The sequence below is a fragment of the Burkholderia sp. AW33-5 genome (genome assembly GCF_053427615.1).
The window spans coordinates 1-55,625 of sequence record NZ_JBSAXA010000010.1; the positions used below are offsets into that span (position 1 = coordinate 1).

Genomic DNA, 55,625 nt, shown 5'->3' on the forward strand with positions numbered 1-55,625 from the left:
GCTGTACGTGTTCGCGGATGCCGACACGCAGATCGTCAACGACGACGGCCTGCACGTGATCCGGATGCCGGAACACTACGGGCAGCTGTCGCCGATCCTGCACGTCGTGCCGCTGCAGCTGCTCGCGTATCACACCGCATGCGCGCGCGGCACCGACGTCGACAAGCCGCGCAACCTCGCGAAGTCGGTGACGGTGGAATGACGCGTGCTTCCCGCGAGGGAGGCCAGCGGCCCGTCGGGGCTGAGTATCCGCGTGAAGCAGGCCATTCGGCCAGGTCAAAATATATACCACTTGGTGGTATATAATCCTGTGCTAACTTGACTGGCTCGACATGTCTGCTTCCGTACGACGCGTATTCAAGACGAAGTGGTTTCACAAGGCAGCAGGAAAAGCGGGAATCGCCGATGGCGAACTGTGCCGCGCAGTGCGACAGCTGGCACGGGGCCAGGGCGTCGATCTCGGAGGCAACGTCTGGAAGAAGCGTCTGGACGGGAATCGCCAGCGCGGCATCGTGCTGGGCAAGGTCGGGCATACGTGGGTGTTCGTGTTCCTGTTCGCCAAGTGCGACCGCGACAACATCGACGCTCACGAACTGCGCGCCTTCAAAAAGCTCGCAGCGGATGTCGGTCGACGCACCGACGTCGACATCGCGACACTGGTCGCACTGAACGAGTGGGTGGAGATTTGCAATGGCTAAGAGCCGATTCAAGAGCGACGCGACGGAGGCGGTCCACAGCGCTGCGTCGGGTCTCTATCGCGCACGGCAGATCGACAAGAAGACAATGCGCGAATACGACGTCCTTTGCATCGAAGCGGCGCCGAAGTTCGATCCGGAAGCGATCGCACGCATCCGTAAGTCGGTCAATGTCAGCCAGAGCGTGTTCGCGCTCTACCTGAACACGACGACGTCGACGATTCGCCAATGGGAACAGGGCGACAAGCGGCCGAGCGGTATCGCCGCGCGCATGTTGCAGATCGTCGAGAAACACGGGCTCGAGGTATTTTCGTGAAACGTGCTCCCCGAGCACGGATGAGCGGCCGCCTTCTCACCGGGCACCGCAACGCGACGCGAGCCGCACGCAAGATGACGGAGAGACCATGGTAAGACTGTTTGGATGCGGATTGCTGGCGCTGAGCTTCGCGTCGACGGGCTGGGCGGCCGAGCACTACGTCGAAGTCTGGAACCCGCCCGAAGCACGGTTGCCGGCGGCGCGTACGCCGGACGCCCGTACGCCGGCAGCACGCCCGGGTGCCGACGCGCACGCGGGCGGCAAGACCGTGGAAAAGCACGCGAGCGTGCAGCCGAAGGCTGCGGTCAAACTGCACAAGCGCCGCGTCGCACAAGCCGTGAAAACCGCGCCGCATCGACCGACCGCCGCGACGGTCGAAACACCGGCCGCACCGCGCCCGGTCGCGCAGCCCGCGCCGGGCCGGCTCACGGTAATGCAGCCGGCCATGCCCGATACGCCGCACGCACTCAAGTTCTCGGACATCCCGCGGCAATACACGCCGGACGGCAATGTGCTGCGTGTCGGCACGGGCAGCCGTTCCGCGGAGGTGACGCGATAATGGAAGCGCAGACCTATCACGGCTACCAGATCTGGGGCCATTCGATCCTGCAACAGGACGAAATCCTGCAGCCCGAACGCTTCGCGGCGAGCGGCACGATCACGCAGAACAATCGGCTCGTCGAAGCGTCGGGCGTGCTCGGCGTGTTCGACACCGAGGACGAAGCGCGCGAAGCGGGGCTCGAATGGGCCCGCGCATGGATCGACAACCATCGCTGAACGCGCCGCGCGGCTGCGCGCGCGCCGTCATCAACGCAAGAAAAAGGGGCGTCCATGACGCCCCTTTCTGCATTCGGCCCCAGCCCGCTCACGCAACGGGCCGCGGCGGCGGCACCATCGTCCGGGGCCGGCCGACGAGCCGCGCCAGCACGACGATCGCGACCAGCGTGACGACGTACGCCGCGATCTGGATCCCCGCCGGACGCGCGGTGTAGCCGATCAGCGTATGCAGCGCCTTGCCGACGATGCTTGATTCCTTGAGCAGCCACGAGGTATCCCAGACCGCATCGCCCCACGACGGCACGAGGCCGGCGGCGAGCAGGAAGCCGACGCACTGGCTCGCCATCCCCGCCGCGAGCAGCACGATCAGCGCGTTGGTGACGGAGAACAGGCGCTTGAGCGGAATCTGCAGCAGGCCCGCATACATCGCGTAGCCGAGCCCTGCGCCGCCCAGCACGCCGAGCAGCCCGCCGACGATCATCTGCGGCGTCTGTCCCGGATCGCCCGCCGCGATGCCGTACAGGAACAGCACGGCCTCGGAGCCCTCGCGCAGCACCGCGACACCGACGACGATCGCGAGCCCCGTCAGCGGCCGGCTGCCGGCCGCGACGGCCCGGCCGACCTCGCCCATGTGCAGCGCCATCTCGCGGCCGTGGCGGCTCATCCAGATGCAGTGCCACGCCAGCATCAGCGTCGCGACGAACATCACGCCGGCGTTGAAGACTTCCTGCCCCATGCCGGAGGCCCACTGCGAAATCACGTCGGCGAACGCGGCGATCAGGCCGGCGCCGATCACGCCGCCGACGAGCCCGCCGCCGACCCACCAGCCGCGCCTCGGCACGCCCTTCGTCGCGGCCATCACGATCGAAACCACCAGCGCGGCCTCGAGCACTTCACGAAAGACGATCAGGGCGGTAGACAGCATGGCGATATCCGCTTATTTGACGGTCAGGTGCGTTTTCGACTGCGCTTCGTGATACTCGTCGTGGAACTCGTAGGTGCCGGCCTTCAGCGGCCCGACCAGGATCTCGACCGACTTGCCGGCCGGCACGACCTTCTCTGCCTTGAAGTCGTCGCTTTCGAATTCCGCGGGCGTCGCGTCAAGGTTCTTCACGACGAACTTCACCTTCTTGCCGGCCGGAATCGTCACGCCGTCGGGCGAAAACTTGTGGTCCTTCAGGGTCAGGTTGACGACGTCGTCGGCAGCGAATGCGGACGTTGCCGATGCGCCCAGCAGGGCCAGTGCAAAACCGAAAGCGAAGCGATTCATACGGGTAACGAAATGAAATATCGAGGGGAACCGATAGTAAGATCGATTCGCATTTCCCTCTCCAAGTACCCTTACTGACGGCATGGACATCGCGCATCACCGACATGACATGCACCTTGTCGCGCAAGGCTCCGCCAGATTTCGCCGACAATACCCGAGCGTCAATCGGGAAAAATTCGGACTGACGCACACGGGCGGATTGCGATTCGTCTGACTTCAGTTTTACAAATTGCTTATGCGGCGCCGAACGCATCGAAGGGGCTTGACCTTCCCACCATGGCAAGCTTCATGCTGCTCATGTTTCTCAATCGCCCATCCACCCAGGAGAACACGATGGAATTCGAAGTCCAGGACATGACCTGCGGCGGCTGCGCCAATGCCATCACGCGCGCCGTGACGGCAGCGGACCCCGCCGCGAAGCTCGACATCGACGTGGCCGCGAAGACGGTCAAGGTCGAGTCGGCACAAGGCGCCGAACGCGTGCAGTCGATCATCGAAGCCGCGGGCTTCCACCCGGCACTGCGCTCGGCCTGACGCGCGCGGGCGCGGCGCCCGTCGGCACCGCGCCCCGCACATCGGCCGCGTCAGCGCAGCCGGATCAGCGTCGACTTCAGCTCGGTGTATTTCTCGAGCGCGTGCAGCGACTTGTCGCGGCCATTGCCCGACTGCTTGTAGCCGCCGAACGGGAAGTTCATGTCGCCGCCTTCGTCGTAGCAGTTCACCCACACCGTGCCCGCCCGCAGCCGGCGCGACACGTCGTGCGCGGTCGTGAGGTTGGACGTCCACACGGCCGCCGCGAGCCCGTACTCGGTATCGTTCGCGATCCGCACCGCCTCGTCGACATCGTCGAACACGATCACCGACAGCACCGGGCCGAAAATCTCCTCGCGCGCGATCTTCGCGTCGGGCTTCACCTCGAACACCGTCGGCTCCACGTAGAAGCCGCCCGTCTCCTCCTTCACGCGCGCACCGCCCGTGACGAGCGTGCCCTCCTTGCGCCCCGCATCGATGTAGCCGAGCACGCGCTCGAGCTGGATCCCGTCGACGATCGCGCCCATCGATACCGACGGATCGAGCGGGTTGCCCGGCACGTACGCGCGCGCGGCCGCGACCAGCTTCTCGATGAATGCGTCCTTGATGTCGCGATGCACGAGCAGGCGCGAGCCGGCCGTGCACATCTCGCCCATGTTGTAGAAGATCGCGCCGGCCGCGGCCTGCGCGGCGCGGTCGAGGTCCGGACAATCCGGCAGCACGATGTTCGGCGACTTGCCGCCGAGTTCGAGCCACGCGCGCTTCAAGTTGGACTGCGCGGCGTACTGCATGATCAGCTTGCCGACCGCGGTCGAGCCGGTGAACGCGATGCAGTCGACATCGCGATGCAGCGCGAGCAGCTTGCCCGGCTCGCCCGCGCCCGGCACGACGTTGAACACGCCGGCCGGGATGCCGGCTTCGTATGCGAGCTGCGCGACGCGGATCGCGGTCAGCGGCGATTTCTCCGACGGCTTCAGCACGACGCTGTTGCCGGCCGCAAGCGCCGGGCCGAACTTCCATGCTGCCATCAGGAGCGGGAAGTTCCACGGCACGACGGCCGCCACCACGCCGACCGGCTCGCGCGTGACGAGACCGACGAGATGATGGTCGGCCGGCGCGACTTCGCCGCCGACCTTGTCGATCGCTTCGGCGAACCACTCGACGCAATACGCGGCGCCCGGCACGTCGACCGTCGTGGTGTCGCCGATCGGCTTGCCCGCATCGAGCGTCTCGAGCAGCGACAGTTCGTCGAGATGCTCGCGCATCAGCGCGGCCCAACGCAGCAGCACGGCCTTGCGCGCGCGCGGGTTCAGTCCGGCCCACACGCCGGCGTCGAACGCGCGGCGCGCGGCCGCGACGGCGGCGTTCACGTCGGCTTCGCCGCAATCGGCCACCTTCGCGAGCACGCGGCCGTCGATCGGGCTCACGCAGTCGAACGTCCTGCCGCCTTGCGCGTCGCGCGACGCGCCGTCGATGAATGCGCGCCCGTCGATCGCGAGCGACGCCGCCTTGTCCTGCCAGTCAGCCAAAGTCAACTTGTTCATCAGGATGCCTCAATTGTCGTGGCATTCGCGCTGCGGCACGCCGCGCAACGGCAACGCTGCCGGCGGCGAATGCGGTGATGCGCGGTCAGAAGGTGGCCGGCGAATTCGCCGACACGACCTCGCAGAGCTGTTCCGCGCTGGGATTGCGAAAACGGTGCGGCAAACGGCTTTCGAAGTAGTAGCCGTCTCCGGGGTCGAGCAGCCACGTCGCGCCGTCGACGGTGAGCTCGAGCCGGCCCGACACGACCACGCCGCCCTCGTGCCCCGCGTGCACGAGCATCTCGGGCCCCGTGTCGGCGAGCGGCTGGTAGATCTCGCGCATGATGCACATGTTGCGGTCCTTCACGCCCGCGCCGACGAGATGAAACGCGAGCGCGTCGTTGCCGAGATTCGGCATCTCGTCACGGCGCGATACGACCGAGCGCGATTCGACGAGTTCGAACGTGAAGAACTCCGCGAGACTCATCGGAATGCATTCGAGCAGTTTCTTCAGCGAGCCGACCGACGGGCTCACACGCCCCTGTTCGATCAGCGAGATCGTGCCGTTGGTCACGCCGGCCCGCTTCGCGAGTTCGCGCTGCGACAGGCCATGCTTGTTGCGCACGAAACGCAGGCGCTCGGCGACTTCGGTGGACATCGATTCGGTTTCGGACACGATAGGAGTGCGGTGAAAAAGTGAAACGATGCGTTGAACGGCATTACGCAGCCGTTGAATATTCTAATCACTTTATGCCGCGCATCAGCGGGGAAAACCCTGAAAGGCGTTCGAAATAATGAACACCCCGCGAATCATTCCGTTTGCGAATCTTTTGTTCGGAGTGCCTCGGGAAAGCCCTGACATGAGACCGTCAAAAAACATTTGACGCCGTTTTTGGCTCGTATATGCTGGCTCTCAGGTCAGCGTCATTGGCCATTCATCGGCACCGAAAAACGTTACTGCAACGTAAAAATTGATGCCCTTCGATGTAAATGACGCAGGCCCGGCACCTCGATTATTTTAAACGCCTCGCGCGCCGAAACGATCAGGTGTTCAATACTTTCAACAAACCAGTCGAGTGTAATCGTGAGAGTCCGTGGCCCTCTGGTGAGGTGGGATCGAGGCGATGTGCGAAGTTTGCGCAGCGCTGCTCCCGCTTCCGATGGCAGTTGCGGCTGGCATAGTCCTCGCCTGCTTCACCTGTCGATCTACACCATCCTGTCCCGTCGTTCCGTTCGCCGTCACAACGCCGTTTCCGCACGCGCGTTCGTGGCCGTCGATACAGACGAAGTCGCGTCGCTGCTGCCATAGCGCCTCTCCTCCTTTTCTCGTCGTTCGTTTCAATTGCCTGCTCGTTAGCCGCGCCGTCCGCGCGGTGACGGAACGCGTTCGCGCATCCATTGCCGCGTCGCGCAGCACAACGAAACGAACGATGGCCTGACCGTCGCGCGCAGCGCGGATCGCCATGCGAACCCGTTGCGCCCATTCACCAGCGGCCTTGCGCATTTCGCCAGGCTGCGGGGCCGTGTCGCGCCTGCATTTCACGATTTTCCCGTGCAACGCACGTCATGGCCCTACGGACAACTGATTGACGTCATGGAAAGGAAACCCCTCGTCGGCATCACCGCCGACTTCACGCAAATCGGCGCACATGCGTCGCACACGGTCGGCGACAAGTACGTCGCGGCGATCGTCGACGGCGCGCACGCGCTCGCGATGGTGCTGCCCGCGCTCGGCGATCGCCAGTCGACCGACGACGTGCTCGCCACGGTCGACGGCCTGTTGTTTACCGGCAGCTATTCGAACGTCGAGCCGCACCTGTACGGCGGCGAGCCGAGCGCGCCTGGCACGAAGCACGATCCCGCACGCGACGCGACGACGCTGCCGCTGCTGCGCGCGGCGATCGTCGCGGGCGTGCCCGTGCTGGCCGTATGCCGCGGCTTCCAGGAGCTGAACGTCGTCTGCGGCGGCACGCTGCATCAGCGCGTGCACGAAGTGCCCGGCCTCGCCGATCACCGCGAGGACGACGACGCGCCGATGGACACGCAATACGGCCCCGCGCACGTCGTGCGCCTGACGCCCGGCGGCGTGCTGCACACGCTCGCCGGCGGCCGCGACGACGTGCACGTGAACTCGCTGCACAAGCAGGGCATCGCGCAGCTCGGTTCCGGCCTCGCCGTCGAAGCCGTCGCGCCGGACGGCCTGATCGAGGCCGTCAGCGTCGTCGATGCACCGGCCTTCGCCCTCGCCGTGCAATGGCACCCGGAATGGCGGCATGCGCACGACCCGCTGTCGAGCGCGATCTTCCGCGCCTTCGGCGACGCCTGCCGCGCGCATCGCAACGCCCGCACGCGCGCCGCGGCCGCCGCCGCGCTCGCCTGAGCGCGCCGACCCACATAACGAGAACAGACATGCAAGACATCGAAGACTTTCTGAAGCAACACCGGATCACCGAGATCGAAGCGATCATTCCCGACATGGCCGGCATCGCGCGCGGCAAGATCACGCCGCGCAACAAGTTCACGTCCGGCGAATCGATGCGCCTGCCGCAGGCGGTGATGGTGCAGACCGTCACCGGCGACTATCCGGAAGACGGCTCGCTGACCGGCGTGACCGATCCCGACATGGTGTGCGTGCCCGACACGTCGACCATTCGCCTGATCCCGTGGGCCGTCGATCCGACCGCGCAGGTGATCCACGACTGCGTGCACTTCGACGGCTCGCCGGTCGAGATCTCGCCGCGCTACGTGCTGCGCCGCGTGCTCGACCTGTACAAGGCGAAGGGCTGGAAGCCGGTCGTCGCGCCGGAGCTCGAGTTCTACCTGGTCGACATGAACAAGGACCCGGACCTGCCGCTGCGTCCGCCGGTCGGCCGCACGGGCCGCCCCGAAACGGGCCGCCAGTCGTATTCGATCGAGGCGGTCAACGAATTCGACCCGCTGTTCGAAGACATCTACGAATACTGCGAAGCGCAGAACCTCGACATCGACACGCTGATCCACGAAGTCGGCGCCGCGCAGATGGAGATCAACTTCATGCACGGCGACGCGCTGTCGCTCGCCGACCAGGTGTTCCTGTTCAAGCGCACGGTGCGCGAGGCCGCGCTGCGTCACAACATGTACGCGACGTTCATGGCGAAGCCGATGGAAAACGAGCCGGGTTCGGCGATGCACGTGCATCAGAGCATCGTCGACGAGGAAACGGGCCGGAACCTGTTCACGTCGCCGGAAACCGGCGGCGCGACGTCGATGTTCTACAACTACCTCGCGGGGCTGCAGAAATACACGCCTGCATTGATGCCGATCTTCGCGCCGTACATCAACTCGTACCGCCGGCTGTCGCGCTTCATGGCCGCGCCGATCAACGTGCAGTGGGGCTACGACAACCGCACGGTCGGCTTCCGCATCCCGCACTCGGGCCCGGCCGCGCGCCGCATCGAGAACCGGATTCCGGGCGTCGACTGCAACCCGTATCTCGCGCTCGCGGCGACGCTCGCGGCCGGCTATCTCGGCATGACGCAGCGGCTGGAGCCGACCGAACCGCTCGTCAGCGACGGCTACGAACTGCCGTACCAACTGCCGCGCAACCTCGAGGAAGGGCTCACGCTGATGGCCGCGTGCGAGCCGCTCGGCGAGATTCTCGGCCACAAGTTCCTGAAGGCGTATTTCGCGCTGAAGGAAACCGAATACGAAGCGTTCTTCCGCGTGATCAGCTCGTGGGAACGCCGCCATCTGCTGCTGCACGTCTGAGCGTGCACACGACCGAATACGGAATCACGGAGGAAACATGACTTACCGCAACGAATCTGCCTGGATCCAGCCGGCGGCTCCGGCCGCCGCACCGCGCACGACGCAGGCGCGCTCGACCGCCGAATACCGCGCGCTCGACGCCGCGCACCACATTCACCCGTTCTCCGACATGGGCGCGCTCAACCGCGCGGGCAGCCGCGTGATCGTGAAGGCCGACGGCGTCTACCTGTGGGACTCGGACGGCAACAAGGTCATCGACGGCATGGCCGGCCTCTGGTGCGTGAACGTCGGCTACGGCCGCAAGGAACTCGCCGACGCCGCGTATCGCCAGCTCCAGGAACTGCCGTTCTACAACACGTTCTTCAAGACGACGCACCCGCCGGTGATCGAACTGTCGGCGATGCTCGCCGAAGTCACGCCCGCGGGCTTCAACCACTTCTTCTATTGCAACAGCGGCTCGGAAGGCAACGACACCGTGCTGCGTCTCGTGCATCAGTACTGGCGCGTGCAGGGCAAGCCGCAGAAGAAGGTCGTGATCTCGCGCAAGAACGGCTACCACGGCTCGACGATCGCGGGCGGCACGCTCGGCGGGATGGGCTACATGCACGAGCAGATGCCGTCGAAGGTCGAGAACATCGTGCACATCGACCAGCCGTATTTCTTCGGCGAAGCGCAGGCCGGCGAGACGCCCGAAGCGTTCGGCCTCGCGCGCGCGCAGCAGCTCGAGGCGAAGATCCTCGAACTCGGCGCGGAGAACGTCGCCGCGTTCATCGGCGAGCCGTTCCAGGGCGCCGGCGGCGTGATCTTCCCGCCGTCGACCTACTGGCCGGAAATCCAGCGCATCTGCCGCAAGTACGACATCCTGCTCGTCGCCGACGAAGTGATCGGCGGCTTCGGCCGCACCGGCGAATGGTTCGCGCATCAGCACTTCGGCTTCGAGCCGGATCTGATCACGATGGCCAAGGGCCTGACGTCGGGTTATGTGCCGATGGGCGCGGTGGGCATCCACGAACGCATCGCGCGACCGATCATCGACAACGGCGAATTCAATCACGGCCTCACGTACTCGGGCCATCCGGTCGCGGCGGCGGTTGCGGTCGCGAACCTGAAGCTGCTGCGCGACGAAGGAATCGTCGAGCGCGTGAAGCACGACACCGGCCCGTACTTCCAGGCACTGATGCGCGAAACCTTTGCGCGTCACCCGATCGTCGGCGAGGTGCACGGCCACGGGATGGTCGCGAGCCTGCAGCTCGCCGAGTCGCCGGCCGAACGCCGTCGCTTCGCGAACGGCGGCGACGTCGGCACGATCTGCCGCGACTTCTGCTTCAACGGCAACCTGATCATGCGAGCGACCGGCGACCGGATGCTGCTGTCGCCGCCGCTCGTGATCTCGCGTCAGGAAATCGATGAACTCGTATCGAAGGCGAAGAAGGCCGTCGATGCGACCGCCCAGCAACTGGGCCTTTCGTAACGACTTTGCCTACAGGCGTGCGGCGGGCGCCGCACGCCGCCATAACCCAGGGGAATTCCACCATGCGTGCCTGCTTTCTTCGCCAAGCCTGTTCCGTCGCGGCCCTTGCCGCCGCGGCCGCGTTCACGTCGGTCGCCAGCCCGTCGGCGCGTGCCGACGAGCTGAACGTCTACAACTGGTCCGACTACATCGCACCCGACACGATCCCGAATTTCCAGAAGCAGACGGGCATCCACGTCAAGTACGACAACTACGACAGCGACGACACGCTGCAGGCGAAGCTGCTGGCGGGCAGTTCGGGCTACGACATCGTCGTGCCGACCTCGAACTACATGGCCAAGCAGATCCAGGCCGGCGTGTACCAGAAGCTCGACAAGTCGAAGATCCCGAACCTCGCCAACCTCGACCCGCTGCTGATGAAGATGATCTCGGATGCCGACCCGGGCAATCAGTACGGCGTCCCCTGGGCCTATGGCACGGACGGCATCGGCTACAACGCGCAGGCGGTGAAGAAGGTGCTCGGCGACAAGGCGCCCGTCGACAGCTGGGCGCTGGTGTTCGACCCGGCCAACATGGAAAAGCTGAAAAGCTGCGGCGTGTCGTTCCTCGACCAGGCCGTCGATGTGTTCGCCGCCACGCTGCAATACATGGGCAAGGATCCGAACAGCAAGAACCCCGGCGACTACCAGGCTGCCTTCGAAGTCCTGAAGAAAGTCCGCCCGTACATCACCCAGTTCAACTCGTCCGGCTACATCAACGATCTCGCGAACAACGACGTGTGCGTCGCGCTCGGCTGGTCGGGCGACGTCGGCATCGCGCACCGCCGCTCGTCGGAGGCGAAGCGCTCGTACGACATCAAGTTCGCGAATCCGAAGGAAGGCGGCCTGCTGTGGTTCGACGTGATGGTGATCCCGAAGGATGCGCCGCACCCCGAGGCCGCGCTCAAGTGGATCAACTACGTGTCCGACGCGAAGGTCAACGCCGCGATCACCAACACGGTGTTCTACCCGACCGCGAACAAGGCCGCGCACCAGTTCGTGACGCCGGCCGTCGCGCAGGATCCGACCGTCTATCCGCCCGAGGACGTGCTGAAGAAGATGGTGCTGATGAAGCCGATGCCGGCCGACATCCTGCGCCTCGAGAACCGTCTGTGGGCGCAACTGAAAACCGGCCACTGATCGCCAAGCATCACGGCGGCGCTGGCATCGCTCCACGCCTGCACGCCTGAGATACGCGGACCGCCGTCCGCCCGCGCGCGCCGCGCGCACTGTTCCATCCGGCATGAGCCGTTGTCCGCGAGTCGCGTTGCGCGCCTCGCGCGGGGACGCTCACGCCCGCAATCCGTGAAGAACGAATGGTGACTCCCATGCAATCGATACCCTCTTCCGCTGCTGCACGACAGACTCAACCGGCCGCCACGGCCCGTACCAGGAACGACGCCTTCGTGCGCATCGAAAACGTCGTGAAGAAGTTCGGCGACAGCACGGCCGTCGACAACGTCAACCTGACGATCGCGAAGAACGAATTGTTCGCACTGCTCGGCAGTTCGGGCTGCGGCAAGTCGACACTCTTGCGCATGCTCGCCGGGCTGGAAACGGCCACCTCCGGCAAGATCTTCGTCGACGGCGAGGACCTCGCGTCGCTGCCGCCGTACCGCCGGCCGGTGAACATGATGTTCCAGTCGTACGCGCTGTTTCCGCACATGTCGGTCGAGTCGAACGTCGCGTTCGGCCTGAAGCAGGAAGGCACGCCGAAGAACGAAATCAAGGAACGCGTGGCCGACGCGCTCGCGCTCGTGCAGATGAGCAAGTACGCGAAGCGCAAGCCGCATCAACTGTCTGGCGGCCAGCAGCAGCGCGTCGCGCTCGCCCGCTCGCTGGTGAAGCGCCCGAAGCTGCTGCTGCTCGACGAGCCGATGTCCGCGCTCGACAAGAAGATCCGCCAGAAGACCCAGCTCGAACTCGTGAACATCATCGAGAAGGTCGACGTGACCTGCGTGATGGTCACGCACGACCAGGAAGAGGCGATGACGATGGCGAGCCGCCTCGCGGTGATGAGCGAAGGCAAGATCGTGCAGATCGGCACGCCGGGCGAAGTATACGAATACCCGAACAGCCGCTTCTCGGCCGAGTTCATCGGCTCGACGAACCTGTTCGAAGGGCGCGTGGTCGAGGACGAACCCGATCACATCTTCGTCGAGAGCGACGACCTCGAGGCACGCATGTACGTGAGCCACGGCGTGACGGGCCCGCTCGGCATGCCGGTCGGCATCTCGGTGCGCCCGGAACGCGTGCACGTGTCCCGCGAAAAACCCGGCTCGCATCACAACTGGGCGCGCGGCGTGGTGACCGACATCGCGTACATGGGTGCGTACTCGCTGTATCACGTGCGTCTGCCGAGCGGCAAGACGGTGGTGTCGAACCTGTCGAGCTCGCACCTGATGCACGACAGCGCGCCGGCGTGGAACGACGACGTGTTCGTGTCGTGGTCGCCGGCCAGCGGCGTCGTGCTGACGCAGTGAGGGCGACATGATGAGAACTTCCGCTTCCACGCCGTCCGCGCCGGTCCAGCCCGGCGCCACCGCTGCCACACATGCCGCCAAACGCCGCAGCCGCTTCGCCGCGCTGTCGCGCTTCCTGCCGTCGGGCCGCGGCATCGCGATCGGCGTGCCGTTCCTGTGGCTCACGATCTTCTTCGCGCTGCCGTTCGTGCTGGTGTTCAAGATCAGCTTCGCCGACCAGGTGATGGGCATCCCGCCGTACACGTCGCTGGTCGATATCAAGGACGGCGTCGTGCACTTCGCGCTGCAGCTGTCGCACTACGCGTTCCTGCTGCAGGACGACCTGTACATCGCGACCTACCTCAGCTCGCTGAAGATGGCCGCCGTGTCGACGGTGCTGTGTCTGCTGATCGGTTACCCGATGGCGTACTACATCGCGCGCTCGGAACCGGGCCGGCGCAACGTGCTGATGATGGCCGTGATGCTGCCGTTCTGGACGTCGTTCCTGATTCGCGTGTATGCATGGATCGGCATCCTGAAGGATGACGGCCTCCTGAACCACACGCTGATCGCACTGGGCATCATTCACACGCCGCTGCGCCTCTATCACAGCGACGCGGGCGTCTACATCGGGATGGTCTATTCGTACCTGCCGTTCATGGTGATGCCGCTGTATGCGCACCTCGTGAAGATGGATCTCACGCTGCTCGAGGCCGCGTACGACCTGGGCGCCAAGCCGTGGGTCGCGTTCACGCGCATCACGCTGCCGCTGTCGAAGAACGGGATCATCGCCGGCAGCCTGCTGGTGTTCATTCCGGCGGTCGGCGAGTACGTGATTCCGGAGCTGCTCGGCGGCGCCGACACACTGATGATCGGCCGCGTGATGTGGGACGAGTTCTTCAACAACATGGACTGGCCGATGGCGTCCGCGGTGACGGTCGCGATGGTGCTGCTGTTGCTGGTGCCGATGGCGCTGTTCCAGTACTACCAGGTCAAGGAACTGGAGGAAGCGAAATGATCAAGCCGAGCAAACCGCTGTCGACGGGCGTTCTCGCCTTCGGCTTCCTGTTCCTGTACATCCCGATCATCAGCCTGGTCGTGTACTCGTTCAACGAGTCGAAGCTGGTGACGGTGTGGTCGGGCTTCTCGCTGAAGTGGTACGCGGCGCTGTGGCAGGACGACGAGCTGCTCACGGCCGCGTGGCTGTCGCTGAAGATCGGCCTGTTGACGGCCACCGCGTCGGTCGTGATCGGCACGTGGGCGGGCTTCGTGCTCGCGCGCTTCGGCCGCTTCAAGGGCTTCACGCTGTACACGGGGATGATCAACGCGCCGCTGGTGATTCCGGAGGTGATCCAGGGGATCTCGCTGCTGCTGCTGTTCGTGGCGCTGGAGCAGATGTTCGGCTGGCCGAAGGGTCGCGGGATGGTGACGATCTGGATCGGCCACGTGATGCTCTGCGTGTCGTACGTGGCGATCATCGTGCAGTCGCGCGTCAAGGAGATGAACAAGTCGCTGGAGGAAGCCGCGCTCGACCTGGGCGCGACGCCGCTGAAGGTGTTCTTCGTGGTGACGCTGCCGCTGATCTCGCAGGCGCTGCTGTCGGGCTGGCTGCTGTCGTTCACGCTGTCGATCGACGATCTGGTGCTGTCGGCGTTCCTGTCGGGGCCGGGCTCGACGACGCTGCCGCTGGTGGTGTTCTCGCGCGTGCGGCTCGGGCTGAACCCGGAGATGAACGCATTGGCGACGCTGTTCATCACGGCGGTGACGATCGGCGTGATCGTCGTGAACCAGATGATGATCGCGCGCGAACGGCGCCGGGTGGCCGACTTGAAGGCGGCGTTCGCGGCGGCCTGACTTCCCTCTTCCTTTCCATCGATAACAAGACCCGCGCGCCGCACGATGCGGCGCGCGAACCGATCACACATTGACAGGCCCACGACAAGGAGAATCCGCAATGAAGAAGAAATTGATCTGCCTGCTGGTGGCCGGCGCGTTGCCGGGCATCGCGCTGGCCGACTCGACCTCCGCCGAAATCAAGGCGCTGCAGGCGCAGGTCGCCGCGCTGCAGAAACAGATGAAGGCCATGCAGGCGCAGCTCGCCGCGAAGCCGGGCGGCGCATCTGTCGCGCAGGCCGGCGCGACGGCCTCCGCCAAGCCGGCAATGGTGGCCGCCGATCCGTCCTCGCCGGACTACGGCCGTGCCCAGGCCACGCTGACCAACGACGAAGTCAGCGAAATGAAGCAGCAGATCGCGAACCAGCAACTGAAGGTCGACTCGCTGACGGACGCGGCCAACACCGGGCCGCTCGCGGGCCTGTCGGTCACCGGCTACATCGACCCGACCTACATCTACAACCGCGCGGCCGGCACGTCGTCGTTCCTGTTCGCGAACCACGAGAACGCGTACAACTACTTCAACAGCACGTTCGGCGATCTCTACCTCGACATCAAGAAGACCTTCGGCGTCGGCCCGATGGCGCCGTCGGCGGAGATCACGCTGATGCCGAACCGCGGCAACGGCATCACGCTGCTGCAGAACTCGCGCGGCTCGATCACCGACAACCTGCTGAACACGGCGGTCGTCAACGTGCCGATCACCGCGTCGACGACGCTCGTCGCCGGTTTGATCCCGAGCTTCGGCGGCTACGAGGTGCAGCAGTCGAACCAGATGCTCACGCTCACGCACAACCTGCTGTACGATTTCTCGGATCCGGGCAGCTACGTCGGCGTCGGCGCGAACTACACGAAGGGCAACTGGGCGTGGAAGTTCTTCCTCGGCAACGAGCAGTACCGCACGTACGGCTCGGTCACGCAGACGGGCACCAATGCGCTCGGCGACCCGATCAGCACGAGCAACAAGGTGCCGACCTTCACCGCGCGCGCGGACTACACGTGGTCGAGCGCGCTCGATATCGGCGGATCGTTCAACATCGGGCGGCAGACGCTGGCGAGCGCGATCGACGATCAGGGCGTCGTGCACTACGGCCCGGGCGGCGCGGCACCGAGCGCGTATGGTTCGTTCTTCTTCGGCGAACTCGACGCGACCTACACGCTCGCCGATGTTCAGTACAACGCCGAAATCGACTACGGCCGGCAGCAGCATGCTGCGTTCAACGGCGGGCTCGCGCAGTGGTTCGGTCTGTCGCTGCTCGCGCACCGCAAGTTCAACGCGCCGGTGGTCGGCCGCATGGGCGTGACGCTGCGCTACGACCTGCTCGCCAATACGAAGAACGGCGGCGGCGGTGGCGGCATCGCGCTGAACGGCAACGGGATGGATCCGAACAACGGCTTCGGCGTCGACGCGGACTGCCTCGCGATGTCGAAGGCCGGCGGCGGCCTGGGCTTCGAGTGCAAGGGCGCGGTGCGCCAGGACGTCGCGCTCGACCTGCTGTTCTACCCGACCCAGCAGATCACCGTGAAGGTCGAATACCGGCACGACTGGGCGAACAACAAGGTGTTCCTGCGCAACGACGGTTCGTACGGCAAGTCCAACGACCTGCTCGCGACGCAGTTCATCTATTCGTTCTGATGCGGGCCACGCGGGACGCCGTGCCGCGTGCATGGCGTCCCGCATCGTTTCACCCGGCCGGATCGCGGTGCGTCGCGCACCGGCGCCGGCCGTCCTCGAGGGAGTCGGTTTGATGACGCAGTCTTTCACCGCCCGCGCCGACGCGCTCGCGCGCAACTCGTACTACGAAGCGACCGCCGCGCGCCCCGCGGTCGACGATCTTGCGTTGGAAGACGCGATCGACGTCGACGTGTGCGTGATCGGCGCGGGCTTCGCGGGCTTGTCGACGGCGCTCGATTGCCGCGCGCGCGGGCTGTCGGTCGCCGTGATCGATGCGCACCGGCCCGGCTGGGGCGCGTCCGGCCGCAACGGCGGCCAGGCAATCACGGGCTTCGCGAAAGACGAGGTGATCGAGCGGCAGCTCGGCGCCGCCGGCGCGCGTGCCGCGTGGTCGCTGTCGCTCGACGGCGTCGCGCTGATCGCCGAGCGCATCGCGCGCCACGGCATCGACTGCGACTTCACGCGCGGCTACCTGACGGTCGCGACGAAACCGCGCCGCATCGACGACCTGCGCGCATGGATGGATGCCGCGACGTCGCGCTGGGGCCATCCGTCGCTGTCGTGGCTCGACACCGGTGCGATCCGTGCGCGCATCGCGTCGTCCCGCTATCTGGCGGGCGTCTACGATCCGCTGTCGGGCCACCTGCATCCGCTCAAGTATTGCCTCGGCCTCGCCGACGCCGCGCGCCGCGAAGGCGTCGCGCTCCATGCGCACACGCCCGCGCTCGACGTCGTGCGCGGCGCGCGGCCGGTCGTGCGCACGCCGTCGGGCGAAGTGCGCTGCCGCTTCGTCGTGTCGTGCTGCAACGCAGGCCCCGGCGGCATCCTGCCGGCCGCCACCGCCGCGCGCATCGCGCCGATCGCGTCGTACATCATCGCGACCGAGCCGCTCGGCCGCGCGCGCGCCGACGCGCTGATCGCGCAGCGCGAAGCCGTGTGCGACAACAACTTCTTCCTCGACTATTTCCGGCTGTCCGCCGACCATCGCATGCTGTTCGGCGGCCGCGCGAACTCCGCGGGCGCGTCGCCCGACACGCTCGCCGAAACGATCCGTCGGCGCATGGTCGGCGTGTTTCCGCAACTCGCCGACGTGCGCGTCGACCACGCATGGGGCGGCTTCGTCGACGTCACGCGCAACCGCGCGCCGGACTTCGGCGCGCTCGATCCGAACTTCTTCTACGTCCAGGGCTTCAGCGGGCACGGCGTCGCGCTGACCGGCATCGCCGGACGCGCGATCGCCGGCGCGATCGCGGGCGACACCCGCGCGTTCGACCTGTTCGCGCAGCTGCGCCACCGGCGCTTTCCCGGCGGCGACGCGTGGCGGCAGCCCGCGCTCGAACTCGGGATGCTGTATCACCGCGTGCGCGAGCTGTTCTGAGTCCCCTTCATTCGCTTTCCTGATCATGCAGACATTCGCCAACCAGCCGCACGTCGCGTCGTATTACGCGGCGACCGCCAACGATACGACCCGCCATGCGCCGCTCGCCGGCACAACCGACGCCGACGTGTGTGTGATCGGCGCGGGCCTCACCGGTTTGTCCGCCGCGCTCAACCTCGCCGAGCGCGGCCATTCGGTGACCGTGCTCGAAGCGTCGCGGGTCGGATGGGCGGCGAGCGGGCGCAACGGCGGCCAGCTGATCGGCGGCTTCGCCTGCGGCATCGACACGTTCGGCAACTTCATGCCGGAAGGCGATGTGAAGCGGATCTGGGACATGGGCCTCGAAACGCTGTCGCTCGTGAAGTCGCGCATCGCACGGCACGACATCGACTGCGCGCTCATGCCCGGCTACCTGACCGCCGCGAACACCGAGCGCGACGCCGATGCGCTGAAGCGCTGGCGCGACGAGGCCGCGAAACGCTTCGGCTACGACCGCTTCCATTTCGTCGAAGCGGACGAGCTTGGCGACTACGTGCAGTCGGCGCGCTATCGCGGCGGCCTGTACGACCCCGACAGCGGCCACCTGCATCCGCTGAACTACACGCTCGGGCTCGCGCGTGCGGCCACCGACGCCGGCGTGCGGATCCACGAGGACAGTTGCGTGACGCGCGTGCGCGACGTGTCGGGCGGCCACGTCGTCGAAACCGGCCAGGGGCAGGTGCGCGCGCGCTTCGTCGTGCTCGCGTGCAATACGTACGTCGGCACGCTCGCGCCCGCGCTGTCGAAGAAGATCATGCCGGTCGGCACCTACGTGATCGCCACCGAGCCGCTCGGCGAAGCGCGCGCCGCCGCGCTGATGCCCGCGCGCGCGGCGATCTGCGACAGCCGCTTCGTGCTCGACTATTTCCGGCCGGCGCCCGACACGCGCCTCGTGTGGGGCGGCAAGGTCAGCTATTCGACCCGGGAGCCGCGCGATCTCGCGGCGGCGATGCGCGCGGACATGCTGAAGACGTTCCCGCAACTCGCGGACGTCAAGGTCGACTACGCATGGGGCGGCTTCGTCGACATCACGATGAACCGCGCGCCGCACTTCGGGCGCGTCGCGCCGACGATGTATTTCGCGCAGGGCTTTTCGGGGCACGGCGTGAACACGACCGCGCTCGCGGGCAAGCTGATCGCCGAGGCGATCGACGGCCAGGCGAGCCGCTTCGACCTGTTCGGCAAGATCCGGCATCGCGACTTCCCCGGCGGCGCGACGCTGCGCACGCCGGCGCTGGTGCTCGCGATGAGCTGGTACCGGCTGCTCGACGCGTTCGGCATGCATTGAGCGGGCCGCATCGGAGCGAAACGAAAAACGGCCGCGCTACAAGCGCGGCCGTGCAATCGAATCGCATGACATCGGTGCGTCGGGCACATCCCATGCCCGCGCGCCGCGTACGACATGCACCGGTCAGTCCGTCCCGAACTTCGGCGAATGCGGACCGTACAGCAGCCCGTTGGGCGGACCGGCCGACAGCAGCCGCGTGCTGGTGAACGCGGCGACGTCATGGCTCTGGTCCATCAGCGTGTTCGCGATCTGCTTGACCGCCGCCACCACCAGCATGCCGATCAGGCCGCCGCCGCCGTTGTTGCCGCCTTCGTCGCTGCTCGCGCTCGCCCGGCCCTGCCACAGCACGTCGCCGGTACGCAGGTCGACGAGCTTCGCCGAGGCCGACACGACCGTTGCGCTCGCAAGGATCCGGTAGACGGTGCCGTACTGCGACACCTTCGAATACAGCGCGGCATCCGCACCGAAGATCTCGCGCAGCTTCGCGGGCGGCGTCTGCTGGATCTCGGCCGCGTTGGTCAGGCCGTTCTGCTTGAACGTCTCGTCCATCACGGCGACCGGCACCACGTAGTAGCCGGATTCGGCGAGCGGCAGCGTCATCTGCGACAGCATGCCGTAGGTCGCCGCCACGTCGGACGTTTCGTTGATGGGCGGCAGGACGAGGATCGAGCGCGGCTGGCTCTTCTTGAACGCCGTGTAGTCGGGTCGTTTCACCGGCTGCGCGCACGCGCTCAGCAGCGCGACGATCGACAGCACGGACATCAGCTTGAATGAGAGTGTCTTGAACATGGCGGGCGCGTTACGGTTTGGCGGTGGTCGAGGCGGTATCCTTCTGGCCGGCGATCGCCTGGGCGGCCGGCTTCTGAACCGCTGCCTTCGACGCGTCGGTCTTTTTCTTCATCAGAAAATCCATGAAGGTCGACGATTCCGGGAACGACTGCTTCTCGGCCTGCAGTTCCTGCTCGGCCTGCTGCTCGTTGCCGACGCTCGCGTACAGCATCCCCAGATGCGCATGGAAGCCCGGCGGCGGCATCTTGCCCTTGGCGCGAATCTCCTGCAGCGCCTTTTCGAGCGCGTCGATCTGCTCCTGCGGCGACTTCTGCCCCTTGAAATATTCGTACACCTGCGGCTGATAGCCGTTCCACTGATAAAGCGGCGGCGTGGAGCTCGCGCAGCCGGCGAGCAGCAAGGCGGCGGCCGTCGCCGGCAGCCAGTTACCCCGTTTCATGGTCTGTTCTCTTTTGATGTCGTTGTCGATCGGTCCAGCGCGGCGCCGGCCCCGGCGCGCGCTGCTGCAATGGCTGGGACGCTTATTGCGGCGCCTTCAGCGTGCCGGCGTCGACCTGGTCGACGAGATGATTCACGGCTTCCTGGATCGCAAGGTCCAGCACCTTGCCGTTGAGCGTCGAGTCGTAACCGGCCGTGCCGCCGAAGCCGATCACTTCCCGGTTCGACAGGCTGAACTCGCCCGCGCCCTGGCTCGACGCGACGACTTCCGACGTCGTCGTATCGACGATGTTCAGGTTGACCTTCGCATACGCGACCTGCGTCTTGCCGCGGCCGAGGATGCCGAACAGTTGGTGATCGCCGACGTCCTTGCGGCCGAACTCGGTCACGTCGCCGGTCACGACGTAGTTCGCGCCCTTCACGGCCTGCGCCTTCTTCATGAAGCCGGCTTCCTGCTTGATCTCGTCGAGGTTCTCGCGATCGAGCACGTTGAAGCGGCGGCTCTGCTGCAGGCGCGTGACGAGGATCGTCTTCGCCTGTCCGCCGAGGCGGTCGATGCCGTCCGAGAAGATGCCGCGCATGTAGCTCGAGCGGTTGTCGAACTTGCCGACCGCGATCGCGACGGGCTTGCCCGCATACGGCTTCTGCGCGCTGCTCACGGCCGGCACGTCGAGCGTGCGCGACGATTCGGTCGCGCAGCCGGACAGCGCCGCGACGAGCGCCGCCGCCACGAGAACGGTGCGTCGTGTCTGAATGTTCACTGCTGGTCTCCTTGCGTGAAAAGATTGCCCGGAACGGGCGTGCCGGCTCGTTGACGGGCCGGCGGTCGATGCGGTGATCGAAACGGTTGGGGCACGCATCGGCGTGCGCGACTTCATCGCCCGGATGGCGATGGAGATGAAGATGAAGATGGCGGCATGCGAAGGGAAGGTGCGCGCAACGGACGTGCTGCGGCAAGATGCGGACGCGCGGCGCATGGATCGACCACCCCGCTTGCGCCGGCTACCCCGTGATTCTGTCTACTGCGCTGTTGATCGCGCATGATCGGCCCCGAATATGATTTTGGCCGATGATACCAAGCCTGATTATCGAGACGGGATTTCTTGAGAAGAATTGACGTTCTTTACGGATCGTCGCGGTTCCATGGCGCGTCGCACGCCGGCGAAGCACGCGGGACGCCCGCGCCGGCCCGCGAGCCGGCGCGCCGGTTGCGGTCAGTCGGCCACCTTCTGCCGCATCGTCACGAATTCCTCGGCCGCGGTCGGGTGAATGCCGATCGTGTCGTCGAACTGCGCCTTCGTCGCGCCCGCGCGGATCGCGATCGCGATGCCCTGGATGATCTCGCCCGCGTCGCGGCCGACCATGTGCGCGCCGATCACGCGCTGGCTGTCGCGCGCGACCACGAGCTTCATCAGCGTGCGCTCGTCGCGGCCGGACAGCGTGTGGCGCAACGCCTTGAACGACGTGCGGTAGATGTCGATCTCGTCGTGCAGGCGACGCGCATCGGCCTCGGTCAGGCCGACCGTCGCGATCTCGGGCTGGCTGAACACGGCCGACGGCACGTAATCGTGATCGACCGCGACGCGCGCGCCGCCGAACAGCGTCCGCGCGAGCAGCCCGCCGTCGCGGGTCGCCACCGGGGTGAGCTGCGGCCGCGACGTGACGTCGCCGATCGCATGGATCGACGGCACCGACGTCGCCGAATACGCATCGACGGCGATCGCGCCGCGCGCGTCGAGCATGACGCCCGCCCGTTCGAGCCCGAGCCCGTCGACGTTCGGCACGCGGCCGGTCGCGTAGAGCACCGCGTCGTACGGCCCGTGCTGCGCGTCGCCGACACGCACGGAGAGCGTGCCGTCGTCCGCGCGCGCGATCGATTCGACCACGGCGCGCGCATGGATCGCGACGCCTTGCTTGGTCATTTCGTCGGTCAGGAATTGACGCACGTCGTCGTCGAAGCCGCGCAGGATCTTCTCGCCGCGATAGAAGAGATCGACCTGGCTGCCGACGCCGTTGAAGATGCCCGCGAACTCGACCGCGATATAGCCGCCGCCGACCACCGCGATGCGTGCGGGCAGCGTCGCGAGCGACAGCGCCTCGCGCGACGTGATCGCATGCTCGATCCCGGGCCGCGGCGGCAGCGACGGGCGCGAGCCGGTCGCGATCGCGATGTGGCGCGCGCGGATCGTGCGATCGCCGATCGCGACCGTATGCGCGTCGACGAGGGTCGCGCGCCCCGCGTGCATCGCGACGCCGGATTGCCGCAGCAGGTTGATGTAGATGTCGCTGAGCCGGTTGATCTCGCGATCCTTCGCGGCGATCAGCGCGGGCCAGTCGAGCGTGCCGGCGCCGAAGGTCCAGCCGAAGCCCTTCGCGTCCTCGAGCTCGTGCGGATAATGCGATGCGTAGACGAGCAGCTTCTTCGGAATGCAGCCGCGCAGCACGCAGGTGCCGCCGATCTGCTCTTCTTCGGCTATGCCGACGCGCGCGCCGTATGACGCCGACATCCGGGCGAGCCTCACGCCGCCGGAGCCGGCCCCGATGACGAACAGGTCGTAGTCGAAATCCATCGCAAGCCCTCATCGCAGTTCGGATGACGGCACGATAACAAGATTCGGGAATTCGTGCGGAACGTGGCGGCGCAGGACGACGCGCGCCATATAAAAAACGGCGAGAGACGTCGCCTCTCGCCGGTCAAACCAGCTGCCGGGTGTGCCATGCGTCACCGATCGACCACATGCCCGGCCTGCCGGCCGCGCGGCACCGGTCCGTCCGGGCGCGCGAACGGCGCGCCCGCGGCGGGACCGGCCGCCATGCTCAGGCCTGCGACGTGTCGCTGCCGTCCGTCGCCTGCGTATCGTCTGCCTGCTGCGGCTGCTCTTCCTTCTTCTCGAGCATGCCTTCGATCGCCTCGGCGCCCTTGAAGCCGGCGACGGCCGCCGCCGCCTTGGTCAGCAGGCCCGCATCCGGATCGACCTTCTCGGCCGCCTCGACGGCTGCCACGGCGCCAGCGATTTCACCCACGGTGTTCAGGATACCCATCGTCATCCCCTTTCAAGAAAATCGTGAGCGCATCGTCCCACGAAAAAAACCGGCAGACCGTGTTTGTCATCACCGGATACACAAGTTACGCACCAGGCCGGCCGCACGCGAAACGCGCGCCGGAACGACGCCCGCGCGTGCGTCGCGGCACACGGCGGACCCTGCACGCAGCGTAGCGGAATCGCTTCGCGCGCACTGTCAAAGTATGTTCTGGAATGCCGACGGAATCCTTACGGGCAGGCCGCGCCCGATGGAGCAATCGCTGAATGGTCGTCCGCGCGCATGAAGGTCGCGTGACGAAAAAAAAGAGGCTCCCGCGGGAGCCTCTTCGATGTGCGCCGAGCGTGAGCCGGCGCGTGCGTTTCGATTTTCGTCAGAAGATATTGCGCAGGCCGATCGCGATGCCGGTCTGGTTGCTGCGACCCGGCAGCTCGACGTTCGCCGCGCCGTTCGTCTTGTTGAAGTCGATGGTGCCGTAGACTTCCGTGCGCTTGCTGAGCGCGTATTCGGCGATGCCGACGATCGCGTAGCGGTTGCCGCTCGCGAGCGTGCCGTTCGTGGTCATCGCGTTGCGCATGTGGTCGTAGTAGAACGCGCCGGTCAGCGTCAGCGGCGTGCTGACCTGCCAGCTCACGCCGGCGAACGGACCGTCGTCGATCCGGCCCGTGCCCTTCGCGACCGGGATCGACTGCTGCGCGAGCAGGCTGTCGACGAAACCGGTGTCGTCCTTCGAGCGCAGGTAGCCCGCATAGACCTTCGCCTTGCTGAACGCGTACACGACGTTCGCGTGGTAGATCGTCTGCTTGCGTGCGGAGTTGTCGCTGTTCTGCTGCGCGCCGGCCGCGATGCTGAGCGGGCCCATCACGTACGACAGCGACACGCCCCATGCATTGCCCTTGCCGAGCGAGCCCGGGATCTGGCCCGAGAAGCCGCCCGCGCCGGTCGATTCGTAGTTCGTGCCCGTCGAGTACATCGCCTTCGCGGTCAGGCCCGCGAACGTGCCCGTGTACTTGATCTGGTTGTCCGCATACAGGCCGCCGCCGAGTGCGACCGGCAGCCATGCATTTTCGAAGTAGTTGCCGACCGTCAGCGGATCGTAGGTGTCCGACAGCAGGTCGAACAGCGGCGTCTTCTGGCGGCCGAGGGTCACCGTGCCGTACGGGCTGTCCAGGCCGACGTATGCCGCGCGGTTGAACAGGCGGCCGCTGTCGGCGAATGCGCCGTTCTGCAGGTTCACGCCGCTTTCGAGCTTGAACAGGGCCTTCAGGCCGCCGCCGAGGTCTTCCGTGCCGTAGATGCCGAAGCGGCTGTTGGTGATCGCGCCGTTGGTCATCGACAGCAGGCCGTCGTTCTTGGCGTTTGCGTTGGTCAGATAGCGGACGCTGACGTCGGCGACGCCCCAGAGCGTGACCGAGCTTTGTGCTGCTGCGTACTGGCTGGCGAAGGCCAGTGCCGCGCCCCCTGCGATGGCTGCGAGTCGGGTGGTCTGCTTCATGAGCTTTCCTATTTGTAGGTGTCTCCATTCATGGCCGGCCGCGTGCGCAGCCGGGTGGCGATCGCGCACGTTCATGGCGCGCGCGATGTGGGCTGAATCATAAGACCAGTGCGCGCCCTGAAAGAAATTGAAATGCGCGGTAAAGCGCGATTGTCGCCCTGGAACAACAACGGTCCCGCACCAGGCTTGCCTCGCGCGTAACGGACGCGGGGTGCGGCGATGGCGAAACGAGGGCGGATGCCGTAAGGATCGGCCGGGGCAGCCGGCTGGCGTTCGGGTCGTGTCGCGGGCCGGTGACGCGATGCACCGGTGATTCGGTCGCGCGGCGCATCGGCAGGCCGCATGGTGGCGGCCCTGCACACGTCAGGCAGGCTGCGACGTCCCGCCGTCGGGGTTGGCGCCGCTGCTGCCGTTGCCGGCCGCCGCATCGTCACGATCGCTCCCGCCGCCCGCCCGCCGCGCCCGCCGCACGATCTCCGCGAACGCGCCCGCCAGCAGCAGCACCGCGCCCCACAGCGCGACGTCCGGCACGAGCCGCGTCGCGAAGCCGCCGACCACCGCGCCAGCCAGGAAGCAGAAGCTGATCGTCGCCAGCAGCGCCGAGTCGTGCAGCGCGCCCGCGTCGTAGCGCGGAATCAGCCCGACGAACAGCTTCTGCGCGGCGCGCCGCAGGTTGCCGGTCGTCATCACCGACGTGTACGACAGTTCCTCGAGATGGGTGAACGACAGCGTCTGCAGCGTCGCAACGAACGAGATGCCGGGAATCAGCCACGCGCTCGACGCGCCGACGAGCCCGCTCGCGGCAATGCCGAGAAACGCGATCTCGACGATCAGGCTCGCGAACGCGGTGTGGCGCATCCAGCCGCGCCGCGCGGCGAGACCGAGCAGGTGCGCGACGAATACCGCGACCACGAAGCCGCCGAGCGGCGGCACGTGATGCAGCGCGGCCGCCCATTCGCCGGCCGACAGATTGATACCGAGCAGCGCGACGTTGCCGGTCATCGTGTTCGCGAACACGTGGCCGTGACCGACGTACGTGTACGCGTCGAGGTAGCCGCCGGACAGCGTGAGCAACGCGGCGACAGTGAGATTGCGGCTGGCGCCGTCGAGATCCATCGATCCTCCCGTGAATATTCGCGCCAGTATGCGGGACGGGAGACAGCTTGTCCTTCGCTCACTGGCCGATGCCGGTGAGCCCGATCAGCGCGCCGGCCGCGAGCAGCCATAGCGGATGGATGCGCGTGCGCCACGCGAGCACCGCGCATGCGGCGGTGATGCCCCACTGGATCGCGGTGCGGTTCGACGCTTCGGAGATCAACACCGCGCTGGCCGCGACGAGCCCGGCCGTGACCGGCATCAGCCCCTGCTGCACGTAGCGGCGCCACGGCCGGTCGCGAAAGCGCTCCCACGCGTGCAGCGCCAGCACCGTGACGAGCGACGACGGCCCGAACTTCGCGATCGACGCGACCAGCAGGCCGGCCCAGCCGGCCACGTGCCAGCCGACCAGCGACACGATCATCATGTTCGGCCCCGGCGCGGCCTGCGCGAGCGCGAACAGCGCGGTGAATTCGTGCGCGCTCATCCAGTGGTGCACGTCGACGACCTGCCGCTGCATCTCCGGCAGGATCGTGTTGCCGCCGCCGAATGCGAGCAGCGAAAGCTGGCTGAAGATCGTCGCGATCGCGATCAGCGTGTCGTTCATGACCGGCCTCCGTCGCGCGCAGCGGCGTGCTGCGGTGCCGGCGTATCGCGCCGCCGCGACGCGAGCCAGATGCTCAGGGGCGTCAGCACCAGCATCGTGGTCAGGAGCGGAATGCGCAGCACCGCGATCGCGACGAACGCGAGCGCCGCGATGCCGGCCGCGGTGCGCGGCGCGTGCAGCAGCGGTTTCACGACCTTCACGGCCATCGCGACGAGCAGGCCCGCGGCCGCGGCGGCGAGCCCGCCGAACAGGTGCTGCACGCGCGGATCGCCCTGCGTCTTCGCATACAGCACGCCGAGCGCGATGACCACGAGCGTCGGGCCCGCGATCAGCCCGAGAATGCCGGCGAACGCGCCCGCGATGCCGCGAAAGCGCATGCCGACGGCGACCGACAGGTTGATCACGTTGCCGCCCGGCAGGAACTGGCACAGCCCGAGCAGATCGGTGAATTCGTCGGCGGTGAGCCATTTGCGCTCGTCGACGATCGTGCGCCGCGCGAACGGCAGCGCGCCGCCGAACGACATCAGGCCGAGCGACAGGAAGCCGGTGAACAACTCGGCGAGGCCGATCCGGCGCGGCGACGCGGCAGGCGGCGGAGAAACGGATTGCATGGGGGTCCTCATCAAACGGTGTCCCGAGATTACCGCCGTTCCGCACCCCGGCAAAACGATTTTATCGACGCGCCCTTGTGATCTAGAATCACAAGCATGGCACGCGACCTCCCGCCCTTTTCCGCGCTTCGGGCCTTTGAAGCAGCGGCACGACACGAAAGCTTCAGCGCCGCCGGCGACGAGCTGCATGTGACTCACGGTGCCATCAGCCGGCAGATCGCCGGGTTCGAGGCGTGGCTCGGCAAGCCGGTGTTCCACCGCTACGGCAAGCGCGTGAAGCTCACCGACGAAGGCCGCCGCTATCTGGATACCGTCCGTGCCGCGTTCGACAGCATCGCGCTCGCCACCGAGCAGCTGCGCAACACCGGTGCCGCGCGCGTGCTGCGCATCAATGCGCTGCCGACCTTCGCGATGAAATGGCTGCTGCCGCGCCTGTCGCGGTTCCAGCGCGACGTGCCGAACGTCGAGCTGAAGCTGTCCACGTCGAATGCGCCGCTCGACATGCTCGACGGTTTCGACGTCGCGATCCGCCGCGGCCCCGGCCCTTGGCCGAACTGCACGAGCGGCCACTTCCTCGACGAAAGCGTGATTCCGGTTTGCAGCCCCGCGCTGCTCAAGCGCGCGCCGATCGCCCGAGCGGACGATCTCGCGCGACACGTGCTGCTGCATTCGGATACGCGGCCGGAAGGCTGGCGCGACTGGTTCGCGGCGGCCGGCGTGACGATGAAGGGGCGCAAGCGCCAGTCGTTCGATCACTTCTACCTGGCGCTGCAGGCGGCCGTCGACGGGCTGGGCGTCGCGCTCGGCCCGCTGCCGCTGATCGACGACGAGCTCGCGAGCGGCCGCCTCGTGATGCCGCTGCCCGGGCCGCGCATCGCGACGCGCAGCTACTGGTGGATCGCGCCGGGCGCGCCGGCCGGCGATGCGCTCGTCGCGCAGTTCTGCGCGTGGCTGCAGGCGCAGTCGAATGTGAACGCATGACGCGTTGGGCACCGATACCTGACTGTAACAGCCACGATCCCTCCTCCGTCTCCGCGCTCGTTGCAGGAGTGAAACCGATCCGCCCGCAACGCGCACGATTCCCCTGCAGAATCGCCGTCGCGCGGCCCCTGCGTTTACCCTGTCATTCCAGCCACCGCACGCCAGCCCTGGCGCGCGTGCGACCGGCTTGCCGCCGCGCGTTTCACGGCTGAAACACTTCCGCATCCGCCAGGTCGCACCGGCCGCACGCCGGGTTCGCCGAGCCCCTGTTTGCGCGGAAGTCTGCGTGCTGGCCCGCTGCTTGCTGATGCAGCCGTGCACACAACGACACTGCACGGGCGAACGGCCCAGTGCAGACGACAAACAATCATCAAGCGGGTCGGGGAAATCATGTCCAGACTGATATCGGCCGTCGCACGGCTACTGTCATTCACTACTACTCCTGTTACGCATTCGCCGATGCGGGCGGCGCGACTTCGCGCCGTCCCTGTCCGATGCGCGAACACGGTCCACACCGTCATCCGACGTCGCGGCGCCTCGATCAGGTAGACGCCCCCCCGGAATCCACTGCCGAGCGCATGCGCGCCACGGCGAGCCGTGCCGCTCGCGTGGGCATGTCCGCCCGTGCTCGCTCGCGTGCCGACACGCACGCGGGCGGCAACAGCCGCTACTGACGTCGAATGCGCCGCAGCGGCGCCGGGATACCTGGGCGCCGCACCGGTCCGACTCCGCATCACGACTCAAAGGAGGTGCCCGCCCCAGCCAGAGATCCGATTCCGACGCACCGAGAAGACCTATCGCGCATCCGGACGATCGAGAATCCGTCCCGAACGACCCGCTCGTCGCACCGGCCGCACATTTCAGTTCTCAAGGGAGAAATGCATCATGAAGCAATCCTTACTGACCAAAGCGGCACTTGCCGCATCGCTCGCTTGCGTGGCCGTCGCGGTATCGGCCGGACAGACCAGTACGACGTTCGGCGTGTCCGCCACCGTCAATGCAACCTGCCTGATCGACTCGGCCGGCGCGTTGACCTTCCCCGCCTATACGCCGGGCACGGGCGATCAGTCCGCGCAATCGGCGATCACGGTCCGCTGCACGAATGGCACGAACTTCAACATCGGCCTGAATGCGGGCATGGCGTCCGGCGCCACGGTGGGCAACCGCATCATGACGAGCGGCTCGAATCAGCTCAACTACTCGCTGTACCAGGATTCGGGCCGCACGGTCGTCTGGGGCAACACGCCGCCGACTGACACCGTCAACGGTACCGGCCAGGGAATGGCGATGGCCCAGGCGATCACCAAGACCGTCTACGGCAAGGTGCCCGACCAGCCCAACGCAGTGCCCGGCAGCTACGCCGATACGGTGACGGTCACCGTGACGTTTTAGCGCGCACGGAGGGTGCGCCGCATCGCGGATGCGCGCGCCCCTCCCGAGCGGAACACGCCAAGCGCGCCGAAGCGAATCCCCTGGAGGTGGATCTGTGATGAAACCGAACGCATGCAAACTCGCGACCTGGATCGCGGCCGTGACGCTCGCCGCCGCATGGGCCGACAGTCAAGCCACCGACTTCACCGTGTCTCCCGTTCGCGTCGAACTCTCCGCCGCGCAGCGCAGCGTCGCGCTCACGGTGAAGAACGAGTCGCCCGACCAGCCCGTCGTCGTCCAGCTGCGCACTGCGGCGTGGTCGCAGAACGCGGGCGACGACGTCTATGCGTCAACCGGCGACCTGATCGCCGCGCCGCCCATTTTCACGATCGCTCCCGGCAGTTCGCAGGTCGTGCGCATCGGCCTGCGGCGTGCGCCGGGCGCGGACCGGGAAACCAGCTACCGGCTCTATCTGCAGGAAATTCCGCCCGCGCCGAAACCTGGCTTCGCCGGCGTGCAGATCGCACTGGAAATGAGCCTGCCGATCTTCGTCAAGCCGGCCGCCGACACCGCTCCGCGGCTGCGCTGGAGCGCGGCGCCGCGCCCCGCGGGCACGGGCATGCTCGCGCTGCGCGTGACAAACGACGGCACCGCGCATGCGCAGGTGGCGAACCTCGCGCTACTCGCGCCGGGCAGCGATCGCCCCGTCGCCACGCATGCGGAATTCGCGTACGTCTTGCCGGGCCAGTCCCGCGAACTGATGTTCAAGCCCGGCGGCGGGACCGTGCCGGCCGCTGCTTCCGGAATGCACCTGGTCGGCTACTCCGATGCGGGCGATATCGATTCGACGGTCGCGCCGAACGCGCGTTGACGCGGCGCTACTGATCGCGATTCTCATGAGCGCGCAGACCACACTCGCGGAAGAGCGACTTGTCGCGGCACCTGCCGCGCACGCGTCGCATGGCACGGCGAGCGGCCCGGCCGAGCTCCTGTATCAGGTCGACATCAACCGCCAGGGGCTCGACGCAACCGCATTGCTGATCAAGGCGGCCGACGGCGACTTCTACGTATCGGCCGACGACCTGAAGCGCTGGCGGCTCAGGCAGCCGGACGCCGCGCCGCTGGCCGGCAGCGACGCGCCGTTCTATCCGCTGAAGGCGATCGCCGGGCTCACGTATTCCGTCGACGAGCGGAGCCTGACGATGGCGATCAGCGTCCCCGCGCAGGCGTTCGTCGGTGCGACCTTCGACGAGACCGTCACGCAGCGCGCGCCCGCGATCCAGCCGAGCATCGGCGGCTTCTTCAACTACGATCTGCTCGCCGAGCAGGCCGCGGGGCAGACGCACGGCTCCGGGCTGTTCGAGCTCGGGCTATTCAACCGCTTCGGCGTCGGCGTCGGCACGTTCCTCGCGGACGAATCGGGCCCCACGCGGCGCCTCACCCGCCTCGAAACCACTTGGACGACCGATCGGCCCGGCCACCTCGCAAGCCTGCGCGTCGGCGACGCGATCAGCCGTCCCGGCATGTGGGATCGGGCGATCCGCTTCGGCGGCATCCAGTACGCGACCAATTTCGCGACGCAGCCCGGACTCGTCACGATTCCGCTGCAAGGGGTGAGCGGCCAGGCCGTGCTGCCTTCGACAGTCGACGTCTACGTCAACAACGCGCTGACGTCGACGCGCGAGGTCGCGCCTGGGCCGTTCGCGATCAACAACGTGCCTGTGGTGACCGGCCAGGGCGACGTGCGCGTGGTGGTGCGCGACGTCATGGGCCGGGAGCAGGTGATCACCCAATCGTTTTATGCGAGCGCGAACCTGCTCAAGCAGGGCATGCAGGATTACTCGTACGAGATCGGCAAGGAACGGCGGGATTTCGGCCTGGCGAGCAACGACTATGGGCGCTGGTTCGCCAGTGCAACGCACCGGATCGGCGTGACCGACCGGTTCACGGGCGAGATCCACGCGGAAGCCGAAGGGACCCGGCAGAACCTCGGCGTCGGTGGCGTGGTACTGGCCGGGCCGCTCGGCGTCGTCAACGTGTCCGCGGCGGCGAGCCGCAGCGCCGGCGGCCCGGGCGCGCTGGCGACGATCGGCGCCGAGAGCCAGGCCGGTCTCGTCGAGATCGGCGCACACGCGCAATGGGCGAGCCCGCATTTCGCGCAGATCGGGCTTGAGCCGGGCACGCTTGCGCCCAAGCTGCTGACGAGCGTCAACGTCGGCGTCGGGATGGGCCGCTTCGGCTCGCTCGGACTCGCACACGTGTTCCTCGACAATCGCGACGGCTACAAGACCCAGTTGCTGTCGCTCAGCTACAGCGCGCAGCTGGGGCGCTTCGGCTTCGCGAACATCAGCGTCAGCAAGCCGCTGAGCGGCTCGGGCGCGACGATCGTCGGCATCGCATGGACGATCCCGGTCGACAACCGGACGAGCGCATCCGTCACGCTGACACGCCAGCAGGGTGGCACCGAAATGCTCGCGCAACTGCAGCGCAGCCTGCCGGCCGGCGAAGGATTCGGCTATTCGCTGCAGGCCGGCAACGACACGCAGGATGCGAGCGCGACGCTGCAGACGCGCACCGGCACCTACAGCGTCGAGGCAGCTTCGTATCGCGGCCGCGCCGGCGTGCGCGCCAACGCGGCGGGCGGCATTGCGTTCGTCGACGGCACCATGCGCCTGTCGCGACAGATCACGGACAGCTTCGCGCTGGTCAAGGTGCCGGGCTTCGCCAACGTCGGCATCCTCGCCGACAACCAGCTCGTCGCGCGCACCGACGCCGGCGGCGTCGCGCTGCTGCCGCGCCTGCGCGCGTATGAAAGCAACCCGATCTCGATCGAGCAGGCCGACCTGCCGTTCGACGCGACGATCGGCACGCTGAAGCTCGACGCGGTGCCCTACTTCCGCAGCGGCATGGCGCTGGTGTTCCCGATCACGCGCTCGCGCGGCGCGGTGCTGACGCTCGATCTCGAAAACGGCACGCACCTGCCCGCCGGCGCGACCGTCACGATCGACGGGCAGAAGGACGCATTTCCCGTCGGCCGCGACGGGGTCGTCTACGTGACCGGACTGTCGGAGCAGAACCACCTGCACGCGGCGTGGCGCGACCGGCAGTGCGATGTGACCGTGCGCTTTCCCGCCGGCGACGACCCGCTGCCGGACCTGGGCACCCATCTTTGCAAGGGAGTCACACCATGAGACATCGCAAGCATGCCGCGCGGCTGGTCCGACTCGCACGCTCTCACGCGGCGGCCGCGGCGCTCGCGGCCGGTGCCGTCCTGCTGCTCGCACTGCCCGCGCGCGCGGCGACGACCTGCACGATGAATGCGCCGTCGTCGATGGCATTCGGCACGTACGACACGATCAACGCCGCCACTTCCGCCGTCACGATCTCCGTCAACTGCACCGGCAGCGGCAGCGCCACACCGACGATCACCGCGAGCGCGGGTGGCGGTACCTTCGCGAACCGCCTGATGACGCGGACCGGCGCCACGCAGACGCTCGGCTACAACCTGTATCTCGACAGCGCGCACACGTCGATCTGGGGCGACGGTACGAGCGGCACGTCGGCGATTTCGTGGGGCAAGATCACGGGCGCCGGCGCCTTCAACGCTACCGTGTACGGGCTGATCCGCGGCGGCCAGAACGTCGTGCCGGGCAGTTATGCGGACCACAACATCACGATCCTGTTCACTTACTAGGCGTGCTGGCGGCGCATGCGTTGCGCATGCCGCCATCGATCGCCATCACGGACTCGGACAACGGGGGCTGACATGAATCGAACCGAGACAGCGAGCGCCGCCGCATCGCAGTGCGCCCGACGCGCACGGACCTGCACGCGGCCTCTCGCGCCGCAGCGGGCCGGCGGTCGCACACGCGCGCTGGTTGCGGCAATGGCCGCGCTATCGATCGCGCTGCTCGGCGCCGCGCCCGGCCATAGCGACGCGAAGCAGGCCAGCCGGTCGGTGCAGGTCGGCGCGACGGTCCAGGCGTATGCGCGGCTCAACGCGACCAATCCGGCGAAGCTCGTGATCGCGAACAAGGACACGAGCATGGGCTATCTGGCCGTGCCGAACACCAGCAACCCGTCCGGAACGACACTCGCGATCCAGACCAACGACCGGGCCGGGTATACGGTGCGCGTGCAGGTGGCGGCCGCCAGTCAGTCGCAGTTCAGTTCGATCGAGATCAGCGGCTTCGGCGGCAAGGTCGTGCTGCCGAGCACGGGCGGGACGATCGCCGTGCCCTATACGGCGCTGAACACGAAGTTTACGCTGACCTATCGGTTCGTTTTCGCGCCGAAGGCGAAGGACGGGACCTTTGCATGGCCGCTCACGTTCTCGGTGCAGCCGAATCCGTGATGCGCGGCACGCCGGCGCCCGCGGCGCCGATCCCGCCGCGGCTCACACCACCGGGCCCGGTTCCTTTTCCTTGCGCAGGATCGCGTACAGGATGATCGCGCCGAACGTCGCCGTGCCGATCCCGCCGAGCCCGAAGCCGCCGAACTTCAGCGAGAAGTCCCCGGCGCCGAGCACCAGCGTGACGGCCGCGACGATCAGGTTGCGGTTGTCCGAGAAGTCGACCTTGTTGACGACCCAGATCCGCGCGCCCGTCACCGCGATCAGCCCGAACACGACGATCGACACGCCGCCGAGGACCGGGCCCGGAATCGTCTGGATCACCGCGCCGAACTTCGGCGAGAAGCCCAGCCCGATCGCGATCAGCGCGGCGATCGCGAACACCAGCGTCGAATAAATGCGCGTGACGGCCATCACGCCGATGTTCTCCGCGTAGGTGGTCACGCCCGTGCCGCCGACGCTGCCCGACACGATCGTCGCGAGCCCGTCGCCGATGAACGCGCGACCGACGTAGCGGTCGAGGTTGGTGCCCGTCATCGCGCTCACCGCCTTGATGTGGCCGAGGTTCTCCGCGACCAGGATCACCGCGATCGGCGCGAGCATCAGCATCGCGTGCGGATCGAAGACCGGCGCACGGAAGCTCGGCACCCCGAACCACGCGGCATGCGCGACGATCGAGAAATCGACCGGCTTGCCGAGGCCCATCCCGTTGGTCGCGATCGCATAGATCACGTACGCGATCACCAGCCCGACGAGGATCAGCAGGCGCTGCATCATCCCGCGCGCGAACACCGCGACGCCGCCGACGCACAGCACCGTGACGAGCGCCATCGCCGAGTCGAAGGTCGATGCCGACACGCCCTTGACCGCGATCGGCGCCAGGTTCAGCCCGATCACCGCGACCACCGCACCGGTGACGACGGGCGGCATCAGCGTCTCGATCCAGCGCGTGCCGATCGCCTGCACCAGCGCGCCGAGCGCGACGTACACGACGCCGCACGCGACGATCCCGCCGAGCGCGACGGGGATGTTCGGGTTCGGGCCGCTGCCGCCGTAGCCCGTCACCGCGATCACGAGGCCGATGAACGCGAAGCTCGAACCGAGGTAGCTCGGCACGCGGCCGCCGACCAGCACGAAGAACAGCAGCGTGCCGACGCCCGACATGAAGATGCACAGGTTCGGGTCGAAGCCCATCAGCAGCGGCGCGAGCACGGTCGAGCCGAACATCGCGACGACGTGCTGCACGCCCATCGCGACCATCTGCGGCCACGCGAGGCGTTCGTCGGGGCCGACCACGCGCGAGGCGGCGCCGGTCGGTTGCACCCGCCAGCGCGGGAAGTAGGAATCGGACATGGGGGAAAGGGCTCCTGTCGAACGCCGGCTGCGGACGGTGCGCCGGTCTGGAATCTGGCGCGAGTTTACGGAGCGGAAATGGGGCTGGCAAGCGCGAACCGCCGGCGCGGCAGTGGCGCGGCGGTCGTGCCCGCCGGGCGGGGTGCCGGACGGCACGATCGCGCCGATGCAGGCCGACGGCGGCCGGCCTGCGCCCGCCACGACGTAAGCGGGCGCTCACATCGTGGCGGATGCCGCGGGGATCACGGATTGATGTACTGGAACAGCGACATGTTCTGCAGCTGCGCGTACGCCTTCTGCGCGCCGCTCAACGCGTTCTGCACCTGCAGGTACTGGCTGATGGTCGTCACCATGTTGGTGCTGGTCAGGTCCGACAGGTTGCTGGTCGTCTGCAGCGCCGCGGTCTGGTTGACGACCTGCATCGCCTTGACTTCCTGCTCGCGGCCGCCGACCGACGCCAGCACCGTCGTGACGTTGCGCATCGTGTTGTTGATCTTCGTCGCGGCCGTGCCCATCGCGTTCGACAGCGCGGCGCTCGCCGTCTGGTTGCCGGTGACGGGCGTCTTCAACGCCGTGATCATCGAATCGAGCGTCGAGAACACGTCGACGCCGCTTGCCTGCGGCGCGGGCGTGACCGAAAAGGTGTCGTTGACCGCCGGCGTGCCCGATACGGCCACCTTCATCCCGCTGCCGAGCGCGATCGCGGTGCCCGACGTGTAGGCCTGCGCGGGCGTGGTCGTCGGCGGCGACGCCGTATTGTCGGTCACCGTGTAGGTCGGCGCGGCCGCCGTGCCGCCGAAGGTGATCGTGAACTGATGGCCGTTCGTCGCGGCCGCCGGGTCCGTCACCGTGACGTTGCCGATGGTGGCCGTGCCCGTATTGCTCGCGCCGGCCGCCTGGACCGGCGAGCTGCCCAGCGCCTGCACCGACATGAACACCGCGAGGCCCGAGTCGCCCTGCGGCACGCTGCGCGAATCGTCGATCTGTACCGTGCGCGTGCCCGTATCGCCGACGTAGCTGATGCCGCCGGCCGCGTTCTTCGTGAACGGCGCCGCCGCATTCTTGAAGCCGGCGAACAGGTAGTTGCCCGCGCCGTCCGTCGCGTTCGCGAGCGACATCAACTGGTCGCGATAGCCCTCGAGCTGCGTCGCGAGCGCCGCGCGGTCGCTGTCGGCGAGCGAACCGTCGCCGGCGCGCACGATCACCGACTGGATGCTGCCGAGCACGGTGCCGACGTTCTGCAGCGTCTGGTCCTCGGCCTGCAGCGACGCGAGCGCCGTGCTCTGGTTCGCCGCGTACTGCGACAGCGTGGCCGACGTCATCGACAACTGCACGGCCTGCGCCGCGCCCACCGGGTTGTCGGCCGGCGTCGTGAGGCTCACGCCGCTCGAGATCTGCTGGTAGAGCTGCGCGAGCTGGGCCTGCTGATCGTTCATCTGGCCGACGTTCAGCTGGTAGAACTGGGTCGTGGAAATCCGCATCGTTTCTATCCTCTCGAATCCGCTCAGCTGAACAGGCCCAGCACGGTCTGGAACAGCGAAGCCGCCGTCTGGATCACTTTCGCGTTCGCCTGGTAGAGCTGCTGGTACTGCATCAGGTTCGCGGCTTCCTCGTTCTGGTTCACGCCCGACACCGACTGCTGCGCGGACGTGATCTGGCCGACCAGCGCCGTCTGTGCGGTGCTCGACGACTTGAGCTGGCTCGCGGCGTTGCCGATGTTGTTCACGTAGTTCGCATACGCGCCCGTGAGCGTCGTCGTGCCGCCGCCGAGCGTCTTCGCGTTGACGAGCTTCGACAGCGCGAGCGCGTTGCTGCCGTCGCTCGTGCCGCCCGCGTACGGCCCGATCGTGAACGAATCGCCGTCCGACGGCGTGCCCGACAGCGTGACGGTCACGCCGTTCATCGCCCCGGCGGCCGCACCGGACATCGTCATCGCCGCACCGGTCGACGGGTCGTACGGCACGGGGTCGGTCGGACTCGCGATCGTCACCGACGTCGGCGGCGTGCCCGGGATCGTCACCGTGGTGCCGACCGGGAAGCCCGACAGCGACTTCGTCGCCGCGTCGTAGGTCAGCTTCGTCGACGGCACCTGGTAGCCTGCGCTCACCCCGCTCAGCGCGATCTTGCCGGTGCCGATATTGGTGCTCGACGCCGACGTGATGGCCGGCGACGCGGCCGCGATCGCCGAGCCGCTCGTCGTCGCGAGGCCGAAGCCCGTCAGCGCGCCGCGCGTCGGCAGCACGGTGAACTGGTCGCCGGCATTCATCGCGCCGGACGAGAACGAGAAGTTCAGCCCGCCGAGCGAAAGCGGCATCGGTCCCGCTTTCTGGTCGACCACCGTGCCGCTCGCGCGGTCGGTCAGCGTGTAGTTCGTGCCGTCGTACGACAGCGTGTAGTCGCTCGTCGTCGGCTGCGACGCATTGGCGAACGAGACGGACAGCGATGCGTTGCCGGTGTTGCCCTGATTCGAATAGACGGCCGGGGCCGCCACCGTGAACAGGTTGCCGCCCGGCTTGCCGGACAGATCGATGCCGAGCGCGTTCTGCCCGTTGACCTGCGCGGCGAAGCTGGCCGCGACCGCGCCGAGTTGCGCCTGCGCGGGGTTGAGCGTCTGGCTGCGGAACGCGAGCAGGCCGCCGAGCGTGCCGCCCGACAGCGACGCATCCGGCAGCGCCTGGTTCGGGCCTGGCGGGTTCGCGCCGGCGATCCCCTGCGACACGACGGTCAGTTCGCTCGGATCGGACGGCGACGTGACGGCCGCGAGCTGATAGCTCTTGTCGGCGAGGACGAGCGGCTGGCCGCCCGCGAGGAACACGCTGTAGCCGCTGTCGTTGCGCACCACCTGCACGCCTGCGAGGCTCGACAGGTTCGACACCGCGAGGTCGCGCTGGTCCATCAGCTGGTTCGGCGGCTGCCCCTGGCTGCTCGCCGCCGAGATTTGCTGGTTCAGCTTCGCGATCTGCGCGGTGTACGTGTTGATCTGCGACACCGTGCTGGTGAGCTGCGTATTCACGCTCTGGCGCAGCGCGTCGTACTGCTGGCCGGCCGCGTTGAGCTGGTTCGCGAGAATCTGCGCGTTGCTGATCGCGGTCTGCCGCACCGACGGATCGGCCGCGCTGTTCGCCACGTTCTGCAAGCCGGTGAAATAGCCGGTGATCGCGGTCGAAATCCCGGCCGTCGGGCTGCCGACGTAATTGTTCAGCTGCGCGACGAGCGAATACCACGTCGACAGCGCGCCGCCCTGCGACTGCGCGCTGTTCAGCTGGTCGCTCAGGTACTGGCTGTACTGCCGCTGCACCGTGACGGTGTTCACGCCCTGCGGCATGTAGCCGCTCGACGTGTACTGGCCGCTCGCCTCGGCATAGACCGGGCGTTCGACCGAATAGCCGGGCGTGGCGGCGTTGCTGATGTTCTGACCGGTCGTCGTGAGGCCCCAGAGCGCGGCATTGAGGCCGCTGACGCCGAGGTTCATGAGTGTGTTGGACATGCGCGATCCTGATGAGCCGGCCGCGCTGCGGCCGCCGGGTTGCGTGACTCCCGATATAACGGCCGCGGATCGGAAAAATTGAGGGAAAAATACGCGTGCGACGCGCGCGTGCGCGTCGTGTGTCGAGCCGCCGGGCGGACGCCGCCGGCGCCGGTGCGAAAGCGGCCCCGGGCGGGGCCGCGAGAGGGATTACGTCAGGCCCGCGCGAGCGAGCGGCGCTTCATCTCGAGCTGCGTGATCAGGCGCTGCAGCGTGTTCTCCGCGCTGCCCGGCAGCGACATGAAGCGAAAACCGAGCTGGAAGCGCCGCGAACCGTTCGGCATCTGGGTCGAACGCTGCGACACGAGCCGCAGGTCGAGCGACAGCTTGCCGTGGCCGGTCAGCTCGAGTTCGACCTCCGGCAGCAGCGTGCCGACCTCGAGCGCCTCGACACGCTCGTCGGCCGTGCGCAGCCCGACGCCGCCGAGCGACAGGTTATGCACCTCGAACACGAAGCTCTCGCCGTCCGGCAGCTTGCCGCGGCACAGGAACGGATCGACGATCGGCGCATCGACGCGGAAATACTCGCGGCGCTGGATGCACATCAGCACGTCGGGAAAATCGGCGACGAACGCGGGCAGACCCTCGTAGCGCGTCTCGCGCGGCGTGCTCGTGGTGAATTCGACGCGCACGCCTTCGGGCGCCGCCGCGAACGTGCAATGCGACGCGCCGAGGATGCCGGCGTTCTGCTCGGACAGCGCGCCCCAGTCGAACGTGAACGTGCGCGCGCCGACGTCGACCTCGAGCAGGCGCGTGACGAGCTGGCCGCCCGGGTACTGGACGGTCAGGAAGTCGCCGCGGTTCACGAGGTTGCGCAGCTGCACACCGATCTCCAGCGGATTGCGGCGGGCATAGTCGGGCCCGGAATGGCCCGCATCCAGGCTCGGATCGGTCGACGTTTCGATATTCATGGCTAGCCGGTTTTCTTTTCATGGGCGCCCGGGCGACCGGTGCGCAGTAAAACCGGGCCAGAACATGGCCCGGTTGCAGGTCTCACACACTTAGCGGCAGTGCTCACCGAAAGTTTAGATCGAATTGGCGGTTTTTTTCGCGCAAACGTTGAAACCGCGCGCGGCGGGGTGCCGGGCGCGGTCCGTAAGACTGCAAGAATGGGCGGCAGGCGGGGCCGTTCCGGCCCCTGCCCCGTCAGCCGATCTGCTGCATGATCGAGATCAGCTTCTTCGCGTAGTTCGGGTCGGTCGCGTAGCCGGCCTTCTGCAGCCCGTGCGCGAAGCCCTCGACGCTGCGGCTCGCGCTCAGCACGCCCGCATAGCGCGGGTTGTTCTTCAGCAGGTTCGCATAGTCGGTCATCGCGTGCTCGTACGAATCGTACGCGCGGAACTTCGCGACGACGCGGCGCGGCGCGCCGTTCACGTATTCGGTCGTCAGCGCCGACACCGTGCGGCCCGTCCAGCCCTTGTTCGCCTTGATGCCGAACACGTTGTAGCTCGTCGAGCCGTCGCTCGCGCGGATCTCGCGCTTGCCCCAGCCCGATTCGAGCGCGGCCTGGCCCACGATGAAGCGCGCCGGGATGCCGGTGGTCGCGCTCGCCGCCTGCGCCGGGGCGGCGAGGCGGTCGACGAACGCGTCGGCGTCCTGCGCGCCGCTCGCGCCCTTCAGCGGCGGCGTCAGCGCGCTGCCGGCCGTGTAGCCGCGCGCGCCGGCGAGCCCGCCGTTGTTCGCCGCGTTCGCGTAGGCCCGCGCCATCGCGTTCATCGCGGCGAGGCTGCCCTCGTTGCCCGACGTGCCCGAGCCGGCCGCACCCAGGCCCACCGCGCCGAGCCCGGCCGCGCCGGCGTCGGCCGCCGTGTCGCCGCCCGTGCCCTGCCCCGCGTTGCGCAGCAGCTGCTTCATCAGCGCGTCGGCCACGCCGATTCCGCGCTTCGACATCTGCTGCGCGAGCTGCTGGTCGAGCATCGACGTGTACATCTTCGACGTGTGCGAATCGAGCAGCCCGCCGTCGGGCGTCGCGTCGCGCATGCTCTTGAGCATCATCTCGGTGAACATCGCGTCGAACTGGCCCGCGACCGCCTTCGCGCCGGCCTGCGGCGACTGCTTCGCCTGCGCGCGCAGCGCGTCGAAGCCCTGCACGTCGAGGGCGAAGCGCTGCGTCAGGTCGTTTGCGTTCGGGAGAGTAGCTGCCATTTAGATGATCTCCAGATCGGCGCGCAGCGCGCCGGCCGCCTTCATCGCCTGCAGGATCGACATCAGGTCCGCCGGCGTCGCGCCGAGCGTGTTCAGCGCCTTCACGACGTCGGCGAGGTTCGCGCCGGCCGTCACCATCTTCAGCGCGCCGTTGTCCTGCTTCAGCTGGATCTGCGATTGCTGCGCGACCACCGTCTGCCCGTTCGAGAACGGCCCCGGCTGCGACACCACGGGCTGCGTGTTGACGACCACCGACAGGTTGCCGTGCGCGACCGCGCAGCTTTGCAGCGTGACCATCTGGTTCATCACGATCGAGCCGGTGCGCGCGTTCAGGATCACCTTCGCGGCGGCCTTGTCCGGGCTCACGTCGAGGTTCTGCAGGCGCGCCATGAACGCGACCTGCTGCGCGGAATCCGCCGGCGCGGCGAGCTGGATCGTGCGGCCGTCGAGCGCCGTCGCGGTGCCCGGGCCGAAGCTCGAATTGACCGCGGACACGATCCGCTGCGCGGTGCCGTAGTCCATGTCGTTCAGCTGCAGCTGCAGCACGCCGTTCATCTGCGCGATCGCGTTCGGCACCGAGCGCTCGACGATCGCGCCGCCGACGATCCGGCCGGCCGCGAGCTGGTTCACCTGCACGCGGCTCCCGTTCGCGCTCGCCCCTGCGCCGCCGACCGCCATGTTGCCCTGCGCGAGCGCGTACACCTGGCCGTCCGCGCCCTTCAGCGGCGTGAGCAGCAGCGTGCCGCCGCGCAGGCTCTTCGCGTTGCCGAGCGACGAAACCGTCACGTCGAGCGCCTCGCCCGGCCGCGCGAACGGCGGCAGCGTCGCGGTCACCATCACGGCCGCGACGTTCTTCAGCTGCATGTTGTTCAGCGACGACGTGCCGCCGTTCGCCGAGCCGTTGTTGATCGAGATGCCGAGGTTCGCGAGCATGTTCGCGAGCGTCTGCGTCGTGAACGGCGTCTGCATCGTCTGGTCGCCCGTGCCGTCGAGACCGACGACGAGGCCATAGCCGATCAGCGGGTTGTCGCGCACGCCCTGGATCTGCGCGAGGTCCTTCAGGCGCTCCGCGTGCGCGGGCGCCGCGCCGAGCGCGCATGCGGCCAGCACGAACGCGGCGGCGAGCCGCGCGACGGCGGGCACGCGCGACACACGGGACGACAGGCGGTGGAAAAGAGGCTGCTGCATCGTCGTCACCACGGTGCGATGTTGAGGAAGAAGCGCTGCAGCCAGCCCATCGTCTCGGCTTCGTTGATGTAGCCCTTCGCCGAGTATTCGATCCGCGCGTCGGCCACCTGCGTCGAGTAGACCGAGTTCGCGCCCGAGATCGTGTTCGGGTTGACGACCCCGGAGAAGCGCACGAACTCGTTGCCCTGGTTGATCAGCATCTGCTTCTCGCCGCTGACGACGAGATTGCCGTTCGGCAGCACGTTGGTGACGGTCACCGTGATCGTGCCGTTGAACGTGTTCGCCGCGCTGGCGCCGCCGGTCGCCGCGAACTTGTTGTTGCCGGCCGCCGACAGGTTCGCCTTCGCGAACAGCCCGCCGAGGAAGCCGGCCGTCGGCACGTTGAAGCTGGTGTCGCCCGCGCGGTTGGTGTTCGCGCCCGACGACTTGGTCGCGTTGATGTTCTCCGCGATCACGATCGTCAGGATGTCGCCGACGTTGCGCGGCCGCTGATCCTCGAACAGCGGCCGGCCCGCGTAGCCCGGGTTGTAGATCGAGCCGGGCGCCTGCATCGCCATCGGCGCCGGCGGCTGCGCCGTCATCGGCTGCTGGATGATCGGGTCGCGCGGAATCTGCGCGCAACCGGCGAGCGCGGCCACCGCGACCGCGCACGCGGCGCGGACGGAGGCTGACGGGAGGAGGCGAACCTGCTTCATGGCGACGACGGGACTTTCCGGTTAGCTCTTCATCTGCGTGACGGTCTGCAGCATCTGGTCGGACGTCGTCACGGCCTTGCTGTTGATCTCGTACGCGCGCTGCGTCTGAATCATGTTGACGAGCTCCTGCACGACGTTCACGTTCGACGCCTCGACATAGCCCTGGTTGAGCACGCCCGCGCCGTTCAGGCCCGGCTGCGACACGTTCGGCGCGCCCGACGACGTGGTCTCGGCGAACAGGTTCTCGCCCTTCGCCTCGAGGCCGGCCGGATTGATGAAGGTCGCGATCTGCAGCGAGCCGATCTGCACCGCGTTGCTCGAGCCCGGCTGCGTGACCGACACGACGCCGTCCTTGCCGATCGTCAGCGACTGCGCGTTCTGCGGCACGGTGATCGCCGGCAGGATCTGGTAGCCGCTCGACGTGACGAGCTGGCCCTGCGCGTTGGTCTGGAACGAGCCGTCGCGCGTGTATGCGTTCGTGCCGTCCGGCATCAGCACCTGGAAGAAGCCCGCGCCGTTGATCGCGACGTCCTTCGAGTTGCCGGTCTGCGTGAGGCCGCCCTGCGTGTACAGGCGCTCGGTCGCGACCTGCTGCACGCCGGTGCCGAGCTGCAGGCCCGACGGCAGTTCGGTCTGCTGCGTCGAGTTCGCGCCCGGCTGGCGGATGGTCTGGTACAGCAGATCCTCGAACACCGCGCGCGACGCCTTGAAGCCGTTGGTGCTGGTGTTCGCGAGGTTGTTCGAGATCACGTCCATCTGCGCCTGCTGCGCATTCATGCCGGTGGCGGCGATGTAGAGCGATCGGTTCATGTTGAATCTTCTCCTGGTAGCGAGGGCCGTGCCGCTCAGCTGAAGTTGAGCAGCTGGTTCGCCGACTGCTCGTTCTGGTCGGCCGTCTGGATCAGCTTGGACTGCAGCTGGAACGCCCGTGCGTTGTCGATCATCGCGACCATCGCGGTCACCGGATTCACGTTGCTGCCTTCGAGCGAATTCGGCGTGACGACCACGTTCGGATCGGTGTCGGCCGGATTGCCGTCGGCGGTGCGGAACAGCCCGTCGTTGCCGCGCGTGAGCGTGGCGGGGTCCGGGTTCACGAGCTTCATCTGGTCGACGATCGCGACCGCCGTCGGCGGATCGCCCGGCATCAGCGCCGACACCGTGCCGTCCTTGCCGATCGTCACTTCCGCGTTCGGCGGCACCGAGATCGGGCCGCCGTTGCCGATCACCGGCAGGTTGCTCGCGTTGACGAGCTGGCCGTTTTCGTCGACGTGCAGGTTGCCCGCACGCGTGTAGGCCTCGCTGCCGTCGGCGGCCTGCACCGACAGCCAGCCGGCGCCCTGCACGGCGACGTCGAGCGGGTTGCCGGTGCGCGTGATCGGGCCCGGTGCGTAATCCGCGCCGGGCGTCGATGCGAGCACGTAGGTGCGCGTCGTCGTCGGGTCGATGTTGCTGCCGTCGCCGAAATTCATCGGCACCGCGCGATAGGTCGCGAGCTGCGCGCGAAAGCCCGTCGTCGACGCGTTCGCGAGGTTGTTCGCGACGATCGCCTGCTGGTCGAGCGACTGCGACGCGCCCGTCATCGCCGTGTAGATCAGTCGGTCCATGGCTGCCGGTTATCCGCGCATTACAGGTTGATGAGCGTCTGGTCGACGGTCTGCTGCGTCTTGATCGTCTGCGCGTTCGCCTGGTAGTTGCGCTGCGCGGTGATCAGGTTGACGAGCTGCGACGTGAGGTCGACGTTCGAGTTCTCGAGCGCGCTGCCCTGCAGCGAACCGTGGTTCGTGCTGCCCGGCGACGAAATCTGCGGCACGCCCGACGCGGACGATTCGGCGTACTGGTTGCCGCCGAGGTTGACGAGCCCGTTCGGGTTGTTGAAGTTCGCGAGCACGATCTGGCCGAGCACCGACGTCTGGCCGTTCGAGTAGTTGCCGGTCAGCTTGCCGTCGGCGCCGATCGAGAAGGTCGTCAGCGTGCCGCTCGCATAGCCGTCCTGCGCGAGGTTGTTCACGCCGTCCTTGCCGCCGTACTGCGTGGTGCCGGTCAGGTCGAGCGTGAGCTGCTGCGGCGTCGCCGAGCCGTCGGTGTTCGGGACGGTGAACTGGAACTGGCCGAGCGATGCGGTCGGCGCGGCCGGCGTGCCCGTCGTCGTGCTCTGGATCGCGCCGGACGAGTTGAACGTGACCGTGCCGAGGTCCGTCGTGGTGCCGCCTTGCACGCCCGCGTAGGCTTCCCACGTGCCGGCCGCCGACTTCACGAAATACATGTTGACCGCCTGCGAGCCGCCGAGCGAGTCGTACACCTGGATCGACGTCGAGTAGTTGTACGTCGTGGTGTCGGTCGCGCTGAACGGCGTCTTGGTCGGCACCGTGTCCTGCGAGTTCAGGTTGAACTGGCCGGCGATCTTGGTCGTCGCGGTCGGCGCGATGTTGCTGGTCGGCGCCTGCAGCGGCACGGTCTGCGCGGTGTTGACCACGCCGCCCGTGTTGGCCGCGTAACCCATCAGGTTACGGCCTTGCGAGTCGACGATGAAGCCGTTCTTGTCGCGCTGGAACGTGCCGTCGCGCGAGTACGTCGTCACGCCGTTGTTCGACATCTGGAAGAAGCCGTTGCCGTTGATCGCGACGTCGAGCGACGAGTTCGTCGTGTTGATCGTGCCCTGGCCGAACTGCTGCTGCACCGAGGCGAGCGTCGTACCGATCCCGATTTGCGTGTTGACCGACGTCGCGACCGAGTTCGCGTACATGTCGGAGAACTGCGCGGTGCTCGACTTGAAGCCGACCGTGTTCGCGTTCGCGATGTTGTTGCCGATCACGTCGAGCGCGTTCGATGCGCCGGCGAGGCCGCTCAGACCCTGTTGATAACCCATTTCGGTCTCCGTTTTCGAGAAATCTGGATCAGTTGGTGGTGGTCGTGCCGCCGGACGACGACGACGCGGTGTTCGGGAAGATCGACGCGACCTGGGTCAAGCCCACCGTCGTGCCGTTCGACAGCACGAGCCCCGCCGTGCCGTCGGCCTGCTTGATCACGCTCTGCACCTGCGCGGCCGCGAGCACGGTCGGCGCATAGGTCTTGCCGTCCGAGCCCGTGTATTGCGCGCTCACGGTGTACTTGCCGTCCGGCAGCGCGTTGCCGGCCGCATCGGTCGGCGTCCAGTTGAACGGCACCGTGCCGGCCGACTGCTTGCCTGCGTTGATCGTGTTGACGACGACGCCCGAGCTGTTCTTCACGGTGATCGTCAGGTTCGACACGTCGTTCGCGAGCGACACGCCGAACGGCGACGCCGCGCCGCTCTTCACCGCGACGCCGTTGCCCGGCGCGAGCACGTTCGTGCCGATCAGCAGCGCGGCCTGCGTCTGCTGGCCGGCCGCGAGCTGCGTCGACAGCGACGTGAGCGACGTGTTCAGCTGCGCGATGCCGCTCACCGTGTTGATCTGCGCGAGCTGCGACGTCATCTGCGAGCTGTCGACCGGGCTCGTCGGATCCTGGTTCTGCAGCTGCGTGACGAGCAGCTTCAGGAACGTCGCCTGCAGGTCGCTCGCCGACGTGCCGTTCGTCGACACGTTGTTGGTGTTCATCGTGTCGGTCGGCAGGGTCGACACGTTGGTGCCGTTGCTGCCGATCGTCGTGCTGGTGGAAGTCATCCTGGGTGGCCTTGTGTCGGAACTGTCGGGTCTGGGTCTCGGTGGGGAAGGACGCTCGGCGCGCGGCTTACGTGCCGATCGTCAGCGTCTTGAGCATCAGCGTCTTCGCGGTGTTCAGCGTCTCGACGTTGGCCTGGTACGAGCGCGACGCCGAGATCATGTTCACCATCTCCTGCACCGGATCGACGTTCGGCATCTGCACGTAGCCGTTCGCGTCGGCGGCCGGGTTCGCCGGGTCGTAGGTCGACTTCATCGGCGACGGATCGTCGACCACCCTGGTCACGCGCACGCCGCCGACGCCCTGGCCGGACGCGGTGCGCGCGCCGCCGATCGGGTCGGTCGCGAACACGACCTGCTTGGCCTTGTACGGCTTGCCGTCGGGGCCGGTCGCGCTGTCGGCGTTCGCGAGGTTCGACGCGGTGACGTTCAGGCGCTGCGATTGCGCGGACAGCGCCGAACCGGCGACGCCGAAGATGTTCATCAACGAGGGCATGGGGGCTCCTTGTTCGGGGCGAAGCGGCGCGCGCTTACGAGTTCGTCGAGATCGCGGCGATCATCGCCTTGATCTGCTGGGTCATCACGGTCATCCCGGTTTCGTAGTGCAGCGCGTTGTTCGCGAACTGCACGCGCTCGACGTCGAGATCGACCGTGTTGCCGTCGAGCGACGGCTGCAGCGGCATCCGGTACTGCGCGCGACCGTAGTCGTCGGCCGGGCCGCCCGTCGGAATCAGCTTCGCGGTGCCGGCCATGTGGCCGGGCGCCGTCGACACCATCGTCATCCCGCTCGTCACGCCGGCCGGCTGCGCCATCGGCAGCTGCGCGGCGTTGCTCGGCGCGAGGCCGCCGCCGGTCTGCTTCAGCGAGCGCGCGAGGGTCGACGCGAAGTCGACGTCGCGGGCCTGGTAGCCGGGCGTGTCGGCGTTCGCGATGTTCGACGACAGCAGCTCCTGCCGATAGGCGCGCACGTCGAGCGCCTGTCGGCCGAACGCGAATTCGGCATCGAGTTTGTCCAGCATGTGTGCGTCTCTCCGTATGAAGCGCTGCACGCCCCCTTGCGCCGGATGGCGACCCAAGGGGCTTTTTTCCATGACAGCGATGGTAGGCGTCGGCCGCAACCGGCAATCGGACGAATAACGCGGCAAAGGCCCCCTCTATTCATCGTTTGCGCGACGGCCGGGCTCCCTAGAATGCGAATCGGATCAACGGCTTCGAGGACACGGCGATGACACGCGCACTTCGCGGAAACGACGGACGCGGCACGCGCATGGCGCGGGCGTTCGCGCTCGCCGCGGCGCTGTGGCTCGCGGTGCCGCTTGCGCACGCGGACGACGGGATGATCGTGATTCCCGGACGCGGCGAGACGGCCGAAACCGCGCTCGCGCATGCGAACGCGGCGAGCGGCGGGCAGTTCGGCGGGAATGCGGGCACGGCTTCGGGTACGGGCGTGGCGATGGCGGGCGGTGCCGTTGGCGCGGGTGGTGGCGCCGGCGTGACCGGCGCGGCCTCGGCCGGCTCTGCGGCGCTGCCGGCCGGCTCGATGGTCGTGACGAGCGTCCCGCCGCCGGCCGCCGTGCCAGTACCCGCGCCGCGCCCCGTCTACGCCGCCGCGCGCACGAACGCGGGCGATGGCGCACGGCGCGCCGCCGATCCGGGTGCCGTCGCGACCGTCGTCGCCGGTACGGCCGAGCCCGCATCGAATCCCGCGAATTCCGCGCGACCGGCCATCGCCGCGCGCATGGCCGCGGCCCGGGCCGCTTCTGCCGCGCCGGCGCCGCGCGCGCCGGCCGCTGCCGCCAACCCGGCCCAGGCCACCGCCGCGTCCCAGCCGGCCACGCCGGCCGGCCAGCAGGACCCCGACACGATCCGGCGCACGGCCCTCGCGTTCCTGCAGCAGCAGATCGCGGGCCTGCCGGGCAAGACCACCGCGACCGTCGCGACCGCGTTTCCGCGCGGGCTCGCCGCCTGCACGACGCTCGAGCCGTTCCTGCCGACCGGCGCGCGCCTGTGGGGCCGCACGACGGTCGGCGTGCGCTGCGCCGGCGAGCGGCCGTGGACCGTCTATCTGCAGGCGAAGGTCGCCGTGCAGGCCACCTATTACGTCGCCGCGCGGCAGATCGCGCCCGGCGAGCCGCTCACCGCGGCCGACCTCGTCGCGCGCGACGGCGACCTGACGGTGCTGCCGCTGGCGGTGATCACCGATCCCGCGCAGGCGGTCGGCGCGACCGCGCTGGCCCGGATCTCGGCCGGGCTGCCGCTGCGCCAGGACATGCTGAAGAGCGCCGCGTCGGTGTCGGCCGGCCAGACGGTGCGGGTCGTCGCGGCCGGGCCCGGCTTCACGATCTCGGCCGAGGGCAGCGCGCTCGCGAATGCGGCGCCGGGCCAGTCGGTGCGGGTCAGGATGGCGGCGGGGCAGATCGTCACGGCGATCGTCAAGGACGCCGGGACCGTGGAAATTCCGCTATAGGGACGGATCGCGCCGCAAGATTGCAAAGAATTGTTTATTCGGAGAATGTCGGGCTCACGATGCTAAAGTTCGGGCCGACCCGGCCGTTATCTGGGTCATACCGTACAGGAAACCCATCGTGAAGATCGATTCCACTCCGAACCCGAGCCCACTCGCGTCGACCGGCAACGGCGCGACCCGCGCGCAATCCGGCGCGGCTTCGTCGTCGTCCGCGCAGGCGGCCGACGCAGGATCGACCGGCGGCGACACGACCGTGAACCTGTCGGGTCTGTCCGGCCAGCTGCGTTCGCTGTCGGCCTCCGGCAGCGCCGACATCGACACGGCCCTCGTCCAGTCGATCAAGGACGCGCTGAACAACGGCACGTTGACGATCGACGTGAACAAGATCGCCGACGGCGTACTGAATACCGCCCGCGACCTGCTGCAACAGCAGCGCTCGCAGGGCAACTGAGCCGGCCCGGGGCCCGTCACGCCCGGACCGGTCCCCTGGTTTGCCGGCATGCGGACACGCGTGCCGGCGCGACGAGCATGACGCGATGAGAGAAGAGCTGCTGGCCACGGTCAACGACGAACACGCGACGGTCGAAGCGTTCGCGTCCCTGCTCGCCTACGAGGAAAAGGCACTGACGACGCCGGAGCCGCTCGACATGCTGCCCGGCATCGTCGAGAAGAAAAGCGCGTTGATCGACCGGCTCGCGCAGCTCGAGCGCACGCGCGACACGCAGTTGTCCGCGCTCGGCTTTCCGGCCGGCAAGAAAGGGATGGACCAGGCCGCCGAGCGCGATGCCCGCCTCGCCGGCCGCTGGCAGTTGCTGCTGCAGGCCGCCGAACGCGCGCGCCAGGCCAATGCGACCAACGGGATGCTGATCCGGATCCGGATGGACTACAACGAGCGCGCGCTCGCGGTGCTGCGCTCGGCGCCCGCGCCGGCCGGTGTCTATGGCCCGGACGGGCGTGTGTCGGCGCTGATGCGTTGATGCGTTGATGCGTTGATGCCCCGACTGTACCGACTGCCCCGATTCCACTGACGTACCGATCACGCCGGCGCATCGCGCGGCCCTGTCGCGGCCGCGCGCCCCTTCCCCGTCTTACAGCAGCGGACACGCGGTGACCTGCGTGCCGCGTTCCACGCAAAGCCGTTCGTAGTCGCGCAGGTACGCGCGCTCGTCGTCGTTCAGCAATTCGACGTCGATCAGGTCCCAGTCGTAACCGACCGTGACGATGTTCTCGAACGCCACGGTGTCCGACGCGTCGTCGTCCGCGCGCACGATCACGATGTTCTCGATCCGCACGCCGCCCTTGCCCGGCACGTAGATGCCCGGCTCGACCGAAATCACCGCGTTCGGCACCAGCCCGTACTTCGCGCCCGGCGCGAACCGCACGCCGCCCTCGTGCACGTGGATTCCGACGCCGTGCCCGGTGCCGTGGCCGAAATCGTAGCCGTGGTCGCGGCACACCTGGCGCACCGCCGCATCGACGTCGCCGCCCGTCGCCGTCTTCGGGAAACGCGTGACGAGCCCCTTGATGCATGCCTTCAGCGCGACCGTGTAGATCTCGCGCTGCCACGGCTGCGCGACCGTCTCCGGCCGCGTGCGACGCAGCACGACGCGCGTGCAGTCCGTCGCGAAACCGGCGTCGTAGTACGCGCCGCTGTCGAGCAGCACGAGTTCGCCTTCGGTCAGCTCGACGTCGGCGCTCGCCGCCGTGTAATGCGCGAACGCGCTGTTCGCGCCGTTCGCCGCGATCGACGGGAACGTCAGCGCGACCGCCGAGCGGGCGCCGTACGCGTCGTTGATCGTGCGTGCCAGGTCGTACTCGGTATGGCGCCGCCCCGGCTCGCCGACCTTCGCCCAGCGCATCGTTTCGGCGATCGCCGCCGAACTGCGCGCGAACGCGTCGCGGAACCGGTCGAGCACGGCCGGCGTCTTGCCGGCCCGCAGCGCCTCCACCGGGTTGAAATCGGCGTGGCGCGCGTGCGGCCACACGCGGCGCACCGACTCGACGAGCGCGCAGTTGACCGATTCGAAGCCGTAGCACACGTGATCGACCGCGAATTGCGCGAGGAAGCGCTCGAGTTCGGCGAAGTCGCGCCGGATCACGTGCAGCGCCGGATACGACGCCAGTTCGACCGGGCAGCGGTCGCAGCCTTCCGGCAGGAACAGCGCGACCTGCTCGCCGACCGCGAACAGGAAGCCCAGGTGCGACGACGCATTCGGGATGTGATAGCCGCGGCTGTTCAGCAGGTACGCGAGATCGTCCGACGCGCACGTGAAGAACGCGGTCTTGCCGGGCGCCGCGCCGGTGTGCGCGGCGAGCCGCCGGTTCAGCGCGTCGAGGTTCTGCGCGACGCTCGCGCCGGTCATCGCGTCCGGCAGCTCGAAGATCGGCCGCTCGACCACCCAGCCCGGCAGCGCGATCGCGCGGTCGATCTCGCGCTCGACGAGGCTCGTCCAGTCGAGCGACGCCGCCTGCGTGCGCTCGACCAGCCGGTCGCGCTGCGCGACGCTGATCCGCAGCGCGTCGTAGCCGACCCGCGCGAGCCGGCTCGCGTGCGCGAGCAGCCAGTCGGCCAGCGCCTGCCAGATCGTCACGTTCATCCCGAGCTTTTCGATGCGCACGCGCGCCGGGTCGCACTGCTGTTCGGCCTGCAGGTGATAGCGGCCGTCGACGAACAGCACGAACGGCGGCACGCCGAGCGCCTGCGCGGTCGCCGCGCTCAGGAAGATCCCGCAGCCGGCCGAGCCGTCGAAGCCCGACAGCGCGTAGCGCGGGTTGTTGCTGCGCGGCAGGTATTCGGTGATGTACTCGTCCTGCGACGTGACCACGACCGCGTCGAGCCGGGCGGCGTCGAGCAGTCGCGACAGACCGGCCTGCGTGTCGGCGACGGACGCGTCGTACGAGGGAAGGCCGGAGAAGCTGTATTTCAGTCGATCGATCATCGGATACCCGCTATTGATTGTTGTCGTCCGCCGGCGGCGTCACGCGCCGGCGCGCGCCTGGCGCGCCGCGCCGCCCGTGCGGGGACGACGCGCGGCCCGGCGGGCAGCCGCGCCGCGGCGCCGTTCCATCGACGGATTTTCGGGGAAATTTTTGTCTCACTTAACTTTGTTTGATGCGAGCGACAGAATCTAGAGCACGCTGAAAACGAGGTCAAGCCAAAATTTTCGTAGGGCTAAAATTACCGGCGCCGCGCGCGACGGCGGCGCGGCCCCAAGCGGCCCCCCGCGGCCCCGCCTGGCGCGGAGCGGCCGGGCGCCGGCGTGCGCGGTACAATGCGCCGGCATCGTCGTCCCGACGGCCGTGCTTCGTGCGATTCGCGGAATGCCGCATCCCGGCGACGGCACCGCCCCTCCGCTCGCCTTGCGACTCGTTGCCACGAAAGAGATTCATGGATTCAGACATCATGCGTATCGGCCAGCGCATTCGCCGCCTGCGCCGGGAAGCGAAGAAAACGCTGCTGGAAGTCGCGACCGAAGCGAACCTGTCGGTCGGGTTCCTGTCGCAGGTCGAGCGCCACCTCACCGGCATTTCGCTCTCGTCGCTCGTCAACGTCGCGAAGGCGCTGAACGTGCCGCTCGGCACGCTGATCGACCAGCCGCGCCAGGCGCAGCCCGACTCGCACGCGGGGCGCCGCGAACCGTACGCGGTCGACGCCGCGTCGCAGTGGTACGAGCGGCTGTCCACCACCTTCGACGGCAGTCAGATCAACGCGCTCAAGGTCCGGATGATGGAGGGCTACCGTTCGGAATGGGTCGCGCACGGCGGCGACGAGTTCGTCTACGTGCTGACCGGCCGGCTCTGCTACACGATCGGCAAGAAGGATTACCCGCTGTCTGCCGGCGACTCGCTGCACTTCGACGCGCGGAAGCGCCACCGCGTCGCGAACGTGGGCGACGGGCCCGCCGAAATGATCGCGGTCGGCACGCTGCCGCTCTTCGACGACGACGGCGCCGAGCTGGGATCCGAGGCGATGAAGATCAGACTGCTCGCACGCGATGCCGGCGCGGCGCCGGGCGAACCGCGCGTGAGCCGCCGCAAACCCGCACCGAAGCGCGAGCGCGATGCGGATTCGCTCGCGGCCGCGCCCGCCGACATGCCCGCCGACATGCCGGCCCGCGCGACGGCCAGGCCGGCAGCCGGGAAGCCGCGCGCGACCGCCGCCAAACGTCCGGCCGCCACCACCCCGGCCCGCCGCGCCGCCGCCCGCACGAAGAAATGACGGCTGGCCGCCGGGCGGCGCACCACGCCACCCGGCGCTTCCGCAGCACTATTCCCCGATCGCCAGCGCCTGCTTGACGGCCTCGATGCGCGCGCGATGCACGGCGTCCTTGATCTGCATCGCATCGTTGGCGACGCCGCGCGCGATCGCGCCCGCGTCGACGCTGCGCGCCGCCACCAGCGCCACGCGCAGCCGCTCGGCCTGCGGATACGGCTGCGTGTCGAGCCCGAGCCGGCCACGCGCATCCGATTCGCACGCCTGCAGCATCTCGGCGAAGCGCGCGGGCTTGCGCAGCGCGTCGCTGCGCTCGAAGAGCCGCACCAGCGCCGCCGCGCCCATTTCCATCACGCGATGCAGGTTGCCGTGCTCGCGCGCGACCACCAGCGCGAGATCGCGGCACTCGTTCGGCACGCGCAGCCGCTCGCACAGCGGCTTGATCAGATCGACGCTGCGGCCTTCGTGGCCGAGATGGCGCGGCAGCACGTCGGCGGGCGTCGTCGCCTTGCCGAGATCGTGCGTGAGCGCCGCGAAGCGCACCGGCAGCGAGTAGCCCTGCTTCGCCGCGTAGTCGACGACCATCATCACGTGCACGCCCGTGTCGACTTCCGGGTGGTAGTCCGCGCGCTGCGGCACGCCCCACAGCGCGTCGACCTCGGGCAGGATGCGCGCGAGCGCGCCGCACTCGCGCAGCACCGCGAACATCCGCGACGGCTTCGCCTCCATCAGCCCGCGCGCGATCTCCTGCCACACGCGCTCGGGCACCAGCGCGTCCGCTTCGCCCGCGTCGACCATCCGCCGCATCAGCGCGAGCGTGTCGTCCGCGACCGTGAAATCCGCGAAGCGCGCCGCAAAGCGCGCGATCCGCAGGATCCGCACCGGATCCTCGACGAACGCGTCGCCCACGTGCCGGAACACACGTGCACGCAGGTCGGCCTGTCCGTCGAACGGATCGATCACCGGGCCGATCAGCGCGCCCTCCGGGCTCACTTCACGCGCCATCGCGTTGATCGTCAGGTCGCGCCGCGCGAGATCCTCGTCGAGCGTCACGTCCGGTGCGTAGTAGAACTGGAAGCCGTGATAGCCGGCCGCCGTCTTGCGTTCGGTGCGCGCGAGCGCGTATTCCTCCTGCGTGTCCGGATGCAGGAACACGGGGAAATCCTTGCCGACCGGCCGGAAGCCCTGCGCGGCCATCTGCTCGGGTGTCGCGCCCACCACCACGTAGTCGCGGTCCTGCACCGGCACGCCGAGCAATTCGTCGCGGATCGCTCCGCCTACTGCGTAGATGTTCATGGCGTCGGTTCGTATTCGGCGATCACGTTGGTTTCGCGGCGCGCGGCATCGATCCAGCGCTGCACCGCCGGCAGCGCCGTCACGCGCGCGGCATACCCGGCCGCCTCCGGCGACAACGCCGGCGCATACGTGTTGAAACGCATCACGACGGGCGCATACATCGCATCGGCGATCCCGAATTCACCGAACAGGAACGGGCCGCCCGATGCCTCGATGCATGCGCTCCACAGCGCGTCGATGCGCGCGACGTCGGCGAGCGCATCGGGCGTCGCGCCGCGTCCCGGCATCGACGCGCGCACGTTCATCCCCATCTGCGTGCGCAGCGCGGCGAAGCCCGAGTGCATCTCGGCCGAGATGCAGCGCGCATGCACGCGATCGAGCGGATCGGCCGGCCACATCGGGAACTGCGGATAGCGCTCGGCGAGCGTCTCGGCGATCGCGAGCGAATCCCAGATCGCGACGCCATGGTCGTCGATCAGGCACGGCACCTTGCCGGTCGGCGAATACTCGCGGATGCGTGCAGCCGTGTCGTCGCGGCGCAGCTCGATTGCGATCTCGTCGAACGGGATGCCGAAATGCGCGAGCAGCAGCCACGGCCGCATCGACCACGACGAGTAATTCTTGTCTCCAATGACGAGTTTCATGGCGGGTTCCGAAAAGCGCGAAAGTGAATGACGGAAGCGACGGCCCGCGACGCCTAGCGGCGCGAGCGGAACCAGTCGAAGCGGGAGCGCCGCGCGGCATGGCCGAGATACGCGGGCGCGATGCTCTCGAGACTCGCGGGCGAGATCCCGAGTTCGGGCGCGAGCGGCCCGGACAGCACGTTCGGCACCGACATCGACGCGAGATTGTCGCGCGTGATCACCGGCTCGCCGGGCAGGCATTCGAACACGCTCGCCTGCAGCCGCGCGAGCGCGTCGGGCAGGCGCACGATGCGTGCCTGCCGGCCGACCAGCGTGCCGCAATAACGCACCAACTGCTCGAGCGTGTAGACGGTGGGGCCGCCGAGTTCGTAAGTCTTGCCGTGCGCGGCCGCGAGATCGAGCGTGTTGACGAACGCGCGCACGACGTCGCCGACGAACACCGGCTGGAAGCGCGCATCGGGCATCGCAAGCGGCAGCACCGGCAGCGTGCGCTGCAGGTTCGCGAACGTGTTCAGGAACGCGTCGCCGGGGCCGAACACGACCGACGGGCGGAAGATCGTCAGCGCGAGCGAGTCGG

Annotated in this window: 57 protein-coding genes and 1 pseudogene (1 of these 58 running past the window's edge); 28 read left to right on the top strand and 30 right to left on the bottom strand. The window is 67.9% G+C overall.

Annotated elements, in window-relative coordinates:
* From ACV22V_RS17360 to ACV22V_RS17380, 5 genes and pseudogenes are all read left to right on the top strand, one after another.
* A pseudogene (locus tag ACV22V_RS17360) lies at positions 1–202 on the top strand (glutamine--fructose-6-phosphate transaminase (isomerizing)); the annotation flags it as partial.
* 130 nt (positions 203–332) lie between these two features.
* The gene (locus tag ACV22V_RS17365; protein WP_059523861.1) at positions 333–698 is read left to right on the top strand and encodes a type II toxin-antitoxin system RelE/ParE family toxin; all 366 of its coding nucleotides are present in this window, start codon (positions 333–335) and stop codon (positions 696–698) included.
* Positions 691–1,011: a helix-turn-helix domain-containing protein gene (locus tag ACV22V_RS17370; protein WP_059523859.1), complete on the top strand. Its 321-nt coding sequence runs from the start codon at positions 691–693 to the stop codon at positions 1,009–1,011. The genes ACV22V_RS17365 and ACV22V_RS17370 overlap by 8 nt, the downstream gene beginning before the upstream one ends.
* 88 nt (positions 1,012–1,099) lie before the next feature.
* On the top strand, positions 1,100–1,570 hold the full coding sequence (locus ACV22V_RS17375; protein ID WP_448014814.1) for a hypothetical protein: 471 nt from the start codon (positions 1,100–1,102) through the stop codon (positions 1,568–1,570).
* On the top strand, positions 1,570–1,788 hold the full coding sequence (locus ACV22V_RS17380; protein ID WP_059450688.1) for a hypothetical protein: 219 nt from the start codon (positions 1,570–1,572) through the stop codon (positions 1,786–1,788). The genes ACV22V_RS17375 and ACV22V_RS17380 overlap by 1 nt, the downstream gene beginning before the upstream one ends.
* 88 nt (positions 1,789–1,876) lie before the next feature.
* Here the strand turns inward: ACV22V_RS17380 and ACV22V_RS17385 are convergent, their stop codons facing one another.
* Together ACV22V_RS17385 and ACV22V_RS17390 are read right to left on the bottom strand one after the other, a co-directional pair.
* On the bottom strand, positions 1,877–2,713 hold the full coding sequence (locus tag ACV22V_RS17385; RefSeq protein ID WP_448014815.1) for an FTR1 family iron permease: 837 nt from the start codon (positions 2,711–2,713) through the stop codon (positions 1,877–1,879).
* 12 nt (positions 2,714–2,725) lie between these two features.
* Entirely contained in the window at positions 2,726–3,058 is a 333-nt protein-coding gene (locus ACV22V_RS17390; RefSeq protein WP_011353437.1) for a cupredoxin domain-containing protein, read from the bottom strand.
* A gap of 333 nt (positions 3,059–3,391) precedes the next feature.
* On the opposite strand from ACV22V_RS17390, the gene ACV22V_RS17395 reads away from it, so the two are divergent.
* Complete coding sequence (locus tag ACV22V_RS17395; protein ID WP_006754615.1) at positions 3,392–3,592, top strand: heavy-metal-associated domain-containing protein; 201 nt, start codon at positions 3,392–3,394, stop codon at positions 3,590–3,592.
* 50 nt (positions 3,593–3,642) lie between these two features.
* Here ACV22V_RS17395 and ACV22V_RS17400 read toward each other — a convergent pair whose 3' ends face one another.
* Both ACV22V_RS17400 and ACV22V_RS17405 read right to left on the bottom strand, forming a co-directional pair.
* A complete protein-coding gene (locus tag ACV22V_RS17400; RefSeq protein ID WP_448014818.1) occupies positions 3,643–5,133 on the bottom strand; it encodes an aldehyde dehydrogenase in 1,491 nt (496 codons plus the stop codon).
* An 85-nt stretch (positions 5,134–5,218) separates the two neighbouring features.
* The gene (locus tag ACV22V_RS17405; RefSeq protein WP_014895828.1) at positions 5,219–5,770 is read right to left on the bottom strand and encodes a cupin domain-containing protein; all 552 of its coding nucleotides are present in this window, start codon (positions 5,768–5,770) and stop codon (positions 5,219–5,221) included.
* Between the two features lie 468 nt (positions 5,771–6,238).
* Between ACV22V_RS17405 and ACV22V_RS17410 the strand changes: the two genes are divergently transcribed.
* The 11 genes from ACV22V_RS17410 to ACV22V_RS17460 all read left to right on the top strand — a co-directional run bounded on the left by ACV22V_RS17410 (position 6,239) and on the right by ACV22V_RS17460 (position 19,103).
* Entirely contained in the window at positions 6,239–6,421 is a 183-nt protein-coding gene (locus ACV22V_RS17410) for a hypothetical protein (protein ID WP_006402789.1), read from the top strand.
* A 285-nt stretch (positions 6,422–6,706) separates the two neighbouring features.
* Positions 6,707–7,492: a gamma-glutamyl-gamma-aminobutyrate hydrolase family protein gene (locus ACV22V_RS17415; protein WP_059691372.1), complete on the top strand. Its 786-nt coding sequence runs from the start codon at positions 6,707–6,709 to the stop codon at positions 7,490–7,492.
* 29 nt (positions 7,493–7,521) lie between these two features.
* On the top strand, positions 7,522–8,859 hold the full coding sequence (locus ACV22V_RS17420) for a glutamine synthetase family protein (protein WP_059691371.1): 1,338 nt from the start codon (positions 7,522–7,524) through the stop codon (positions 8,857–8,859).
* Between the two features lie 37 nt (positions 8,860–8,896).
* Complete coding sequence (locus tag ACV22V_RS17425; RefSeq protein ID WP_448014820.1) at positions 8,897–10,330, top strand: aspartate aminotransferase family protein; 1,434 nt, start codon at positions 8,897–8,899, stop codon at positions 10,328–10,330.
* Positions 10,331–10,392: 62 nt separating this feature from the next.
* A complete protein-coding gene (locus tag ACV22V_RS17430; RefSeq protein ID WP_059532455.1) occupies positions 10,393–11,508 on the top strand; it encodes a polyamine ABC transporter substrate-binding protein in 1,116 nt (371 codons plus the stop codon).
* A gap of 188 nt (positions 11,509–11,696) precedes the next feature.
* Complete coding sequence (locus tag ACV22V_RS17435) at positions 11,697–12,851, top strand: ABC transporter ATP-binding protein (RefSeq protein WP_175910552.1); 1,155 nt, start codon at positions 11,697–11,699, stop codon at positions 12,849–12,851.
* 10 nt (positions 12,852–12,861) lie between these two features.
* Positions 12,862–13,848: an ABC transporter permease subunit gene (locus ACV22V_RS17440; protein ID WP_448014970.1), complete on the top strand. Its 987-nt coding sequence runs from the start codon at positions 12,862–12,864 to the stop codon at positions 13,846–13,848.
* Positions 13,845–14,684 (top strand): ABC transporter permease subunit, encoded by an 840-nt coding sequence (locus ACV22V_RS17445; protein WP_059535122.1) that lies wholly within the window; start codon positions 13,845–13,847, stop codon positions 14,682–14,684. The genes ACV22V_RS17440 and ACV22V_RS17445 overlap by 4 nt, the downstream gene beginning before the upstream one ends.
* Positions 14,685–14,784: 100 nt before the next feature.
* Positions 14,785–16,359 carry a DUF3138 family protein gene (locus ACV22V_RS17450; protein WP_448014823.1) on the top strand — a complete coding sequence of 525 codons (1,575 nt, stop codon included), beginning with the start codon at positions 14,785–14,787 and terminating at the stop codon, positions 16,357–16,359.
* A 112-nt stretch (positions 16,360–16,471) separates the two neighbouring features.
* Positions 16,472–17,776 (top strand): NAD(P)/FAD-dependent oxidoreductase, encoded by a 1,305-nt coding sequence (locus ACV22V_RS17455; protein WP_448014825.1) that lies wholly within the window; start codon positions 16,472–16,474, stop codon positions 17,774–17,776.
* Positions 17,777–17,801: 25 nt separating this feature from the next.
* Complete coding sequence (locus ACV22V_RS17460; RefSeq protein ID WP_448014826.1) at positions 17,802–19,103, top strand: NAD(P)/FAD-dependent oxidoreductase; 1,302 nt, start codon at positions 17,802–17,804, stop codon at positions 19,101–19,103.
* 123 nt (positions 19,104–19,226) lie between these two features.
* Here the strand turns inward: ACV22V_RS17460 and ACV22V_RS17465 are convergent, their stop codons facing one another.
* The 3 genes from ACV22V_RS17465 to ACV22V_RS17475 all read right to left on the bottom strand — a co-directional run bounded on the left by ACV22V_RS17465 (position 19,227) and on the right by ACV22V_RS17475 (position 21,085).
* Positions 19,227–19,892 (bottom strand): DUF799 domain-containing protein, encoded by a 666-nt coding sequence (locus ACV22V_RS17465; protein ID WP_059535116.1) that lies wholly within the window; start codon positions 19,890–19,892, stop codon positions 19,227–19,229.
* 10 nt (positions 19,893–19,902) lie between these two features.
* Complete coding sequence (locus ACV22V_RS17470; RefSeq protein WP_059535114.1) at positions 19,903–20,331, bottom strand: DUF4810 domain-containing protein; 429 nt, start codon at positions 20,329–20,331, stop codon at positions 19,903–19,905.
* 82 nt (positions 20,332–20,413) lie between these two features.
* Positions 20,414–21,085, bottom strand: a complete 672-nt coding sequence (locus ACV22V_RS17475) for a CsgG/HfaB family protein (RefSeq protein ID WP_185500359.1) — start codon at positions 21,083–21,085, stop codon at positions 20,414–20,416.
* Positions 21,086–21,164: 79 nt separating this feature from the next.
* Here ACV22V_RS17475 and ACV22V_RS17480 point away from each other — a divergent pair, with 79 nt between their 5' ends.
* Positions 21,165–21,374, top strand: coding sequence for a hypothetical protein (locus ACV22V_RS17480; RefSeq protein ID WP_448014830.1), 210 nt, complete (start codon positions 21,165–21,167; stop codon positions 21,372–21,374).
* Between the two features lie 170 nt (positions 21,375–21,544).
* On the opposite strand, the gene gor is transcribed toward ACV22V_RS17480, so the two are convergent.
* The 6 genes from gor to ACV22V_RS17510 all read right to left on the bottom strand — a co-directional run bounded on the left by gor (position 21,545) and on the right by ACV22V_RS17510 (position 27,180).
* Positions 21,545–22,900, bottom strand: a complete 1,356-nt coding sequence (gene gor / locus ACV22V_RS17485) for a glutathione-disulfide reductase (RefSeq protein WP_059535112.1) — start codon at positions 22,898–22,900, stop codon at positions 21,545–21,547.
* A 247-nt stretch (positions 22,901–23,147) separates the two neighbouring features.
* Entirely contained in the window at positions 23,148–23,372 is a 225-nt protein-coding gene (locus ACV22V_RS17490; RefSeq protein WP_014895816.1) for a hypothetical protein, read from the bottom strand.
* Positions 23,373–23,745: 373 nt separating this feature from the next.
* The gene (locus ACV22V_RS17495) at positions 23,746–24,867 is read right to left on the bottom strand and encodes a porin (protein ID WP_059535109.1); all 1,122 of its coding nucleotides are present in this window, start codon (positions 24,865–24,867) and stop codon (positions 23,746–23,748) included.
* Between the two features lie 363 nt (positions 24,868–25,230).
* Complete coding sequence (locus ACV22V_RS17500; RefSeq protein ID WP_448014833.1) at positions 25,231–25,983, bottom strand: YoaK family protein; 753 nt, start codon at positions 25,981–25,983, stop codon at positions 25,231–25,233.
* Between the two features lie 58 nt (positions 25,984–26,041).
* Positions 26,042–26,569, bottom strand: coding sequence for a chromate transporter (locus ACV22V_RS17505; RefSeq protein ID WP_059535107.1), 528 nt, complete (start codon positions 26,567–26,569; stop codon positions 26,042–26,044).
* Complete coding sequence (locus ACV22V_RS17510; RefSeq protein ID WP_448014835.1) at positions 26,566–27,180, bottom strand: chromate transporter; 615 nt, start codon at positions 27,178–27,180, stop codon at positions 26,566–26,568. The genes ACV22V_RS17505 and ACV22V_RS17510 overlap by 4 nt, the downstream gene beginning before the upstream one ends.
* A 96-nt stretch (positions 27,181–27,276) precedes the next feature.
* Here ACV22V_RS17510 and ACV22V_RS17515 point away from each other — a divergent pair, with 96 nt between their 5' ends.
* From ACV22V_RS17515 to ACV22V_RS17540, 6 genes are all read left to right on the top strand, one after another.
* Complete coding sequence (locus tag ACV22V_RS17515) at positions 27,277–28,161, top strand: transcriptional regulator GcvA (protein ID WP_448014837.1); 885 nt, start codon at positions 27,277–27,279, stop codon at positions 28,159–28,161.
* A gap of 885 nt (positions 28,162–29,046) precedes the next feature.
* Positions 29,047–29,553, top strand: coding sequence for a Csu type fimbrial protein (locus ACV22V_RS17520; protein WP_448014839.1), 507 nt, complete (start codon positions 29,047–29,049; stop codon positions 29,551–29,553).
* A 97-nt stretch (positions 29,554–29,650) separates the two neighbouring features.
* Positions 29,651–30,403 carry a fimbrial biogenesis chaperone gene (locus ACV22V_RS17525; protein ID WP_448014841.1) on the top strand — a complete coding sequence of 251 codons (753 nt, stop codon included), beginning with the start codon at positions 29,651–29,653 and terminating at the stop codon, positions 30,401–30,403.
* A 25-nt stretch (positions 30,404–30,428) separates the two neighbouring features.
* Positions 30,429–32,723 carry a fimbria/pilus outer membrane usher protein gene (locus ACV22V_RS17530; RefSeq protein WP_448014843.1) on the top strand — a complete coding sequence of 765 codons (2,295 nt, stop codon included), beginning with the start codon at positions 30,429–30,431 and terminating at the stop codon, positions 32,721–32,723.
* Positions 32,720–33,226, top strand: coding sequence for a Csu type fimbrial protein (locus tag ACV22V_RS17535; protein ID WP_448014845.1), 507 nt, complete (start codon positions 32,720–32,722; stop codon positions 33,224–33,226). The genes ACV22V_RS17530 and ACV22V_RS17535 overlap by 4 nt, the downstream gene beginning before the upstream one ends.
* A gap of 192 nt (positions 33,227–33,418) precedes the next feature.
* Positions 33,419–33,886, top strand: a complete 468-nt coding sequence (locus ACV22V_RS17540; RefSeq protein WP_448014847.1) for a hypothetical protein — start codon at positions 33,419–33,421, stop codon at positions 33,884–33,886.
* Positions 33,887–33,928: 42 nt separating this feature from the next.
* Here the strand turns inward: ACV22V_RS17540 and ACV22V_RS17545 are convergent, their stop codons facing one another.
* From ACV22V_RS17545 to flgB, 13 genes are all read right to left on the bottom strand, one after another.
* Positions 33,929–35,236 (bottom strand): solute carrier family 23 protein, encoded by a 1,308-nt coding sequence (locus ACV22V_RS17545; protein WP_448014849.1) that lies wholly within the window; start codon positions 35,234–35,236, stop codon positions 33,929–33,931.
* A 242-nt stretch (positions 35,237–35,478) separates the two neighbouring features.
* Positions 35,479–36,717 (bottom strand): flagellar hook-associated protein FlgL, encoded by a 1,239-nt coding sequence (gene flgL / locus ACV22V_RS17550; RefSeq protein ID WP_059691966.1) that lies wholly within the window; start codon positions 36,715–36,717, stop codon positions 35,479–35,481.
* A gap of 23 nt (positions 36,718–36,740) precedes the next feature.
* Positions 36,741–38,723: a flagellar hook-associated protein FlgK gene (gene flgK / locus ACV22V_RS17555; protein ID WP_059819909.1), complete on the bottom strand. Its 1,983-nt coding sequence runs from the start codon at positions 38,721–38,723 to the stop codon at positions 36,741–36,743.
* 194 nt (positions 38,724–38,917) lie between these two features.
* Entirely contained in the window at positions 38,918–39,673 is a 756-nt protein-coding gene (locus ACV22V_RS17560) for a flagellar brake protein (RefSeq protein WP_059535097.1), read from the bottom strand.
* Positions 39,674–39,908: 235 nt separating this feature from the next.
* Positions 39,909–40,907, bottom strand: coding sequence for a flagellar assembly peptidoglycan hydrolase FlgJ (gene flgJ / locus ACV22V_RS17565; protein ID WP_448014851.1), 999 nt, complete (start codon positions 40,905–40,907; stop codon positions 39,909–39,911).
* A complete protein-coding gene (locus ACV22V_RS17570) occupies positions 40,908–42,095 on the bottom strand; it encodes a flagellar basal body P-ring protein FlgI (protein WP_059607544.1) in 1,188 nt (395 codons plus the stop codon).
* Between the two features lie 5 nt (positions 42,096–42,100).
* Positions 42,101–42,790: a flagellar basal body L-ring protein FlgH gene (gene flgH, locus ACV22V_RS17575; RefSeq protein ID WP_059535093.1), complete on the bottom strand. Its 690-nt coding sequence runs from the start codon at positions 42,788–42,790 to the stop codon at positions 42,101–42,103.
* A gap of 21 nt (positions 42,791–42,811) precedes the next feature.
* Positions 42,812–43,600, bottom strand: a complete 789-nt coding sequence (flgG, locus tag ACV22V_RS17580; protein WP_014895799.1) for a flagellar basal-body rod protein FlgG — start codon at positions 43,598–43,600, stop codon at positions 42,812–42,814.
* 35 nt (positions 43,601–43,635) lie between these two features.
* Complete coding sequence (flgF, locus tag ACV22V_RS17585) at positions 43,636–44,394, bottom strand: flagellar basal-body rod protein FlgF (RefSeq protein WP_059691964.1); 759 nt, start codon at positions 44,392–44,394, stop codon at positions 43,636–43,638.
* 20 nt (positions 44,395–44,414) lie between these two features.
* Positions 44,415–45,656, bottom strand: a complete 1,242-nt coding sequence (gene flgE, locus ACV22V_RS17590) for a flagellar hook protein FlgE (RefSeq protein ID WP_059703198.1) — start codon at positions 45,654–45,656, stop codon at positions 44,415–44,417.
* A 28-nt stretch (positions 45,657–45,684) separates the two neighbouring features.
* The gene (locus ACV22V_RS17595; protein ID WP_059535087.1) at positions 45,685–46,431 is read right to left on the bottom strand and encodes a flagellar hook assembly protein FlgD; all 747 of its coding nucleotides are present in this window, start codon (positions 46,429–46,431) and stop codon (positions 45,685–45,687) included.
* Positions 46,432–46,498: 67 nt separating this feature from the next.
* Positions 46,499–46,924, bottom strand: a complete 426-nt coding sequence (gene flgC, locus ACV22V_RS17600) for a flagellar basal body rod protein FlgC (protein WP_059535085.1) — start codon at positions 46,922–46,924, stop codon at positions 46,499–46,501.
* A 34-nt stretch (positions 46,925–46,958) separates the two neighbouring features.
* Entirely contained in the window at positions 46,959–47,447 is a 489-nt protein-coding gene (flgB, locus tag ACV22V_RS17605) for a flagellar basal body rod protein FlgB (RefSeq protein ID WP_059448497.1), read from the bottom strand.
* Between the two features lie 206 nt (positions 47,448–47,653).
* On the opposite strand from flgB, the gene flgA reads away from it, so the two are divergent.
* From flgA to ACV22V_RS17620, 3 genes are all read left to right on the top strand, one after another.
* Positions 47,654–48,895 carry a flagellar basal body P-ring formation chaperone FlgA gene (flgA, locus tag ACV22V_RS17610; protein ID WP_448014854.1) on the top strand — a complete coding sequence of 414 codons (1,242 nt, stop codon included), beginning with the start codon at positions 47,654–47,656 and terminating at the stop codon, positions 48,893–48,895.
* A 118-nt stretch (positions 48,896–49,013) separates the two neighbouring features.
* Positions 49,014–49,346, top strand: coding sequence for a flagellar biosynthesis anti-sigma factor FlgM (gene flgM, locus ACV22V_RS17615; RefSeq protein WP_059448495.1), 333 nt, complete (start codon positions 49,014–49,016; stop codon positions 49,344–49,346).
* Positions 49,347–49,431: 85 nt separating this feature from the next.
* Positions 49,432–49,872: a flagella synthesis protein FlgN gene (locus ACV22V_RS17620; RefSeq protein WP_006762551.1), complete on the top strand. Its 441-nt coding sequence runs from the start codon at positions 49,432–49,434 to the stop codon at positions 49,870–49,872.
* A 111-nt stretch (positions 49,873–49,983) separates the two neighbouring features.
* Here the strand turns inward: ACV22V_RS17620 and ACV22V_RS17625 are convergent, their stop codons facing one another.
* A complete protein-coding gene (locus ACV22V_RS17625) occupies positions 49,984–51,834 on the bottom strand; it encodes a M24 family metallopeptidase (RefSeq protein WP_448014856.1) in 1,851 nt (616 codons plus the stop codon).
* A gap of 449 nt (positions 51,835–52,283) precedes the next feature.
* On the opposite strand from ACV22V_RS17625, the gene ACV22V_RS17630 reads away from it, so the two are divergent.
* Positions 52,284–53,114 carry a helix-turn-helix domain-containing protein gene (locus ACV22V_RS17630; RefSeq protein ID WP_448014858.1) on the top strand — a complete coding sequence of 277 codons (831 nt, stop codon included), beginning with the start codon at positions 52,284–52,286 and terminating at the stop codon, positions 53,112–53,114.
* 48 nt (positions 53,115–53,162) lie between these two features.
* Here ACV22V_RS17630 and ACV22V_RS17635 read toward each other — a convergent pair whose 3' ends face one another.
* The 3 genes in view from ACV22V_RS17635 to ACV22V_RS17645 are tightly spaced (at most 53 nt apart) and all read right to left on the bottom strand, a layout consistent with a single transcriptional unit that may run on beyond the window.
* The gene (locus tag ACV22V_RS17635; RefSeq protein WP_448014859.1) at positions 53,163–54,404 is read right to left on the bottom strand and encodes a multifunctional CCA addition/repair protein; all 1,242 of its coding nucleotides are present in this window, start codon (positions 54,402–54,404) and stop codon (positions 53,163–53,165) included.
* Positions 54,401–55,048: a glutathione S-transferase family protein gene (locus tag ACV22V_RS17640; protein ID WP_059535069.1), complete on the bottom strand. Its 648-nt coding sequence runs from the start codon at positions 55,046–55,048 to the stop codon at positions 54,401–54,403. Before ACV22V_RS17640 ends, ACV22V_RS17635 begins: the two co-directional genes overlap by 4 nt.
* A 53-nt stretch (positions 55,049–55,101) precedes the next feature.
* Positions 55,102–55,625, bottom strand: the 3' portion of a protein-coding gene (locus ACV22V_RS17645) for a complex I NDUFA9 subunit family protein (RefSeq protein ID WP_448014860.1). Its footprint extends 436 nt past the window's final position; the window shows 524 of its 960 coding nt (coding positions 437–960); the start codon falls outside the window, past its right edge — the gene reads right to left on this strand; it ends in the stop codon at positions 55,102–55,104.

Bases quoted from the DNA above. Each gene is read 5' to 3' on its own strand.
- flgG (WP_014895799.1), bottom strand. From the start codon at position 43,600: ATGAACCGATCGCTCTACATCGCCGCCACCGGCATGAATGCGCAGCAG.
- ACV22V_RS17520 (WP_448014839.1), top strand. From the start codon at position 29,047: ATGAAGCAATCCTTACTGACCAAAGCGGCACTTGCCGCATCGCTCGCT.
- ACV22V_RS17495 (WP_059535109.1), bottom strand. From the start codon at position 24,867: ATGAAGCAGACCACCCGACTCGCAGCCATCGCAGGGGGCGCGGCACTG.
- ACV22V_RS17455 (WP_448014825.1), top strand. From the start codon at position 16,472: ATGACGCAGTCTTTCACCGCCCGCGCCGACGCGCTCGCGCGCAACTCG.
- ACV22V_RS17430 (WP_059532455.1), top strand. From the start codon at position 10,393: ATGCGTGCCTGCTTTCTTCGCCAAGCCTGTTCCGTCGCGGCCCTTGCC.
- ACV22V_RS17380 (WP_059450688.1), top strand. From the start codon at position 1,570: ATGGAAGCGCAGACCTATCACGGCTACCAGATCTGGGGCCATTCGATC.
- ACV22V_RS17400 (WP_448014818.1), bottom strand. From the start codon at position 5,133: ATGAACAAGTTGACTTTGGCTGACTGGCAGGACAAGGCGGCGTCGCTC.
- flgB (WP_059448497.1), bottom strand. From the start codon at position 47,447: ATGCTGGACAAACTCGATGCCGAATTCGCGTTCGGCCGACAGGCGCTC.
- ACV22V_RS17500 (WP_448014833.1), bottom strand. From the start codon at position 25,983: ATGGATCTCGACGGCGCCAGCCGCAATCTCACTGTCGCCGCGTTGCTC.
- ACV22V_RS17635 (WP_448014859.1), bottom strand. From the start codon at position 54,404: ATGAACATCTACGCAGTAGGCGGAGCGATCCGCGACGAATTGCTCGGC.
- ACV22V_RS17405 (WP_014895828.1), bottom strand. From the start codon at position 5,770: ATGTCCACCGAAGTCGCCGAGCGCCTGCGTTTCGTGCGCAACAAGCAT.
- flgE (WP_059703198.1), bottom strand. From the start codon at position 45,656: ATGGGTTATCAACAGGGTCTGAGCGGCCTCGCCGGCGCATCGAACGCG.
- ACV22V_RS17625 (WP_448014856.1), bottom strand. From the start codon at position 51,834: ATGATCGATCGACTGAAATACAGCTTCTCCGGCCTTCCCTCGTACGAC.
- ACV22V_RS17620 (WP_006762551.1), top strand. From the start codon at position 49,432: ATGAGAGAAGAGCTGCTGGCCACGGTCAACGACGAACACGCGACGGTC.
- ACV22V_RS17465 (WP_059535116.1), bottom strand. From the start codon at position 19,892: ATGTTCAAGACACTCTCATTCAAGCTGATGTCCGTGCTGTCGATCGTC.
- flgC (WP_059535085.1), bottom strand. From the start codon at position 46,924: ATGCCCTCGTTGATGAACATCTTCGGCGTCGCCGGTTCGGCGCTGTCC.
- ACV22V_RS17370 (WP_059523859.1), top strand. From the start codon at position 691: ATGGCTAAGAGCCGATTCAAGAGCGACGCGACGGAGGCGGTCCACAGC.
- ACV22V_RS17560 (WP_059535097.1), bottom strand. From the start codon at position 39,673: ATGAATATCGAAACGTCGACCGATCCGAGCCTGGATGCGGGCCATTCC.
- ACV22V_RS17540 (WP_448014847.1), top strand. From the start codon at position 33,419: ATGGCCGCGCTATCGATCGCGCTGCTCGGCGCCGCGCCCGGCCATAGC.
- ACV22V_RS17375 (WP_448014814.1), top strand. From the start codon at position 1,100: ATGGTAAGACTGTTTGGATGCGGATTGCTGGCGCTGAGCTTCGCGTCG.
- ACV22V_RS17420 (WP_059691371.1), top strand. From the start codon at position 7,522: ATGCAAGACATCGAAGACTTTCTGAAGCAACACCGGATCACCGAGATC.
- ACV22V_RS17415 (WP_059691372.1), top strand. From the start codon at position 6,707: ATGGAAAGGAAACCCCTCGTCGGCATCACCGCCGACTTCACGCAAATC.
- gor (WP_059535112.1), bottom strand. From the start codon at position 22,900: ATGGATTTCGACTACGACCTGTTCGTCATCGGGGCCGGCTCCGGCGGC.
- ACV22V_RS17445 (WP_059535122.1), top strand. From the start codon at position 13,845: ATGATCAAGCCGAGCAAACCGCTGTCGACGGGCGTTCTCGCCTTCGGC.
- flgJ (WP_448014851.1), bottom strand. From the start codon at position 40,907: ATGGCAGCTACTCTCCCGAACGCAAACGACCTGACGCAGCGCTTCGCC.
- flgF (WP_059691964.1), bottom strand. From the start codon at position 44,394: ATGGACCGACTGATCTACACGGCGATGACGGGCGCGTCGCAGTCGCTC.
- ACV22V_RS17425 (WP_448014820.1), top strand. From the start codon at position 8,897: ATGACTTACCGCAACGAATCTGCCTGGATCCAGCCGGCGGCTCCGGCC.
- ACV22V_RS17385 (WP_448014815.1), bottom strand. From the start codon at position 2,713: ATGCTGTCTACCGCCCTGATCGTCTTTCGTGAAGTGCTCGAGGCCGCG.
- ACV22V_RS17470 (WP_059535114.1), bottom strand. From the start codon at position 20,331: ATGAAACGGGGTAACTGGCTGCCGGCGACGGCCGCCGCCTTGCTGCTC.
- ACV22V_RS17545 (WP_448014849.1), bottom strand. From the start codon at position 35,236: ATGTCCGATTCCTACTTCCCGCGCTGGCGGGTGCAACCGACCGGCGCC.
- ACV22V_RS17460 (WP_448014826.1), top strand. From the start codon at position 17,802: ATGCAGACATTCGCCAACCAGCCGCACGTCGCGTCGTATTACGCGGCG.
- ACV22V_RS17365 (WP_059523861.1), top strand. From the start codon at position 333: ATGTCTGCTTCCGTACGACGCGTATTCAAGACGAAGTGGTTTCACAAG.
- ACV22V_RS17390 (WP_011353437.1), bottom strand. From the start codon at position 3,058: ATGAATCGCTTCGCTTTCGGTTTTGCACTGGCCCTGCTGGGCGCATCG.
- ACV22V_RS17510 (WP_448014835.1), bottom strand. From the start codon at position 27,180: ATGCAATCCGTTTCTCCGCCGCCTGCCGCGTCGCCGCGCCGGATCGGC.
- ACV22V_RS17530 (WP_448014843.1), top strand. From the start codon at position 30,429: ATGAGCGCGCAGACCACACTCGCGGAAGAGCGACTTGTCGCGGCACCT.
- ACV22V_RS17595 (WP_059535087.1), bottom strand. From the start codon at position 46,431: ATGACTTCCACCAGCACGACGATCGGCAGCAACGGCACCAACGTGTCG.
- ACV22V_RS17525 (WP_448014841.1), top strand. From the start codon at position 29,651: ATGAAACCGAACGCATGCAAACTCGCGACCTGGATCGCGGCCGTGACG.
- ACV22V_RS17505 (WP_059535107.1), bottom strand. From the start codon at position 26,569: ATGAACGACACGCTGATCGCGATCGCGACGATCTTCAGCCAGCTTTCG.
- ACV22V_RS17450 (WP_448014823.1), top strand. From the start codon at position 14,785: ATGAAGAAGAAATTGATCTGCCTGCTGGTGGCCGGCGCGTTGCCGGGC.
- ACV22V_RS17640 (WP_059535069.1), bottom strand. From the start codon at position 55,048: ATGAAACTCGTCATTGGAGACAAGAATTACTCGTCGTGGTCGATGCGG.
- flgL (WP_059691966.1), bottom strand. From the start codon at position 36,717: ATGCGGATTTCCACGACCCAGTTCTACCAGCTGAACGTCGGCCAGATG.
- ACV22V_RS17395 (WP_006754615.1), top strand. From the start codon at position 3,392: ATGGAATTCGAAGTCCAGGACATGACCTGCGGCGGCTGCGCCAATGCC.
- flgK (WP_059819909.1), bottom strand. From the start codon at position 38,723: ATGTCCAACACACTCATGAACCTCGGCGTCAGCGGCCTCAATGCCGCG.
- ACV22V_RS17630 (WP_448014858.1), top strand. From the start codon at position 52,284: ATGGATTCAGACATCATGCGTATCGGCCAGCGCATTCGCCGCCTGCGC.
- ACV22V_RS17535 (WP_448014845.1), top strand. From the start codon at position 32,720: ATGAGACATCGCAAGCATGCCGCGCGGCTGGTCCGACTCGCACGCTCT.
- ACV22V_RS17515 (WP_448014837.1), top strand. From the start codon at position 27,277: ATGGCACGCGACCTCCCGCCCTTTTCCGCGCTTCGGGCCTTTGAAGCA.
- flgA (WP_448014854.1), top strand. From the start codon at position 47,654: ATGACACGCGCACTTCGCGGAAACGACGGACGCGGCACGCGCATGGCG.
- ACV22V_RS17570 (WP_059607544.1), bottom strand. From the start codon at position 42,095: ATGCAGCAGCCTCTTTTCCACCGCCTGTCGTCCCGTGTGTCGCGCGTG.
- flgH (WP_059535093.1), bottom strand. From the start codon at position 42,790: ATGAAGCAGGTTCGCCTCCTCCCGTCAGCCTCCGTCCGCGCCGCGTGC.
- ACV22V_RS17440 (WP_448014970.1), top strand. From the start codon at position 12,862: ATGAGAACTTCCGCTTCCACGCCGTCCGCGCCGGTCCAGCCCGGCGCC.
- ACV22V_RS17490 (WP_014895816.1), bottom strand. From the start codon at position 23,372: ATGGGTATCCTGAACACCGTGGGTGAAATCGCTGGCGCCGTGGCAGCC.
- ACV22V_RS17435 (WP_175910552.1), top strand. From the start codon at position 11,697: ATGCAATCGATACCCTCTTCCGCTGCTGCACGACAGACTCAACCGGCC.